The sequence below is a fragment of the Mesorhizobium sp. M0174 genome, from assembly GCF_040322275.1.
Taxonomy (GTDB): domain Bacteria; phylum Pseudomonadota; class Alphaproteobacteria; order Rhizobiales; family Rhizobiaceae; genus Mesorhizobium.
This window is the reverse complement of record NZ_JAMYTB010000004.1, coordinates 331,873-388,694: the sequence shown is the minus strand read 5'-3', so window position 1 is coordinate 388,694 and position 56,822 is coordinate 331,873. Positions and strand designations below refer to the sequence as shown.

At 63.5% G+C, this 56,822-nt stretch carries 49 protein-coding genes and 3 pseudogenes (1 of these 52 running past the window's edge); 28 read left to right on the top strand and 24 right to left on the bottom strand.

What is annotated here, in order from left to right; translation table 11 throughout:
- The first annotated feature begins 232 nt into the window (after positions 1 to 232).
- From NKJ13_RS11380 to NKJ13_RS11370, 3 genes are all read left to right on the top strand, one after another.
- Entirely contained in the window at positions 233 to 1,606 is a 1,374-nt protein-coding gene (locus NKJ13_RS11380) for a cytochrome ubiquinol oxidase subunit I (RefSeq protein WP_254818041.1), read from the top strand.
- On the top strand, positions 1,603 to 2,607 hold the full coding sequence (locus NKJ13_RS11375) for a cytochrome d ubiquinol oxidase subunit II (RefSeq protein ID WP_352509391.1): 1,005 nt from the start codon (positions 1,603 to 1,605) through the stop codon (positions 2,605 to 2,607). Before NKJ13_RS11380 ends, NKJ13_RS11375 begins: the two co-directional genes overlap by 4 nt.
- A gap of 102 nt (positions 2,608 to 2,709) precedes the next feature.
- Complete coding sequence (locus tag NKJ13_RS11370; RefSeq protein WP_352509390.1) at positions 2,710 to 5,259, top strand: mechanosensitive ion channel family protein; 2,550 nt, start codon at positions 2,710 to 2,712, stop codon at positions 5,257 to 5,259.
- Positions 5,260 to 5,486: 227 nt separating this feature from the next.
- Here NKJ13_RS11370 and msrA read toward each other — a convergent pair whose 3' ends face one another.
- The 4 genes and pseudogenes from msrA to NKJ13_RS11350 all read right to left on the bottom strand — a co-directional run bounded on the left by msrA (position 5,487) and on the right by NKJ13_RS11350 (position 8,816).
- A complete protein-coding gene (gene msrA, locus NKJ13_RS11365) occupies positions 5,487 to 6,215 on the bottom strand; it encodes a peptide-methionine (S)-S-oxide reductase MsrA (protein WP_352476876.1) in 729 nt (242 codons plus the stop codon).
- A 76-nt stretch (positions 6,216 to 6,291) separates the two neighbouring features.
- Complete coding sequence (locus tag NKJ13_RS11360; RefSeq protein WP_352691881.1) at positions 6,292 to 6,627, bottom strand: hypothetical protein; 336 nt, start codon at positions 6,625 to 6,627, stop codon at positions 6,292 to 6,294.
- A gap of 78 nt (positions 6,628 to 6,705) precedes the next feature.
- Positions 6,706 to 7,409 (bottom strand): annotated as a pseudogene (locus NKJ13_RS11355) (DUF1223 domain-containing protein).
- Positions 7,410 to 7,751: 342 nt separating this feature from the next.
- A complete protein-coding gene (locus NKJ13_RS11350) occupies positions 7,752 to 8,816 on the bottom strand; it encodes a TadE/TadG family type IV pilus assembly protein (protein WP_352691878.1) in 1,065 nt (354 codons plus the stop codon).
- A gap of 159 nt (positions 8,817 to 8,975) precedes the next feature.
- Here NKJ13_RS11350 and lepA point away from each other — a divergent pair, with 159 nt between their 5' ends.
- From lepA to NKJ13_RS11330, 4 genes are all read left to right on the top strand, one after another.
- Positions 8,976 to 10,781 (top strand): translation elongation factor 4, encoded by a 1,806-nt coding sequence (lepA, locus tag NKJ13_RS11345; RefSeq protein WP_352691876.1) that lies wholly within the window; start codon positions 8,976 to 8,978, stop codon positions 10,779 to 10,781.
- 119 nt (positions 10,782 to 10,900) lie between these two features.
- Complete coding sequence (locus NKJ13_RS11340; protein WP_352691874.1) at positions 10,901 to 11,464, top strand: DUF1643 domain-containing protein; 564 nt, start codon at positions 10,901 to 10,903, stop codon at positions 11,462 to 11,464.
- 104 nt (positions 11,465 to 11,568) lie between these two features.
- Positions 11,569 to 12,066: a hypothetical protein gene (locus tag NKJ13_RS11335; protein ID WP_352691872.1), complete on the top strand. Its 498-nt coding sequence runs from the start codon at positions 11,569 to 11,571 to the stop codon at positions 12,064 to 12,066.
- Positions 12,038 to 12,856: a dCTP deaminase domain-containing protein gene (locus NKJ13_RS11330; protein WP_352691870.1), complete on the top strand. Its 819-nt coding sequence runs from the start codon at positions 12,038 to 12,040 to the stop codon at positions 12,854 to 12,856. The genes NKJ13_RS11335 and NKJ13_RS11330 overlap by 29 nt, the downstream gene beginning before the upstream one ends.
- A gap of 114 nt (positions 12,857 to 12,970) precedes the next feature.
- On the opposite strand, the gene NKJ13_RS11325 is transcribed toward NKJ13_RS11330, so the two are convergent.
- Entirely contained in the window at positions 12,971 to 13,885 is a 915-nt protein-coding gene (locus NKJ13_RS11325; RefSeq protein ID WP_352737832.1) for a hypothetical protein, read from the bottom strand.
- A 220-nt stretch (positions 13,886 to 14,105) separates the two neighbouring features.
- On the opposite strand from NKJ13_RS11325, the gene NKJ13_RS11320 reads away from it, so the two are divergent.
- The 5 genes and pseudogenes from NKJ13_RS11320 to NKJ13_RS11300 all read left to right on the top strand — a co-directional run bounded on the left by NKJ13_RS11320 (position 14,106) and on the right by NKJ13_RS11300 (position 20,439).
- Positions 14,106 to 14,477 carry a hypothetical protein gene (locus NKJ13_RS11320; RefSeq protein WP_352648388.1) on the top strand — a complete coding sequence of 124 codons (372 nt, stop codon included), beginning with the start codon at positions 14,106 to 14,108 and terminating at the stop codon, positions 14,475 to 14,477.
- A 241-nt stretch (positions 14,478 to 14,718) separates the two neighbouring features.
- Positions 14,719 to 15,345: a CDGSH iron-sulfur domain-containing protein gene (locus NKJ13_RS11315; RefSeq protein ID WP_352737831.1), complete on the top strand. Its 627-nt coding sequence runs from the start codon at positions 14,719 to 14,721 to the stop codon at positions 15,343 to 15,345.
- Between the two features lie 97 nt (positions 15,346 to 15,442).
- Positions 15,443 to 15,814, top strand: a pseudogene (locus tag NKJ13_RS11310) (endonuclease domain-containing protein).
- Positions 15,815 to 15,982: 168 nt separating this feature from the next.
- Entirely contained in the window at positions 15,983 to 18,010 is a 2,028-nt protein-coding gene (locus tag NKJ13_RS11305; protein WP_352777744.1) for a hydantoinase/oxoprolinase N-terminal domain-containing protein, read from the top strand.
- Positions 18,011 to 18,264: 254 nt separating this feature from the next.
- On the top strand, positions 18,265 to 20,439 hold the full coding sequence (locus tag NKJ13_RS11300; RefSeq protein WP_352691908.1) for a malate synthase G: 2,175 nt from the start codon (positions 18,265 to 18,267) through the stop codon (positions 20,437 to 20,439).
- A 287-nt stretch (positions 20,440 to 20,726) separates the two neighbouring features.
- On the opposite strand, the pseudogene NKJ13_RS11295 reads toward NKJ13_RS11300, so the two are convergent.
- The 4 genes and pseudogenes from NKJ13_RS11295 to NKJ13_RS11280 form a co-directional block, all read right to left on the bottom strand.
- A pseudogene (locus NKJ13_RS11295) lies at positions 20,727 to 21,902 on the bottom strand (YifB family Mg chelatase-like AAA ATPase); the annotation flags it as partial.
- Between the two features lie 162 nt (positions 21,903 to 22,064).
- Positions 22,065 to 23,006: a glutathione synthase gene (gene gshB, locus NKJ13_RS11290; protein ID WP_352507087.1), complete on the bottom strand. Its 942-nt coding sequence runs from the start codon at positions 23,004 to 23,006 to the stop codon at positions 22,065 to 22,067.
- A 220-nt stretch (positions 23,007 to 23,226) separates the two neighbouring features.
- Complete coding sequence (locus NKJ13_RS11285) at positions 23,227 to 23,601, bottom strand: GtrA family protein (RefSeq protein WP_352507086.1); 375 nt, start codon at positions 23,599 to 23,601, stop codon at positions 23,227 to 23,229.
- A gap of 8 nt (positions 23,602 to 23,609) precedes the next feature.
- Positions 23,610 to 24,617 (bottom strand): glycosyltransferase, encoded by a 1,008-nt coding sequence (locus NKJ13_RS11280; protein WP_031212751.1) that lies wholly within the window; start codon positions 24,615 to 24,617, stop codon positions 23,610 to 23,612.
- A gap of 129 nt (positions 24,618 to 24,746) precedes the next feature.
- Here NKJ13_RS11280 and NKJ13_RS11275 point away from each other — a divergent pair, with 129 nt between their 5' ends.
- The 6 genes from NKJ13_RS11275 to NKJ13_RS11250 all read left to right on the top strand — a co-directional run bounded on the left by NKJ13_RS11275 (position 24,747) and on the right by NKJ13_RS11250 (position 31,080).
- Positions 24,747 to 26,549, top strand: a complete 1,803-nt coding sequence (locus NKJ13_RS11275; RefSeq protein ID WP_352736921.1) for a GtrA family protein — start codon at positions 24,747 to 24,749, stop codon at positions 26,547 to 26,549.
- Between the two features lie 132 nt (positions 26,550 to 26,681).
- Positions 26,682 to 27,449 carry an SDR family NAD(P)-dependent oxidoreductase gene (locus NKJ13_RS11270; protein ID WP_352777742.1) on the top strand — a complete coding sequence of 256 codons (768 nt, stop codon included), beginning with the start codon at positions 26,682 to 26,684 and terminating at the stop codon, positions 27,447 to 27,449.
- Positions 27,449 to 28,399 carry a 2-dehydro-3-deoxygalactonokinase gene (locus NKJ13_RS11265; RefSeq protein WP_352507090.1) on the top strand — a complete coding sequence of 317 codons (951 nt, stop codon included), beginning with the start codon at positions 27,449 to 27,451 and terminating at the stop codon, positions 28,397 to 28,399. Before NKJ13_RS11270 ends, NKJ13_RS11265 begins: the two co-directional genes overlap by 1 nt.
- Complete coding sequence (locus tag NKJ13_RS11260; protein ID WP_352507083.1) at positions 28,396 to 29,034, top strand: 2-dehydro-3-deoxy-6-phosphogalactonate aldolase; 639 nt, start codon at positions 28,396 to 28,398, stop codon at positions 29,032 to 29,034. Before NKJ13_RS11265 ends, NKJ13_RS11260 begins: the two co-directional genes overlap by 4 nt.
- On the top strand, positions 29,034 to 29,915 hold the full coding sequence (locus NKJ13_RS11255; RefSeq protein WP_352686199.1) for an SMP-30/gluconolactonase/LRE family protein: 882 nt from the start codon (positions 29,034 to 29,036) through the stop codon (positions 29,913 to 29,915). Before NKJ13_RS11260 ends, NKJ13_RS11255 begins: the two co-directional genes overlap by 1 nt.
- Before the next feature lie 106 nt (positions 29,916 to 30,021).
- On the top strand, positions 30,022 to 31,080 hold the full coding sequence (locus tag NKJ13_RS11250; RefSeq protein WP_352777739.1) for a D-alanine--D-alanine ligase family protein: 1,059 nt from the start codon (positions 30,022 to 30,024) through the stop codon (positions 31,078 to 31,080).
- On the opposite strand, the gene NKJ13_RS11245 is transcribed toward NKJ13_RS11250, so the two are convergent.
- The 3 genes from NKJ13_RS11245 to NKJ13_RS11235 are packed head-to-tail and all read right to left on the bottom strand — an operon-like array spanning position 31,077 to position 32,698.
- The gene (locus tag NKJ13_RS11245; protein ID WP_254815722.1) at positions 31,077 to 31,364 is read right to left on the bottom strand and encodes a DUF1330 domain-containing protein; all 288 of its coding nucleotides are present in this window, start codon (positions 31,362 to 31,364) and stop codon (positions 31,077 to 31,079) included. The genes NKJ13_RS11250 and NKJ13_RS11245 overlap by 4 nt on opposite strands.
- Before the next feature lie 27 nt (positions 31,365 to 31,391).
- Positions 31,392 to 32,105 carry an orotidine-5'-phosphate decarboxylase gene (gene pyrF, locus NKJ13_RS11240; RefSeq protein WP_254815723.1) on the bottom strand — a complete coding sequence of 238 codons (714 nt, stop codon included), beginning with the start codon at positions 32,103 to 32,105 and terminating at the stop codon, positions 31,392 to 31,394.
- Positions 32,102 to 32,698 carry an NADPH-dependent FMN reductase gene (locus NKJ13_RS11235; RefSeq protein WP_352507080.1) on the bottom strand — a complete coding sequence of 199 codons (597 nt, stop codon included), beginning with the start codon at positions 32,696 to 32,698 and terminating at the stop codon, positions 32,102 to 32,104. The genes pyrF and NKJ13_RS11235 overlap by 4 nt, the downstream gene beginning before the upstream one ends.
- A gap of 128 nt (positions 32,699 to 32,826) precedes the next feature.
- On the opposite strand from NKJ13_RS11235, the gene NKJ13_RS11230 reads away from it, so the two are divergent.
- On the top strand, positions 32,827 to 33,822 hold the full coding sequence (locus NKJ13_RS11230; protein WP_352777736.1) for an alpha/beta hydrolase: 996 nt from the start codon (positions 32,827 to 32,829) through the stop codon (positions 33,820 to 33,822).
- 26 nt (positions 33,823 to 33,848) lie between these two features.
- On the opposite strand, the gene pmtA is transcribed toward NKJ13_RS11230, so the two are convergent.
- The 3 genes from pmtA to dnaK form a co-directional block, all read right to left on the bottom strand.
- Positions 33,849 to 34,448, bottom strand: coding sequence for a phospholipid N-methyltransferase PmtA (gene pmtA / locus NKJ13_RS11225; RefSeq protein ID WP_352686209.1), 600 nt, complete (start codon positions 34,446 to 34,448; stop codon positions 33,849 to 33,851).
- Between the two features lie 111 nt (positions 34,449 to 34,559).
- Positions 34,560 to 35,696 (bottom strand): molecular chaperone DnaJ, encoded by a 1,137-nt coding sequence (gene dnaJ, locus NKJ13_RS11220; protein WP_254815727.1) that lies wholly within the window; start codon positions 35,694 to 35,696, stop codon positions 34,560 to 34,562.
- A gap of 212 nt (positions 35,697 to 35,908) precedes the next feature.
- Positions 35,909 to 37,825, bottom strand: a complete 1,917-nt coding sequence (gene dnaK, locus NKJ13_RS11215) for a molecular chaperone DnaK (protein WP_023679851.1) — start codon at positions 37,823 to 37,825, stop codon at positions 35,909 to 35,911.
- A gap of 411 nt (positions 37,826 to 38,236) precedes the next feature.
- On the opposite strand from dnaK, the gene NKJ13_RS11210 reads away from it, so the two are divergent.
- The 3 genes from NKJ13_RS11210 to NKJ13_RS11200 all read left to right on the top strand — a co-directional run bounded on the left by NKJ13_RS11210 (position 38,237) and on the right by NKJ13_RS11200 (position 40,831).
- Positions 38,237 to 38,428 (top strand): hypothetical protein, encoded by a 192-nt coding sequence (locus NKJ13_RS11210; RefSeq protein ID WP_352736919.1) that lies wholly within the window; start codon positions 38,237 to 38,239, stop codon positions 38,426 to 38,428.
- 159 nt (positions 38,429 to 38,587) lie between these two features.
- Positions 38,588 to 39,265, top strand: coding sequence for a ribulose-phosphate 3-epimerase (gene rpe, locus NKJ13_RS11205; RefSeq protein ID WP_352736918.1), 678 nt, complete (start codon positions 38,588 to 38,590; stop codon positions 39,263 to 39,265).
- A gap of 42 nt (positions 39,266 to 39,307) precedes the next feature.
- Positions 39,308 to 40,831: a malonate--CoA ligase gene (locus NKJ13_RS11200; protein WP_352777735.1), complete on the top strand. Its 1,524-nt coding sequence runs from the start codon at positions 39,308 to 39,310 to the stop codon at positions 40,829 to 40,831.
- On the opposite strand, the gene nagA is transcribed toward NKJ13_RS11200, so the two are convergent.
- The 4 genes from nagA to NKJ13_RS11180 are packed head-to-tail and all read right to left on the bottom strand — an operon-like array spanning position 40,828 to position 44,691.
- A complete protein-coding gene (nagA, locus tag NKJ13_RS11195) occupies positions 40,828 to 42,006 on the bottom strand; it encodes an N-acetylglucosamine-6-phosphate deacetylase (protein WP_352777733.1) in 1,179 nt (392 codons plus the stop codon). The two genes, NKJ13_RS11200 and nagA, sit on opposite strands and share 4 nt — an antisense overlap.
- On the bottom strand, positions 42,003 to 43,034 hold the full coding sequence (locus NKJ13_RS11190) for an SIS domain-containing protein (RefSeq protein ID WP_352777731.1): 1,032 nt from the start codon (positions 43,032 to 43,034) through the stop codon (positions 42,003 to 42,005). The genes nagA and NKJ13_RS11190 overlap by 4 nt, the downstream gene beginning before the upstream one ends.
- Positions 43,031 to 43,813: a GntR family transcriptional regulator gene (locus NKJ13_RS11185; RefSeq protein ID WP_254815733.1), complete on the bottom strand. Its 783-nt coding sequence runs from the start codon at positions 43,811 to 43,813 to the stop codon at positions 43,031 to 43,033. The genes NKJ13_RS11190 and NKJ13_RS11185 overlap by 4 nt, the downstream gene beginning before the upstream one ends.
- Positions 43,810 to 44,691: a glucosamine kinase nucleotide-binding domain-containing protein gene (locus tag NKJ13_RS11180; protein ID WP_352507071.1), complete on the bottom strand. Its 882-nt coding sequence runs from the start codon at positions 44,689 to 44,691 to the stop codon at positions 43,810 to 43,812. Before NKJ13_RS11180 ends, NKJ13_RS11185 begins: the two co-directional genes overlap by 4 nt.
- Before the next feature lie 199 nt (positions 44,692 to 44,890).
- On the opposite strand from NKJ13_RS11180, the gene NKJ13_RS11175 reads away from it, so the two are divergent.
- The 6 genes from NKJ13_RS11175 (at position 44,891) to NKJ13_RS11150 (ending at position 51,194) form a co-directional block, all read left to right on the top strand.
- Positions 44,891 to 45,850, top strand: a complete 960-nt coding sequence (locus NKJ13_RS11175) for an N-acetylmuramic acid 6-phosphate etherase (protein WP_254815735.1) — start codon at positions 44,891 to 44,893, stop codon at positions 45,848 to 45,850.
- Between the two features lie 2 nt (positions 45,851 to 45,852).
- A complete protein-coding gene (locus tag NKJ13_RS11170) occupies positions 45,853 to 47,112 on the top strand; it encodes an ABC transporter substrate-binding protein (RefSeq protein ID WP_352476907.1) in 1,260 nt (419 codons plus the stop codon).
- A 238-nt stretch (positions 47,113 to 47,350) separates the two neighbouring features.
- The gene (locus NKJ13_RS11165; protein WP_352507070.1) at positions 47,351 to 48,274 is read left to right on the top strand and encodes a carbohydrate ABC transporter permease; all 924 of its coding nucleotides are present in this window, start codon (positions 47,351 to 47,353) and stop codon (positions 48,272 to 48,274) included.
- 8 nt (positions 48,275 to 48,282) lie between these two features.
- A complete protein-coding gene (locus NKJ13_RS11160; RefSeq protein ID WP_352777727.1) occupies positions 48,283 to 49,122 on the top strand; it encodes a carbohydrate ABC transporter permease in 840 nt (279 codons plus the stop codon).
- Positions 49,119 to 50,180 (top strand): Gfo/Idh/MocA family protein, encoded by a 1,062-nt coding sequence (locus tag NKJ13_RS11155; protein WP_352777725.1) that lies wholly within the window; start codon positions 49,119 to 49,121, stop codon positions 50,178 to 50,180. Before NKJ13_RS11160 ends, NKJ13_RS11155 begins: the two co-directional genes overlap by 4 nt.
- Positions 50,181 to 50,195: 15 nt before the next feature.
- Entirely contained in the window at positions 50,196 to 51,194 is a 999-nt protein-coding gene (locus NKJ13_RS11150; protein ID WP_352476910.1) for an ABC transporter ATP-binding protein, read from the top strand.
- Between the two features lie 44 nt (positions 51,195 to 51,238).
- Here NKJ13_RS11150 and NKJ13_RS11145 read toward each other — a convergent pair whose 3' ends face one another.
- The 5 genes from NKJ13_RS11145 to NKJ13_RS11125 form a co-directional block, all read right to left on the bottom strand.
- On the bottom strand, positions 51,239 to 52,084 hold the full coding sequence (locus tag NKJ13_RS11145; RefSeq protein WP_352736910.1) for a fumarylacetoacetate hydrolase family protein: 846 nt from the start codon (positions 52,082 to 52,084) through the stop codon (positions 51,239 to 51,241).
- 164 nt (positions 52,085 to 52,248) lie between these two features.
- Positions 52,249 to 52,980, bottom strand: a complete 732-nt coding sequence (locus NKJ13_RS11140; protein ID WP_352736909.1) for an SDR family oxidoreductase — start codon at positions 52,978 to 52,980, stop codon at positions 52,249 to 52,251.
- A gap of 177 nt (positions 52,981 to 53,157) precedes the next feature.
- Positions 53,158 to 55,530, bottom strand: a complete 2,373-nt coding sequence (locus tag NKJ13_RS11135; protein WP_352777724.1) for an aldehyde dehydrogenase family protein — start codon at positions 55,528 to 55,530, stop codon at positions 53,158 to 53,160.
- A 13-nt stretch (positions 55,531 to 55,543) separates the two neighbouring features.
- Complete coding sequence (deoC, locus tag NKJ13_RS11130) at positions 55,544 to 56,593, bottom strand: deoxyribose-phosphate aldolase (RefSeq protein ID WP_352507064.1); 1,050 nt, start codon at positions 56,591 to 56,593, stop codon at positions 55,544 to 55,546.
- Between the two features lie 163 nt (positions 56,594 to 56,756).
- Positions 56,757 to 56,822: the end of a ferredoxin--NADP reductase gene (locus NKJ13_RS11125; RefSeq protein WP_352476915.1), read on the bottom strand. 762 nt of this gene lie beyond the right edge of the window; the window shows 66 of its 828 coding nt (coding positions 763-828); its start codon lies beyond the right edge, outside the window; it ends in the stop codon at positions 56,757 to 56,759.

Below are 56,822 nucleotides of genomic sequence, written 5' to 3'. Positions count from 1 at the left end.
TTGATTTAATCCGCTGAATGTCGGTTCGCAAACCCGGATGTCAATGCCGCTCCTGACAGTTCTGGACATCGAGGTTCGCCGGAATAGGCGACACCTGGCCGATCGTCCAGCCAAATCCAGGCAAAAACAGATTCACCGACACTGCGGCGTTCCGCCTCGCGGCGGGACGCCGCTTTGACCGTCCCGCGCATGAAGCCTATCCTTGTACAAACAAGCAGCAGCCGGAGCCGCCATGGACCCGCTCATTCTGTCGCGCATTCAGTTCGGCGCGAACATCTCGTTCCACATCCTGTTCCCGGCGATCACCATCGCGCTCGGCTGGGTGCTGCTGTTCTTCAAGCTCCGCTACAACGCGACAGGCGATTCGGCCTGGATGCGCGCTTATTTCACCTGGGTTAAGGTATTCGCGCTGTCCTTCGCCATGGGCGTGGTTTCCGGCGTCACCATGAGTTTTCAGTTCGGCACCAACTGGCCGGGCTATATGGAGACGGTCGGCAACATTGCCGGCCCGCTGCTGGCCTACGAGATCCTGACCGCCTTTTTCCTCGAGGCGGCGTTCCTCGGCATCATGCTGTTCGGCTTCCGCCGCGTCTCGAACCGCGTCCATACGCTGGCGACGGTGCTGGTGGCCGGCGGCACCACCTTGTCCGCCTTCTGGATCATAGCACTCAATTCGTGGATGCAGACGCCGGCCGGCTTCGAGATGCGCGATGGTGTAGCGCACGCCACCGACTGGTGGGCCGTTGTCTTCAATCCGTCCATGCCCTACCGGCTCGTCCATATGCTGCTTGCTTCGGGGCTGACCGTCTCGTTCCTGATCGCCGGCCTGTCGGCGCTGCGCTATCTCTACGGCGATCGTTCGGAATCGATGTGGAAGGCGCTGCGCACCGGCGTCTTCACCGCCGCGATCCTGATCCCGATCCAGATCTTCGCCGGCGACCAGCACGGCCTCAACACGCTCGAACACCAGCCGCAGAAGATCGCCGCCATGGAGGCCAACTGGAACACCGGTCCCAACGTGCCGCTGGTGCTGTTTGCGCTTCCCGATGAAGCGGCGAGCGAGAACAGGTTCGAGCTCACCATTCCCGACGGCGCCAGCCTCATCCTCAGGCACAGCGCCGGCGGCGTCGTGCCGGGGCTGAACGATTATGCCGGCAACCATCCGCCGGTATTTCCGGTGTTCTGGGGCTTTCGCATCATGGTCGGCACCGGCCTCCTTATGCTCGCCGTCTCCTGGTCGGCGGCCTTCTTCCTCAAGCGCCGCCACAGCCTGCCCAAGCCGCTGGCGCTCGTCATGGTGCCTATGGCGCTGTCCGGCTGGCTGGCGACGCTGGCCGGCTGGTACACCACTGAGATCGGCCGCCAGCCCTGGCTGGTCACCGGCGTGCTGCGTACCGCCGATGCTGTCGGGCCGGTCGCCGGCAGCCATGTCGCGCTGTCGCTCGCGGTCTACCTCATCCTCTACGTGCTGCTCTTGGTCGCCTATCTCAGCGTGTTGGTGCATCTGGCATTGAAGGCGGCGAAGGATGGAGACACCTCGCCGCTGCCGGGCGTCATGAACAGGCCGCTGTCGCAGCCGGTTGCGCAACCAGGAGAAACATCATGAGCTTCGACTGGCCGACCCTGCTGCCTCTGATCTTCGCCGGGCTGATGGGCCTCGCCATCCTGATCTACGTCATCCTCGACGGCTTCGATCTCGGCATCGGCATCCTGTTCGCCGCAGCCGAAGGCACCGAACAGGATACGATGATCGCCGCCATCGGCCCGTTCTGGGACGCCAACGAGACCTGGCTGGTGCTGGCGGTCGGCCTGCTGCTGGTCGCCTTCCCGCTGGCGCACGGCACCATCCTGACCGCGCTCTACATTCCGGTTTTCGTACTGCTGGTCGGCTTGATCCTGCGCGGCGTCGCCTTCGATTTCCGCGCCAAGGTGCCGGCCGGCAGGAAGCACCGCTGGAACCGCATCTTCTTCCTCGGCTCGGTCATCGCGTCGCTGGCGCAGGGCTATATGCTCGGCGTCTATGTGCTCGGCCTCGACGTCGGCCCTGGCGGCATGGCGTTCGGCGCGCTGGTGGCGCTCTGCCTTGCCGCGGCCTACGCGGCGATGGGCGCGGCCTGGGTCATCTACAAGACGGAAGGCGATCTGCAGAAGAAGGCGGTGCTGTGGCTGCGCACGGCGCTGGTGCTGACCGCGCTCGGCATGGTCGCGGTATCGCTGGCCACGCCCTTTGCCAGCGCGCGCATCTTCGACAAATGGTTCGTCTGGCCGGCCATGCTCTATTTGTCGCCGCTGCCGATCCTGTCGGCAGTGCTGTTCCTGTGGCTGTGGCGCCAGACCTTCCATATGCCGAAACCCGGCGACCGCCACGCGCTGCTCCCGTTCCTGACATTGGCCGCGATCTTCACGCTCGGCTTTGCCGGCCTCGCCTGGTCTTTCTACCCCTTCGTGGTGCCCGACCGGCTGACCATCTGGCAGGCTGCTTCGGCACCCGAAAGCCTGGCCGTCATCCTGGTCGGCACGGCCGTCGTGCTGCCGATCATCATCTTCTATTCGTTCTTTGCCTACCGCGTGTTCGGTGGCAAGGCGACGGATCTGACCTATGACTGACCGGCATCGCCGTCGCCGCCTGAAACAGAATATTCATCTTCAAGCGGAATAACCTTCTCTGGCCGGCCCAGCAGAATCGCCGGCAAGAAGAAGGGCAACAGAATGAACCCCTTTTCTGCGGCAGGACAGGATCGGCTGTTGCTTTTGCTGATCCGGACAGTCGCGCTGATCGGCGCACTCGCGCTTGCCGGCCTGCTGCCGGCCATGCCGCAGGCGCATGCCCAGGACGCGGCCAACTGGACGGGCGTGTGGGACACGAAATGGCGCGGCGGCGGCGCCCAGATCAAGTTCGAGCAGACCGGCGCCGACGTAAAGGGCGTGTACCCGCTTTATAACGGCCGTATCGAGGCAAAGGCCGAAGGCGACAAGCTTGTCGGCCACTGGTTCGAAGGCGACCGCCAGGGCGCCTTCACCTTCGTCCAATCGCCTGACGGCGGCAGCTTCATGGGCCGCTTCGATGCCGCCACCGCCGAATGGTGGACAGGTGTGCGCGTCAGCGCCGTCGAGGACGTGCGTGTCGACCAGTCGAGCCCGATGAGCACCATGCGCTCGTTCCTGCAGACGATGAACGAGAGCGGCGCCGACAACGTGCCGCGCGCCACCGGCGGCGGCATGGGTCTTGCCGGTCTGGCGGCGGGTCTCGTCGACGTCACCGAGGCCGACCGCGGCGGCCTCAACATGCCCGATTACACCAAGCTGCTGTTCACCGTCATCGACAACGCGACGTTCCGTCTGTGGAGCCTGCCGCATGACATTATTTCCAGCGACGAGGTGACGGCGACGCTGCCGCAATACGGCACCAGGGTCTCCTTCGCCGTCACTTTTCGCCGCAAGAATGGCGACTGGTTCATCGTCGGGCCGCCACTTGGCCAGCTTCAGGCCAAGCTCGCCGAATTCCAGGAAGCGCGTGGCGAAGCCGTAGACATGGTCGACGATCCGAGCAGGCTCGCCTCGCCGCGCGATACGTTCAAGGTGCTGTTGAGCGGCCTCACCGAAGCCGGCGATCCGGCACAGGCGGCGCTCGACCTGCGCAACTACAGTCAGGCGGTGCGTGGCGACGAGGCGTTCCTGCTCGAGCGCTATCTCAAAAAGGTCATCGACCGCATCGGCTACGTCTATTGGCAGGAGATCCCCGACGATCCGAAGAGCAACACCCCCTTCGTCTATTTCGAGCATCCCGCCGGCAACATCGTCATCGGCCCGGTCGAGACTGACCCCGACGGCACCGGCAAGCGCAAGATCTGGCAGTTCACGCCCGAGACGCTCGCCCACATCCGCGCGCTCTACGCCGACGTCGAAGACGTGCCGGTGGCGCCGGAATTCGCCGCCTTCGCCAGCACCGACCCGTTCTTTATCGCCCGTGGCCTCGCCCGCGAGATCAGCCCCGGCCTGCTCACCCGCGCCGGCCCGATGGAGCACTGGCAATGGTGGATGCTCGGCCTTGCCGCACTGGCCGGCATCGTCTTCGGCTTCATCGCCAATGCGCTGATTTCCTTGTTTGTGCGAAGGACGGACAGCCCGGCCTTCTTCCGCATCGTCGAATGGGCGGTGCGCTCGATCGTGCTTGGCTTCTTCCTGCTGTTGACGCTGCGCCCGCTCGGTCTGCCGCAAGTGGTCGCCGCCCCGGTCAAGGCAATCGCCTGGAGCCTGATCGTGATCGGCGCCGTGCCGGTGGTCTGGCATCTGATCGGCAAGGTCGCCGAACACTATCGCGGACTGTGGCAAGTGCCCGGCTATCACGACACGCTGATTTCGCTGTCCACCGGCGTCGCACGCGTCGCCGTGCTGGTCGTCGCCTTCCTGCTGTTGGCCGAAGTGCTCGCCATCCCCTACGAAGGCGTCATCGCCGGTCTCGGCATCGGCGGTCTGGCGGTGGCGCTGGCCGCGCAGCCGACGCTGCAGAACTTCCTCTCCGGCCTGACGCTCTATGCCGACCGGCCGGTAAGCGTCGGCGACTTCTGCAAGTTCGGCGACCAGTCCGGCACGATCGAGCATATCGGCATGCGCTCGACGCGCATCAGGTCGCTCGACCGCACCATCATCTCGGTGCCGAACTCGGATTTCGCCGGCATGCAGATCGAGAACTACGCCCATCGCGACCGCACCCGGTTCGCGACGACGCTGCAGCTGCGCTACGAGACGACGCCCGATCAGCTGCGTTACGTCCTGGCCGAGCTGCGCAAGCTGCTGATTGCCCATCCGCGCGTTATCGATGAGCCGTGCCGCGTGCGCTTTGCCGGCTTCGGCGCCTATTCGCTCGATATCGACGTGTTCACTTATATCAAAACCGCCGACGTGGCCGATTTTCAAGCCATCCGCGAGGACATCCTGTTGTCCATGATCAACGTCATGGATGATGCCGGCGCGCAGTTCGCCTTCCCTTCGTCACTGGAATACAGAGCCACCGACCTTCCGGTCGACGACGAAAAACGCATCGCCGCGGAGAAAAGGGTCGGCGATTGGCGCGAGGCGCAAAATCTGCCTTTCCCCGACTTCAGCCAGATCGACAAATTCGCCCTCAACAACACGCTTGCCTACCCGCCTGAGGGCTCGGCGCATTATCGCGAGACAGAGCCCGACCCGGACTCGGCCGAGGCAAAGGCGACGCTGGAGAAAGTGCGCTGGAGCCTGCCCTGGAAAAAGGGGAGGTAGTTTCGAGACGTTGGCGGGACAGCACCCCCCTCTGGCCTGCCGGCCATCTCCCCCGCAAGGGGGGAGATTAGCAGTTTCAGCGCTCCGCTCGTCCTGAACGTTGGAGATTTGGCGAAGGTCGAGGTGATAGCCGATCTCCCCCCTTGCGGGGGAGATGTCCGGCAGGACAGAGGGGGTGCGAAGGATCGCCGACGCTTATTCTCCGTCGCGCCCGCCGGCGCAAAAGCTCAGCTCTTGTTAGCGGCCAGCACCAGCACCGGCTTTTCGCTGTAGAGGTTGGGGAACAGCCGCTTCAGGTTCTCGACCTTGGGCAAATCATTGTAGACGATATAGGGATAAGTCGGGTTGAGGGTCAGAAAGTCCTGGTGGTAGTCCTCGGCCGGATAGAAGCTCTTGCCGGTCTCCAGCGTCGTCACGATCGGCTTAGGAAACACCTTGGCCTTGTCGAGCTGGGCGATATAGCTTTCGGCGATCTTTTTCTGCGTGTCGTTTTCCGCAAAGATCGTCGAACGGTACTGTGTGCCGCTGTCCGGCCCCTGGTAGTTCAGTTGCGTCGGATTGTGCGCCACCGAGAAATACACCTGCAGCAGCTGGCCGTAAGTAACCTTGGACGGCTCGTAGGTGATCTCGACGGATTCGGCATGGCCCGTCCGGCTGGTGCCGACCATTTCATAGACGGCCGTGTCCTTGTCGCCGCCGGCATAGCCGGAGACGGCGCTGGTGACGCCCTTGACGTGCTGGAACACGCCTTGCACACCCCAGAAGCAGCCGCCGGCGAAGACCGCCTTTTCGGTGCCGGCGGTGGCCTTCTCGTCCATTGCCGGCGGCGGGATCACCACCGCGTCTTCGGCCGAGACTGCCGGGGTCTGCCAGAATACGGCGGCGGCGGCCGTGAGGATGAGCGCGGCAGCTGCTGCTTTTGCGAAAATCGACGATCGTTTCACGGCTGCGGTCATGTCTGATCTCCCATGATGTGGCGTGGATTATACGACGGATAGGTCCGCCGGGCTCTCACATTGCTGTGCGCATCGCCTATTTGGCCGGAGCCATGGCATCGCAGGCCTTGGTCGCCTCTGCCTTCTTCATGGCGTCCGTCTCGGCGTCGGCCTTGTTCATGCAGTCGGCCTTCATCGGATCGGTCGCCTTCATCGCGGTCGTGGCCATCGCGTCAGCCGCCATGGCGCCGGCCGGCTTCATTGCGTCCGTTGCCGGCTTCATGGCGCCCGTTGCCGGCTTCATGGCGTTTGTCGCCATCGCCGGCTTCATCGCATCTTCGGCTCGCGCCGCGCCTCCTGCGAACAGCGCCGCCGAGCAAAGTGCGAAGGCGAGTACCGCCAGGGTCGGGCGATTGGTCAAACGATTGGTCATGATGATCTCCTAGGGTTTGGCAGGGGTTGACGGCATGCGGCGGCGCCGCTGCGCGTTGGGGGAATTTCGCGCGGGTTTCTAATTCGTAGCGGCAGCAAGGATCGGCCCGCCGCCCGGCACCTGTACCAGCACCGCCGTGCTAAGGCCGCCCGTCGTCGCCGGCAGCGGCAGCGCGGTGGCGTCCAACTGCCCAGCCTGGTCAGCGAATGCACGACATTGGCGTGCGGCAGCGTGCGGCCGGTGTTTTCTCCGCGCGCCACCGGCACCTCGACGACGCCCTTGCCGTAACGCACCAGCCAGACGTCGGCCTTGCCTCCGGGCACCGGACCGGCGCCGATGCTGACCATCCCGCCGGCGAGCGACAGCGAAGGTCCGTCGGCGCGGCCGCCGCTCGAAATCAGCTGCTCGATCTCGCCGGGCCTGGCGCCGACCGCATCGGCCTTGCCGTTGACCACCACTTGTGGCGTGAACGGGCCGGAACGGCCGAGCGACGGTTCATAGCGGACCTGGCGCTGCGTGAATTCTTCTTTGCCGAATGTGTCCTTCCAGCCGAGATAGTCCCAGTAGGTGACGTTGAAGGACAGCGCCAGCACGCCGGGCCGGTCCTTGACCTTGATCAGATTGGCGTTGGCCGGCGGGCAGGACGAGCAGCCCTGGCTGGTGAACAGCTCGACGACGGTCTGCGTCTGGCCGGCGGCCGCGCCGGTTGCCGACAGCACAGTTGCCGAAAACAGTACCGCGGCGAGCCCCATCAGGGCTGTGCTGCGTTTCGATCCGGTCATCGCTGTTCTCCTGTGCGGTTCCATGTCCACACTTCGCCGCCGAAACACGGTTCGTTACAGCATCACCGCTTCGTGATCGTTCGCAGCTCTCTCTTCCTCTTGTGGGAGAAGGTGAATCGGCGCGAAGCGCCGAGACGGTTGAGGGGTGCTGGAAGCAATGAGGCGTCGGCGTTCCCTGGAACACCCCTCATCCGACCGAGCTTCGCTCGGCCGCCTTCTCCCACAGGGGGCAAAGGGAAGACGGTCGCTCGCAACCAACACGCCACCCGGTGTGACGGGCGGCGGTGTGATGGACGGGCAGCCTAAGCGGGCCGATATGCCCTCGCACTCAGCTGCGGCGTCCTATTGTGTCAACAGCGTTTCCGATGCCCGCTGATTGAAGGCGCACTTGCCGGTTACTGTGTAGAAAAAGTCCGCGTTGGAATCGGTGATGGTCGGAGATGTCGGCACCGGCGATCCCCCGTCTTCCCACGCTTGTGTGCTGGTCTGGCCGCACGGCACCAGCGTAAAGATATCGACCGTTTGGCCACTGGCGATCTCGACGCCGTCCGCGTAGAGGCGGTTCGATGTCGCCGGATCGTTCGATTTGAGCACCGTTGGATTGCCTGACGGCACATCCATCTGCAGGTAGAGCTGGTCCATCTGGCTGACGTCGATCACCGCGCCGGCACCGGTCGCCGGGTACATGGTGTTGACGCAGGTGGTCGCATATTTCTTGCCGTTGGAAGCGGTCTGGGTGATCGTGGTGCTGGGCAGCCCATAAAAGCTGAGCACCGTGGTGGTCGTACACACCTGCTGCTGGACCGTAGTGATCGTCGCTCCGTTGATGGTGGAGACGGTCGCCGTGCCATAGCCTTTCGGATCGCCATAACCGTTGTATGTGTAGGTGATCTTCATCAGCTTGTTGGCCACCGTGTCCCCGAATTTGGTGCCGTAGAGCGTCATTGTCTTGCCCCACCAGCCCGAGACCTTGGTCACCTTGAACGTGGCTTGCACCAATGCCGGCCGCTTTGTCACTGCCGACGCAACGCCGACCTGCACCGTGTTGATCCTGGCGATCTGCATGAAATTCGTCGGCATGGCAAAGCCGGCCGAAGCCTTGATGCTGGCGGCGCCGTCGGTGGCGACGACGAAGCTGTCGAGCTTGGCCGTGCCTTGCCCGCCATTGGCCAGGTATACCTCCTGCAGTTTTACCTGACGGTCCGCCAATGAGGTGTCCGTCGCAAGCGTCGTGATCGACAGCGACGCTGCATCGAGGGCGTTCTGCATCGATGCCCTGGTTGAAACCGCCGAGGTATAGTCGATGGAAAAGCCCAATGCGGCAACCATCGGGATAAGCAGGATGGCGAGCATCGGCGCGAACGAGCCGCTCACCGATCTGAGAAATTTGCGTGCTGACAGCGGCATTCCGATCCCCCCGAAACGGCGATAGACCGGTGGGCTACCACGCCGGGCGCAAACTATGCTCTAATCTCATGGATCAAAGTTTAACGACTTTGCCGCCTTGCCGCCGCACCCGCGCCCCGCCGCTTGCCGATATACCGTGCCCCTGCTAAAGCGCGCCGCATGACCACGCCGATCAAGAACATCCGCAACTTCTCCATCGTTGCCCATATCGACCATGGCAAATCCACGCTTGCCGACCGGCTGATCCAGTCGACCGGCGGGCTGGAGCTGCGCGACATGAAGGAGCAGGTGCTGGACTCGATGGACATCGAGCGCGAGCGCGGCATCACCATCAAGGCGCAGACGGTACGGTTGAAATACCGCGCCAACAATGGCGAGGATTATATCCTCAACCTGATCGACACGCCCGGCCATGTCGACTTCGCTTATGAAGTGTCGCGCTCGCTTGCCGCCTGCGAGGGCTCGCTGCTGGTCGTCGACGCCTCGCAAGGGGTCGAGGCGCAGACGCTGGCCAATGTCTACCAGGCGATCGACAACAACCATGAGATCGTCGTGGTGCTGAACAAGGTCGACCTGCCCGCTGCCGAGCCCGAGCGCATCCGCGAGCAGGTCGAGGAGGTGATCGGCATCGACGCCTCCAACGCCGTGCTGATCTCGGCCAAGACCGGGCTGGGCATCCCCGACGTGCTGGAAGCGATCGTCAACGATCTGCCACCGCCGCGCGAGGGCGACATCGCGGCCCCCTTGAAGGCGATGCTGGTCGACAGCTGGTACGACGCCTATCTCGGCGTCATCGTGCTGGTGCGCATCATCGACGGCGTGCTGAAGAAGGGCCAGACCATCCGCATGATGGGCACCGGCGCCAGATACCTGGTCGAGCGCACCGGCGTCTTCACGCCCGCCCGCATCAATGTCGACGAGCTCGGCCCCGGCGAGTTCGGCTTCTTCACCGGCTCGATCAAGGAGGTTGCCGACACCCGCGTCGGCGACACCATCACCGAAGACAAGCGCCCGACGGCACAAGCCCTGCCCGGCTTCAAGCCGGCGCAGCCGGTGGTGTTCTGCGGCCTGTTCCCGGTCGACGCCGCCGATTTCGAAGACCTGCGCGCCGCGGTCGGCAAACTGCGCCTCAATGACGCGTCCTTCTCCTTTGAAATGGAAACCAGCGCCGCGCTCGGCTTCGGCTATCGCTGCGGCTTCCTCGGCCTTTTGCATCTTGAAATCATCCAGGAGCGGCTGGAGCGCGAGTTCAACCTCGACCTCATCGCCACCGCACCCTCGGTCGTCTACCGCCTGCTGTTGAACGACGGCACGGTCAAGGAACTGCACAATCCGGCCGACATGCCCGAGGTGGTCAAGATATCGGCCATCGAGGAGCCGTGGATCCGCGCCACCATCCTCACCCCCGACGACTATCTCGGCGGCATCCTGAAACTCTGCCAGGACCGGCGTGGCATCCAGGCCGACCTGTCCTATGTCGGCAAGCGCGCCATGCTGATCTACGATTTGCCGCTCAACGAGGTGGTCTTCGACTTCTACGACCGTCTGAAGTCGATCTCCAAGGGCTATGCCTCCTTCGACTATCACCTGACCGACTATCGCGAGGGCGACCTGGTGAAAATGTCGATCCTGGTCAACGAGGAGCCGGTCGACGCGCTGTCGATGCTGGTCCACCGCACGGCGGCGGAAAAGCGCGGCCGCCAGATGTGCGAGAAGCTGAAGGAGCTGATCCCGCACCATCTGTTCAAGATCCCGATCCAGGCGGCGATCGGCGGCAAGGTCATCGCCCGCGAAACCATCTCGGCGCTGCGCAAGGACGTCACCGCCAAATGCTACGGCGGCGACGTCTCGCGTAAACGCAAGCTGCTCGACAAGCAGAAAGAGGGCAAGAAGCGGATGCGCCAGTTTGGCAAGGTGGATATTCCCCAGGAGGCGTTTATCCAGGCGCTGAAGATGGGGGATTGAGGGGGCTGTGCCTGTGGCCGGACGCAGTGGAATTTCAGACCAGCGTTGCACGGCGAAAATAGTTACTCGCCATTGCGGGTTCCCGGCCTTGCACTTCAGAGTCGCCCCGCAGCGGCCATTTGCGCCCCAACAGACACATTGCTGAGCGCGCACCATTGACAGCCATCTTCTCGGAATGTCGACAGTACCGTTATCGCCTCGACCGTCCCATCGGTGGACGGCGGCCGCCGGTGGCGTTTTTGCTTCACAATCCAAGTATCGCCGATGAAGAGGCCGATGACGCCACTCTGCGGCGGGGAATTGGGTATGCCAAACTATGGGGTTGCGAACGACTTACGTTCATAAACCCGTGGGCGCGCATTGCAACATTGTCTAGAGAGTTATGGGCAAGCGGTGACCCTGTCGGGCCGCTGAACGATGGTCACATTCTTCGGGCAGCGACTGAGGTGAAAGAGGCTGGCGGCTTCATCGTTTTGGGCTGGGGTGTCATTCGCCCGCCACGGCAATATCTACCGGCAGCTACCTCGAGATTGCGTGACGTTGAGCAACTCGTTCGGGAAACTGGGTGCGAAATTCGTGCACTCGGCTCGAATAAGGATGGATCGCCAAAACATCCTCTCTATATATCACGTGAGTCGAAACCGTTTCTGTGGCCCCCTTCTTCGGTTTCACGCTTACTTTAATAACTTGTGGGAAACTCCGATTTGCCGCAAAAGTCGTGGTATGCGGCTTGATTCGGCTTCAGAATCAGGATGGCAACGCGAACCTGGGGGAAGGGAGCGCGATTATGTTTTCAGATGGCGACATGCTGCAACTGCAACAGGAGCAGTATCATCATGATCGGAGGAACCACTCCGATATCCTGTGCTTGCATAAAAACGACAGGCTAAAACATTACGGACTCCACTACTGCAAATACGTGGGACGGCTGGCGCGCGGCTTGACTGAGCCAAAGGCTTATGACCGGACGTTGACTGACACTGCACTTGTCTGTCTTAGCGCAGCAAATACACTCCATCAGCATCTGCCCGCACCAAATGTTGCCGTCAAACCTGCCACCCAAATCGACCCGCTTCGCACTTTTGCTGATGCAGCTGGTCGGTTTGCGGACGCATGCGAGAAGATTGATCACGCCGAAGACTGCCTTCCTATTATGCGTAGCGCCAACATCGACATCATGACATGGGTTGCACAGATATCTGAAGAGCGAGGCCTCAACCTCCACGAAGCTGTAATACAGCGCAGGAGCGAATTGCGTGAGCGCCAGTTCTACATCACGGAATAATCTTGGCGGCGGTGGATTCTGGAGCGGCGAAAAGCTTCTAGCTAATCAATCCGTTGTAATGGATTTTGACCCATTGCACATAGATGCGAATGCGTACAACTTACGCATGGGTAATGTCCTTTTTAAGACGGCGGAACTATCTGGAGAACATCAAGGAAAAACTGTTTTAGCGGAGAAGCAATGCTTTTTGATTCCTCCCGGGCAGTTCGCATTTCTCCTTACAAAAGAGGAGGTGTCGATACCTTCAGATGCTATGGCGTTCATATCTATGCGGACGCGCATTAAGTACCAAGGGCTTATTAACGTTTCGGGATTTCACGTTGATCCAGGGTACAAAGGAAAGCTGATATACGCGGTTTACAACGCCAGCCCATCGCCCGTTCAGATATGTGAAGGAGATCCCGCCTTTAAGATCTGGTTTTGTAGCTTGGATAGAACATCAAGCCCACCGTACCTTTATGACGGAAAAGCTATAAACGATATTGATAACGAACTTGTTCGGGGCATGAGCAAAGAGATATTGTCACTTCAAGGGCTTTCTGAGAAAATTAGACAGATTGAGAGCGACGTTGACAAAAGAATTTCCACTCAACAACCTGTAATAGACAGCTTAAGTAATCTCTGGAATAACATCTCTCTAGGTGTTATCTTGGCTTTGGTAGGCATTGTATTAACCATTGTTGCTCCAACAACGTTGGGTGTTGGATTGAATCTTCTTAAGAAGATTGAGACTAAGTGGCCAGTACTTGGTGCCCCTGAGCTTAGTCCTCCCGCTCAAACAAGTCCTTAAACTGCGGCTAAAAAAGTTCTACTGAAACAGGAGATCCACGAATCAGCCCTAGCGGATTTACCGCTGCGTTCCTCTGCAATGTTCGAAGATGATAAAGTGGACTCTTGAGCTTGGTTAGTCCGAATTGCGTACGGCGGTCAGATGGATTTCCGCCGGTGTATAGCCGTCGCTTGTGAGCTTAGAAACAATGGTGATATCCCCCCGAACGGTATCTTTGGTCCAGATATCATGAGCCGTCACCGGGTCGACCAGCTTCATTCTGAGGCGCGATTCTGTGACGCCTTTCGGGACAGCCGCCCAGCCGGTATTGATCTTGTCCTTGTCCTGAGCGTGTATTTCAAGCGTGACGTCGTCGTAACTGTCGTACCGTTCAAAATCCTCTTTGGCGCTGAACTCTTCGGCATATGGGATTTGCTTGACGACTTCTGACTCGACACGTTCTCTATCAAATAGGATTGGCACACCGCCTTCACGCTGGCTTGGAATGAAGAAGCCCTGCACCGCCTTCGCCAAGCGCTTTACCGTGGCGGGTTTCCCATACTTCGCATCAAGAATCTTCTTTATGTCCTCTTTCGACTTACCGGTGTTTTTGGCTAGCTGATCGACAATGTTGTCTAGTTTCCGCCTGAGCGCGCCATCCTCCACCGCCTTTACCGCTGCATCCTTCAAAAACGACGCGCCGTAAAACAGGACTATCATCGTAACGACCGTGACCAACGAGTCGTACGAGTCCGGTATGTTGACCTTGAAAAGGTCCTCAAGCATTGGCGGAATCTCGGTTTTCAAATCGTCCTGAAAGGCAACGATCAGCGACACCACGAATAGCTCCCGAAGGGGGCTTTCTTGGGACAAAGAGCGAACATTTATCTGACTCCGCTCGATGTGAACACCATCGATTAGGCTGGGAAGTAAGGAAACGGCATCCTGGATTGCTATGTCTGCTGCTTGCAGCGCCGCTATTACGTCCACCAAAGGTGTTGAGCCTCTTGTGTCGTAAGTGATTTGTATTGGAAGGTTGATCGCCGCCATTGTTGAAGCAAAGCAGAATTGTGTTTGATTAGATAGCCATAGCCACAATTCTCACGATCTTATCCGGTGGAGTTTGACGCTTTTGCTCATAAGGACCTGAAAATCCATTCTCTCCACATCTGGCGAAGTAGGCGGCGCAACCCCCTTCCACCCATCCCGCCGCCATGCCATGTTCCCCCTCGCGGCCGGGCAGGCCGTTTCATTCCGGGGGGAATATCCAATGTTTTACGCTTCCGTGCGCCGCGCTGCCGCGGCGCTTTGCCTTGCCGCCTTGTTTGCGCCCGTCGCGCATGCCGGCGATGTCACCTTCGAGATCAAGAACAGCCATCCGAACGCCATGCGCGTCGAACTCTACAGCCAGGACCGCGACCATGTCTGGCCGGGCAACAATCAGGATTATTATCTCAACGACGGCGAGACCAAGTCGATCCCGCTGTCCTGCAATGACGGCGAATCGATCTGCTATGGCGCCTGGGTCGATGGCGACGACAGCACCTATTGGGGTGTCGGCCCCGGCAACACGGAAAAGTGCGACGATTGCTGCTACACCTGCAGCGGCGGCGAGACCGAGGAAATCGATCTGGTGCCGTGACGTGGCAAATCTCCCCCCTTGAGGGGGAGATGGCCGGCAGGCCAGAGGGGGTCGGTACGTCCTGATGCGACGTCCCATCGCGGACAGATGATGCCGGCGCTCCACGCGCAACGCCCCCCTTCTGTCGCCTTCGGCGACATCTCCCCCTCAAGGGGGGAGATCAGGCGCCCAGCCTCTCAGGCAGCTTGACGCCGTCCCGGCCGCCGCCATAGCGTGACGCCTTCAGCAAGGAGATGCACCCATGGCAGGCACGGTCGAAGGCGAAAAAATCGATATCGGCTTTTCCGGGCGCCGCTGCATCCATTCGCGCAATTGCGTGCTGGGCGATCCCCATGTCTTCGTGCCCAATGCGCCCGGCCAGTGGATCCACCCCGAGGCGGCCAGCGTCGAGAAGATCGTGGCGCTCGCCGAAGCCTGCCCGTCCGGCGCCATCACCTATATCCGCAAGGATGGCGGGCCGCAGGAGCAGCCGCCGGTGGTCAACACCGTGCGCATCAGGGAGAACGGCCCGCTGGCGGTGCACGCCGAGATCGTGCTTGGCGGCGAGACGTTCTTCCGCGCCACGCTGTGCCGCTGCGGCGCCTCGGAAAACAAGCCGTTCTGCGACGGCAGCCACGCCAAGGCAGGCTTCACCGCCACGGGCGAGCCGCCGCTGAAGGATACGCCGGCGCTGGAGGCGCGCAATGGCCCGCTGACCGTCACACCGACGACCAACGGCCCGCTCAAGCTCGAAGGCAATGTCGAAATCGTCACCGGCACCGGCCACACGGTCGACCGCACCCAGCGCGCCTTCCTCTGCCGTTGCGGCCATTCCGCCAACAAGCCGTTCTGCGATGGATCGCACAAGCGCGTGGGGTTTGTGGGGTAGGAGGGCTGTCCGGCCAAGCTGCCAATCTCCCCCCAAGTGGGGGAGATGTCCGGCAGGACAGAGGGGGGCGCCATAGAGCGCCAATTTCAGCAGTACAATGCCTCATACGCCATTGCCTCCAAAACACCGCGCAAATGCCCGATCGATGCGTAAGGTCATGACCTCTGCTGAATTGAAGCTCTGGAACGAGCTTCGCGCGCACCGGCTGATGGGGCTTGGCTTTCGGCGACAACTTCCGGTCGCCGGTTACATTGTCGATTTCGCCTGCCCGGAGCAGAAGCTGATCGTGGAAGTCGACGGCTCCTAGCATACCGAAGCCGATGCTGTTGCCAGAGACGAAGCAAGGACAGTGCGCCTGGAACAGGACGGCTGGACCGTCCTGCGTTTCTGGAACGATGACATCATCCGCGACATCGACAATGTCTGCCAGCATATCGTGATTGCGGCGGGGCTCGCCGAGGTGCCTTAGATCGTGGCAAGGTCGGCGGGACAGCGCCCCCTCTGTCCTGCCGGACATCTCCCCCACGAGGGGGGAGATTGGCCGTCACCACGATCATCGCCCGTGGCCCAGCCATCACGGCTTTATCGATCGGCCGGTATCCGCTAAGGGGCGGAGACGAATTCTCCGGACGCAAATATGACCGCCAGGCCCAAACCCTCACCCCTGTTCCTCGGCATCGACACCGGCGGCACCTACACCGACGCGGTGCTGTGGTCGGAGGCCGGTGGCCCAAGCGGCAAAGTTCTGGCCAAGGCCAAGGCGCTGACGACGCGCCACGATCTCGCCGTCGGCATATCGGGCGCGGTCGATGCGGTGCTGCAAAAAGCCGGCACCGACCCGACTGCGATAAAACTGGTGTCGATGTCGACGACGCTTGCCACCAACGCGCTGGTCGAGGGCCAGGGCGGCCGGGTCGCGCTGGTGATGATCGGCTTTGCCGAGGGCGACCTTGCCCGCGACGGGCTGAAGGCCGCACTTGGCACCGATCCCGTGGTGTTCTGCCCCGGCGGCCACGATGTCCACGGCAATGCGGCAAAGCTCGATCTGTCCGGGCTGGAGGCAGCTTTGCCGGAATGGGAAAAGTCGGTGTCCGGCTTTGCAGTCTGCGCCTATTTCGCCACCCGCAATCCGGCGCACGAGCTAAGCGCGCGGAACCTGATCCGCGACGTAACCGGCCTGCCGGTCACCGCCAGCCACGAACTGTCGGCCAAGCTCGGCGGGCCGCGCCGGGCGCTGACGACCTTGCTCAACGCCAGACTGATCTCGATGATCGACCGGCTGGTCGCGGCAACCGAAGGCTTTTTGGCCGCGCGCAACATCGCCGCCCCGCTGATGGTGGTGCGCGGCGACGGCGCTTTGGTCTCGGCCGCCTTTGCCCGCCAGCGGCCGATCGAGACGATCCTGTCCGGCCCGGCCGCCAGCCTCGTCGGCGCCCGCCACATGACCGGCCTCGACGATGCCGTGGTCTCCGACATCGGCGGCACCACCACCGACGTCGCCGTGCTCGACAAGGGTCGGCCGCGGCTCGATCCGGAAGGCGCCACCGTCGGCGGCTTCCGCACCATGGTCGAAGCGGTCGCCATGCGCACCTTTGGCCTGGGCGGCGATTCCGAAGTGGCGCTGGAGGACGGCGTGCTCAACCCGAAAATCCTGCTCGGGCCGCGCCGCCTGGTGCCGCTGGCGCTGGCCGGCATGATACATGGCGAGGCGGTTGCATCAGAGCTGGAACGCCAGCTGCGGGCTCCCAATCCTGGTCGCATGGACGGACGTCTGGCGGTTCGAACCGGCGTGCCGGAGCGGCTGGCGGCCGGACTGACCGGTGCCGAAGCCAAGCTTTACGAACTGATCGGTGCCGTGCCGCAGGCTCTCGACAGATTGCTGACCTCGAATGCCCAGAACGCCACCTTGAACCGGCTGGTGTCGCGCGGGCTGGTGCATGTCGCCGGCTTCACGCCGTCGGATGCCGCGCATGTGCTGGGCAGGCAGGCCAATTGGGATGCGGCCGCGGCGCGTCTCGGCGCCGAGCTGTTAGCGCGCAGGCGCGACGGCCGCGGCCAGTTCATCGCCGCCTCGCCGGAGGCGATCTCGGAACGGGTGCTGACCGCGCTGACCCGCCTGTCGGCCGAAGTCATCCTCGAGACCGCCTTCGCCGAGGATGGGCTGGATGGCGCGGCGACCGTCGCCCATGCGCTGGTCCAGCGTGCCGTCGACGCCCATCCAGGCATCGCCCGCCTCAGCGTCGCGCTCGACCGTCCGGTGATCGGCCTCGGCGCCTCGGCGCCGCTGCACTATGCCGGGCTGGCTGAGCTGGTCGGCAATCGATGCGTGGTGCCGGAGGATACCGATGTCGCGAATGCGCTCGGCGCCGTCGTCGGCCAGGTCCGGGTCTCGGCCGAGGCGCGGGTCAGCCAGCCCAAGGAAGGGCTGTTCCGTGTCGCCTCAGGCGAAAGCGTGCGGGACTTCAACGACGAGGCGGCGGCAATCGCGGCGGCGGAGAAAGATGTGCGGGCGATTGCCGCTGGACGCGCGAAGGACGCCGGCACCGACAGCGCCGAGATCGAAATCGCAAGCGAGTTCCGCGTCTCGACCGTCGAGGGCCAGCGCATGTTCATCGAGGCGCATGTCGTGGCGATCGCGTCGGGACGGCCAAGGATTGCGGTGTGAGCGCGTAATCTCCCCCCTCGAGGGGGAGATGTCGCCGAAGGCGACAGAGGGGGTCGCCTCGCATGAAGCGCGACTTCCTTGTGCCGCAGGAGGCCGAGCCCGGTCGAACCGACCCCCTCTGGCCGCTTCGCGCCCATCTCCCCCTCGAGGGGGGAGATCGGCAGCGAAAACGCCCTACCTTCACCTAAGCCGAATTGACCCTGCCACCCTGACATGTCAAAGGCCCGGCCTAGCCTTCGTCTGGAGAAGCCCTGATGACCGATCGCGTCGAGATCGCCGGATTGCGGATTGCCCGCGAGCTTCATGATTTCGTCGTGAACGAGGCGCTGCCGGGCACCGGCATCGAGGCGGAGGCATTCTGGAACGGTTTTTCGGCCATCGTCCATGATCTCTCGCCAAAAAATCGGGCGCTGCTCGAAAAGCGCGACGCCATGCAGGACAAGCTCGACCGCTGGTACCGCGACAATGGCGCGCCCGTCGACATGGAGGCCTACAAGACGTTCCTCCGCGAGATCGGCTATCTCCTGCCCGAGGGGCCGGCGTTCAGCGTGACCACCGAAAATGTCGACCCTGAAATCGCTTCGGTCGCCGGGCCGCAGCTGGTGGTGCCGGTGATGAACGCGCGTTATGCGCTGAACGCCGCCAATGCGCGCTGGGGTTCGCTGTACGATGCGCTCTACGGCACCGATGCCATTCCGGAGACGGACGGCGCCGAGCGAGGCAACAAATTCAATCCGGCGCGCGGTGCCAAGGTCGTCGCCTGGGTGAAAAGCTTCTTCGACGAGGCGGCGCCGCTCACCACAGGCAAATGGGCCGGCGTCAACGGGCTTTCGGTCGCCAACGGCATGTTGCGGCTCGGCGAGGGTGCCGGCGCCACCACGCTTGCCGACCTCAAGCAGTTTGCCGGCTATCGCGGCGATGCCGCCAATCCCGAAGCCGTCCTGCTGGTCAAGAGCGGCCTGCACATCGAAATCGTTGTCGACCACAACAACCAGATCGGCCGCACCGATCCGGCCGGCATTGCCGATGTCGTGCTGGAATCTGCGCTGACCACCATCCAGGACTGCGAGGATTCGGTCGCCGCGGTGGATGCGCAGGACAAGGTGCTGGTCTACCGCAACTGGCTCGGCCTGATGAAGGGCGACTTGGCGGAAGAGATCACCAAGGCCGGCAAGAGCTTTGTCCGCAGGCTCAACCCCGACCGCACCTATACCGCGCCGGATGGCGGCACGCTGACCTTGTCCGGCCGCTCGCTGATGCTGGTCAGGAATGTCGGCCACCTCATGACCAATCCGGCGATATTAGACCGCGAAGGCAACGAGGTGCCGGAAGGCATCATGGATGCGGCGCTGACGGTGCTGATCGCGCTGCACGACATCGGCCCGAAGGGGCGGCGCGCCAATTCTCGCGCCGGCTCAATGTATATCGTAAAGCCCAAGATGCACGGGCCCGACGAAGTTGCCTTCGCGGTCGAGATTTTCGACCGCGTCGAAGCGCTGCTCGGCATGGCGAAAAACACCATCAAGATGGGCATCATGGACGAAGAGCGGCGCACCACCGTCAACCTCAAGGAGGCGATCCGCGCCGCGAAAGATCGCGTCGTCTTCATCAACACCGGCTTTCTCGACCGCACCGGCGACGAGATCCACACCTCGATGGAAGCCGGCCCGATGATCCGCAAGGGCGACATGAAACAGGCCGCCTGGATTGCCGCCTACGAAGCCTGGAACGTCGATACCGGCCTCGAATGCGGGCTGGCCGGCCGCGCCCAGATCGGCAAGGGCATGTGGGCGATGCCCGACCTGATGGCGGCAATGCTGGCCGAGAAAATCGCGCACCCCAAGGCCGGCGCCAACACCGCCTGGGTGCCGTCGCCGACGGCAGCAACCCTGCATGCCACGCACTACCACAAGGTCGACGTCCACGCCGTGCAGCAGGCTCTGAAGAGCCGGCCCAAGGCCAGGCTCGACGACATCCTGTCGGTACCGGTGGCAAGGCTGCCGAACTGGTCTCAGGAAGACATCCAGAAGGAGCTCGACAACAACGCGCAGGGGATTCTGGGCTATGTCGTGCGCTGGATCGACCAGGGCGTCGGCTGTTCGAAAGTACCAGATATAAACGACGTCGGCCTGATGGAGGACCGCGCCACGCTGCGCATCTCCTCTCAGCACATCGCCAACTGGCTGCATCACCGCGTCTGCACGCCCGAGCAGGTCATGGAGACGATGAAGCGCATGGCGGCTATCGTCGACCGCCAGAATGAAGGCGATCCGCTCTACCGGCCGATGGCACCGGAATTCGACAAGTCCATCGCCTTCCTCGCCGCCTGCGATCTCGTCTTCAAAGGCCGCGTCCAGCCCAACGGCTACACCGAGCCAGTGCTGCACGCGCGGAGGTTGGAATTGAAGGCGAAAGGGCAGGAGCGATAGTCGCCAGCGTCCCCCTCCCCTCAAGGGGAGGGTGGCCCGAAGGGCCGGGAGGGGTCCTGGGTGCAGTGCGCTGACGCCCATTCTGACGATGCGCCTCGGGAAGAGCACGGCAACGCTCCGCACGCGGATCGGTTTCGAAATACAGCAAGGCCGAGGGTCCCACCACTGACCCCACCCGGCCGCTTCGCGGCCACCCTCCCCTCAAGGGGGAGGGGAGCGTCCCTCACGCCGCTTGTGCCATCCGCTCCGAACTCATGCGGTAGGAAATCGCCTCGGCCAGATGGATGCGCCGAGACCGCCGGCACCTCGATCCTGAGATCGATGCGATCGAGCAGCGGGCCGGAAATGCGCGCCTGGTAGTCGGTGCGGCAGCGGTCGCCGCGCAGGCAGCGATAGCCCGGCTCGCCGGCCATGCCGCAGCGGCACGGGTTCATCGCCGCGACCAGCTGGATGCGCGCCGGATAGGTGACGCGATGATTGGCGCGCGCGATCATGCAGTCGCCGGTCTCCAGCGGCTGGCGCAGCGCATCGAGCGCCTGCGGCGAGAATTCGGGAAACTCGTCGAGGAACAGCACGCCGTGATGGGCGAGCGAGGCCTCGCCCGGCCGCACGCGCAACCCGCCACCGACCATCGCCGCCATCGAAGCCGAATGATGTGGCGCGCGGAACGGCCGCCGGTCGGTGAGCTTTCCTTCCCCGAGCTCGCCGGCCACCGAGGCGATCATCGAGACTTCGAGCAATTCCCTGGGCGCCAGCGGCGGCAGGATCGACGGCAGCCGCTGCGCCAGCATCGACTTTCCCGACCCCGGCGGCCCGACCATCAAAAGATTGTGGCCGCCGGCGGCCGCCACCTCCAGCGCCCGCTTGGCGGTCTCCTGGCCCTTGATGTCGGCAAGGTCGGGCAGGTCGCGCGCCGCGGCATGGATGCCGGCTTCCGGCCGTGACAGAACCTGCGTGCCGCGAAAATGATTGGCGATGGCAATCAGGCTGCGCGGCGCCAATATGTCGAAATCCTTGCCGGCCCAGGCCGCTTCCGGCCCGCAGGCGAACGGGCAGATCAGGCCCTTGCCTTCGGCATTGGCGCCGATCGCCGCCGGCAGCGCGCCGGCCACCGCGGCAATGGTGCCGTCGAGCGATAATTCACCAAGCACGACATAGCCGGCCAGCATGTCGCCCGGAATGGCGCCGAGCGCCGCCATCAGCCCGAGCGCGATCGGCAAATCGTAGTGGCTGCCTTCCTTCGGCAGGTCGGCGGGTGCCAGATTGACGGTGACCTTCTTCGACGGCATCGACAGGCCGGATGCATGAAGTGCTGCCTGCACCCGCTCGCGGCTTTCGGCTACAGCCTTGTCGGCCAGCCCGACGATGTGCATGTTGACCTTGCCCGGCGCGATCATCACCTGCACGTCGACCGGCACGGCCTCGATGCCTTGGAAAGCAACCGTGCGAACCCGCGCCACCATGTCTTCACCCCGGATGCGGCTTTTGCCCCAAGCCTTTGCGATCATGCCGCGAACGGCGTCACCGGAGACAACCACAGATTTCCGGCGAAGGCAAGAACATTTGGGGAACGGCTGAACGCAACGGCTGCGATGGTTTGCAACGCGGCCGCTCGCGAAGCGAGGCTAGCTGCGCTTCTCCTCCACCGCATTCCAGAACAGGCTGGCGATGTCGGCGCCGCCGAAGCGCTGCACTTCGCGTATGCCGGTCGGTGAGGTCACGTTGATCTCGGTCATGTAGTCGCCGATGACGTCGATGCCGACAAGGATGAAGCCGCGCTCCTTCAGCGAGGGGCCGATGCGGGCGCAGATCTCGCGTTCGCGTTCCGTCAGCTCGGTCTTTTCGGCGCGGCCGCCGACATGCATGTTGGAGCGCGAATCGTGCTCGGCCGGCACGCGGTTGATGGCGCCGACAGGCTCGCCGTCGATCAGGATGATGCGCTTGTCGCCAGCCCGCACCTCCTTGAGGTAGCGCTGCACGATGTAGGGTTCGCGGAACATCTGGCCGAACATTTCGAGCAGCGAGGCGAGGTTGCGGTCGGCCTCATGCAGGTGGAAAATGCCGGCGCCGCCATTGCCGTAGAGCGGCTTGACGATGATATCGCCGAACTCCTTGCGGAAGGCGGCGACCTCGAACGGATCCTTGGTGATCAGCGTATCCGGCATCAGGTCGGGAAATTCGGTGACGAAGATTTTTTCCGGGCTGTTGCGCACCCAGGCCGGGTCGTTGACCACCAGCGTCTTCGGATGGATGCGCTCGAGGATATGCGTGGTGGTGATGTAGTTCATGTCGAAGGGTGGATCCTGCCGCAAAAGGATGACGTCCATCTCCGAAAGATCGGTGCGGACTTCTTCGCCCAGCGAATAATGGTTGCCCTTCTCGTCGCGGACCTGCATCGCCTCGATACGGGCAAACACCTTGCCGTCGCGCAGCGACAGCCGGTCGGGCGTGTAGTGGAACAACTGGTGCCCGCGCCGCTGCGCTTCCAGCGACAGCGCAAACGACGTATCGCCGGCAATCGACACGGTGGAGATGTGGTCCATCTGGACGGCGACTTTCAGGGGCATGGGTGCTCTCCGGCGCACTTGGAGCGACGTACGTCCACCTGGACGCACATACGCTCCAACATTCTTGAATCCATGCATCGTGCTTTCCGAAAATCGATTCCGATTTTTCGGGCCGATGCATCGACGACAGCGATATAGGGAAATCGGCGGCCTCTGCCAATCGGCCAAGGTCATGATGAGGCTGCGCTTCGCGTGGCGCAGACCCCAATGCGATGTGCGTTCAGCGGTCGAAGACCAGCTTGGAATAGCCGAGGAAGGACAGCGCCATGGCAACCAGTGAGGCGACCGCAAGGGCGACGAGCGGTGGCACCATCGGCAGCGCGAACAGCATGGCGCAATAGACGAGATAATTGACGAGGCTGGTGGCAATGCCGACGCCGCCATAGCGTGCGCCCTCTTGCGCGACGCCGCGGCTGGAAGGCGAGAAGGTCAGATGGCGGTTGATCAGCCAGGTGACGGACAGGGCAAAACCGATCGAGATGATGCGAGCCGCGAAGGGGCCAAGCGGCGCTATCGCCAACACCAGCCAAAGCGCCGCCGCGTCGGCGACCAAGCCGATGCCGCCGGCGACAATGAAGCGGGCGAGGCGTCCCATTTAGAGATCTAAGCCGCCCGCGGGGTCTTGCGCGGTCCGGCCTTCAAAGTTGCGAGCGCACTTGCGCGTTCGCGTTCGACGCGGCCGGAAGGCATCGACAGATAGAAGATGCGCTTCTGCTCGGCCCGGCCGCGCGACACCGAATCGAGGATTACCCCGGTCACCGCCGCCAGCATCGACAGCAGCAGCAGCCCGACCGACAGCACCCACGTCGGCATGCGCGGCACAAGCCCGGTTTCGGCGAACTCGATCAGCACCGGCGCCATCAGAAACAGGCTTGATGCCAGGAAGAACACCGAAAAAGCGCCGAAGAAACGCAGCGGCTGCGTCTCCTTCATCAGCATGGCGAACATCCACAGGATCTTCGCGCCGTCGCGAAAGGTCGACAGCTTCGACGAGGAGCCTTCCGGCCGGCGGCCATAGTCGAGTCCGATCTCGCTGACCGGCAATTTGAGCTGCGAGGCGTGCACCGACATTTCGGTCTCGATCTCGAAACCGCCGGAAACGGCGGGAAAACTCTTGACGAAGCGCCTGGTGAAGGCGCGGTAACCCGAGAAGATATCGGTAAAGTCCGAGCCGAACAAACGTTTGTAGAGGCTGTTGAAGATGCGGTTGCCGAAGGCGTGGCCTGTCCTGCCGGCGTCGTTGGCGACGCCGCGCCTGGTGCCCACTACCATGTCGGAGCGCTCGGTCAGCAGCGTGTTGATCAGTTGCGGCGCGTCCTCCGGCGCATAGGTGCCGTCGCCGTCGGCCATCAGGTAGATGTCGGCCTCGATGTCGGCGAACATGCGGCGCACGACATTGCCTTTGCCCTGGCGCGGCTCGCGCACCACGATGGCGCCGGCGGCGCGGGCTCGGAGCGCCGTCAGGTCGCGCGAATTGTTGTCGTAGACATAGATCGCGGCGGCAGGCAGCGTTTCGCGAAAGCGCCGCACCACTTCGCCGATCGTCAGCTCCTCATTGTAGCAAGGCAGGAGCACGGCGATGCTCGGCTCATGGCGCACTTCTTGTGGCATTTTCGTCTCCGGATGCCCTGTGAGGCCCCTGACCGCTCAAACGCCGGCCTCGCTCGGGCGGCTTTACTATTTATTGAAGCTGTTAAGGCTAGGTTTAAACCGCCCCGTATTCCTTCCAAAGGTCCCGATATGAGCACAGCCGACGATGGCGCCTCCATTTGGAGGTCCGATATCGCGCTGGCGCTGCTTGCCACGGTGCTGGCGCTTGCCGTCAATGCCTTTGCCGGCTTCCCGGCACTGACCAATGCCGGCGGCGACAACGACAATCTGCTGCGCCTCGTCGAAGTTCGCGACATGCTCGCCGGCCAAAGCTGGTTCGATCTCCACCAGTACAGGATGGGCCTGCAAGGCGGCTTCGTCATGCACTGGTCGCGCCTGGTCGATGCGCCGATCGCCGCCATCATCATCGCCGTATCGGCCCTGACCGGCAGCGCGGCGCTTGCCGAGAATGTCGCGCAAGTGCTGTGGCCGGCGCTGCTCTTCTGCCTGACCGTATTTTTCACGGCTCGCGCCGCGCGCAGCTTTGCCGGGTGCGGCGCTGTGCTGCCGGCTGTCATCGTCGGCGCTGCCGCACTGCATTTCCTCGGCATTTTTTCGCCTGGCGCGCTCGATCACCACAATATCCAGCTGATGCTGAGCATGGCCAGCCTGAGCCTGTTGCTTGAAGCGCCATTGCGCAAGGCGGCGGCATTGCTCTCCGGCCTATGCGCCGGGCTGATGCTGGCCATCGGTATGGAAACCGCGCCCTACGTTGCCACCATCGGCGCCTATGTCGCCATGCTGTTTGCCCTCGACGCCAATGGCGAGAGGCTGATCGCCAAGGATTTCGGCCTCGGCTTTGCCGGCGTTTCCGCTCTCGTCTTTGTCGCGACCATTGCGCCATCCGCCTGGGGTCAGGCGCAATGCGACGCATTCTCAACCGTGCAGTTCGTCGTCGCAGCGATTGCCGGAACCGGCCTTGCGGCGACAGCGTCGATCGAGCCGGCCGGCCGCACGCGCCAACGGCGCATCGCCTCACTTGGCCTGCTCGCCATGCTATTGGGCGCTGTCGTCGTCTTGTTGTTCCCACAATGCCTGGCAGCGCCCTATGCCAATCTCGATCCGCGCCTCAAGGAGCTATGGCTTGATCACATCGACGAGGCGCAGTCGCTGTTCAAGCTGCTCGCTGAAGATCCGGCCGGGGTGGTGGCGCGCTATGCCACGCCGCTCATTGCGCTCGTGCTGATGGCGCTTCGCCTTGGCCGCGGTGGCTGGCGGCGGCAGGACAGCCTTGTCGGCGCGCTGCTTGTCGTGGCCTTCATCGTCAGCGCCTGGCAGGTACGCGGTTCGACATTCTCGATCGCCTTCGCCGTCATTCCGCTTGCCGCCTGGATTGCCAAATGGCGTCAACGGGCCGAGGCCAGCGCGTCGCGCGGTGTGGCGCTGCGCATGGCTGCCGTCTGGCTGGTTTCGGTGAATGCGGTCTGGACTGGGGCTGCCGCGGCGACCTCGGTAGCCTTCGACCACAGCAACACCACGGCGGATAATGGCGACGGCACCGACGTCGCTTGCCAGCGCAAGGCCTCCTTTGCGGCACTCGGCCGCCTGCCCGGCACCACCGTGCTGGCAATTTCCAATCTCGGATCGCCTATCCTGGCCTATTCCGGACATCGCGTCTTCGCCGGGCCTTATCATCGCAATGTCGCCGGCAACCTGCTGGCGCTCGATGCCTTCCTTGGGTCCGATGCCGATGCCAGGACGGTCGTCGCGGATCATAACGTCGGCCTCGTCGCGCTGTGCCCCGGCAGCGCCGAAAGCAAGCTCCTCGCAGCCAAGGCGCCGGCAGGCTTTCTTGCCGGGCTGATGCGCGGCAGCGTGCCGGAATGGCTTGCGCCGGTTGCCGGGACCAGCGGAGCCGCCGTCGAATTGTACCGCGTCCGGGTGGGCGGCTGATCGATCGGCGGCGCGTGCGGCCTTTTGTCGGACATAAGTCGCGCCAATCCACTCTTTCGCCCTTGCCCGCCCGACACGGCTGGATAGGATGCGCGCCGGCCGACCGAGATCATTGGACCGGGAGAGAATTTCATGATGCCATCGGCACGCTTTGCCGACCTCGAAGGCGCTTCGGTGCTGATCACCGGCGGCGGCTCCGGCATTGGTGCTGCCTTGACCGAAGGTTTTGTCCGCCAGGGGGCAAAGGTCGCCTTTATCGATATCGCCGACCGTCCGAGCCTGGCGCTGGCCGATCGGTTGGACAAGGAACTCGGCCGGCGGCCGTTCTATCTCAAGACCGACATACGCGACATCGAGGCATTGCGGGTATCAATCGCCAAAGCCGCCGAGGCGCATGGCGACGTGACCGTGCTGGTCAACAATGCCGCTCAGGATGACCGTCATGCCGTCGAAGACGTCACGGTCGAGTTCTGGGACAACAACCATGCCATCAACCTGCGCCCGCATTTCTTCAGCGCACAGGCGGTGGCGCCGGGCATGAAGCGGGCCGGTGGCGGCTCGATAATCAATTTCACCTCGACCTCGTTTCTCATCAACCATCCCGATATGCCGGCCTATACCGCCGCCAAGGCCGGCATCGTCGGCCTTACCAAGGGTCTCGCCGGCAAGCTCGGTGCCGACGGCATTCGCGTCAACGCGATCGCGCCCGGCTGGGTAATCACCGAGCGGCAGAGAAAGCTCTGGGTCACCGAACAGGCGCTCGCCGCTCACGTCGCCAAGCAGTGCATCAAGCGTGTGATGCAGCCGGAAGACATTGTCGGCACCGTGCTGTTCCTGGCGCCGGATGCTTCACGCATGCTGACCGCGCAGATGCTGATCGTCGACGGGGGGTTCCTGTGATCTCACCGAGCAAGGCAGCTTCCGTCGCAGCCGTCGACTGGGGCACCACCCGCATGAGGGTATGGCTGCTCGACGGCACCGGCGACGTTCTCGCCGAGCGGCGCGGCGATGACGGACTGATCACCGCTCAGGCTAAAGGGTTTTCGTCCATTCTCGAAGGGCATCTGGCCGCCATGGGCGCACCCGAAAACCTGCCGGTCATCATTTGCGGCATGGCCGGCTCGCGCCAGGGCTGGCTGGAGGCGCCCTATGTCAGCGTTCCCACGCCAATCGGCGCTATCCTGGCCGAAGCTGCCCGCATTCCCGGCCAGCGCCGCGATATCCGCATTGTGCCCGGCCTTGCCCAGCGCCTCGCCGATGCACCTGACGTCATGCGCGGTGAGGAAACGCAGCTTGCCGGAGCCGGTTTGCCGGCAAAGGGACGTCACCTCGTCTGCATGCCCGGCACCCATTCGAAATGGGTGCTGGTCGAGGACGGCTCTGTTGCCGGGTTCGGCACCTGGCCGACCGGCGAGCTGTTTTCGGTGCTGGCCGCGCACTCGATCCTGCGCCATTCGCTGGGCGAGCCGCCGCAGCCGGTTGCCGCCGAAAGTCCGTTTTTTCGGGACTGGTGCCTGAAGGCGTTGGCCGAAGGCGGTGACGTCGTTTCAAGTTTGTTCTCGATCCGCGCTGCTAGCCTGTTGCAGGACCTGAAGCCCGAAGATGCCGCCGCCTGCCTGTCCGGCCTGCTGATCGGCGGCGAGATCGCTTCGGCAAATCGCCGTTATGAAGCAAGCGCTGTGCCCGTCGTGCTGATCGCGTCGGGCGCACTCGGCACGCTCTATGCCGAGGCGCTCGGCCTTGCCGGGCTCGCTTTCAGGGCCGTCGACGCCGACGAGGCGGTGCGTGCCGGCCTTGCCGAAGCCGCGCGCGAGAATGGCATGATCGCCAAAAATGGAGTTGCCGCATGACCGAAACCGCACCTTTTCCAAAGCTCGAGCGGGGTCTGGTCGCGATCCTGCGCGGCCTGAAGCCAAGCGAGGCGGTGGCGATCGGCCAGGCGATCTTCGGCGCCGGCATCGAAGCGATCGAGGTGCCGCTCAACTCGCCCGAGCCCTTTGCCTCCCTAGCCAGCATTGTCGAAGCGCTTCCTCCAACAGCTCTGGTCGGCGCCGGCACGGTGCTCACCGCCGCCGATGTCGACGGTCTGCACAAGGCCGGCGGGCGGCTGCTGGTCAGCCCCAATATCGATGCCGAGGTCATGGGCCGTGCCATGCAGTACGGTATGGTGACAATGCCCGGCGTGTTCACGCCGACCGAGGCATTCCAGGCCATCCGGCTCGGTGCTTCGGCACTGAAATTCTTCCCGGCGAGCGTGCTTGGCGCGGCAGGCATTTCGGCGATGCGCGCGGTGCTGCCGGCCAATGTGCTGGTCGGCGCCGTCGGCGGCGTTTCAGACAAGGATTTTGCCGGCTATAAGGCAGCCGGCGTCAGCGTCTTCGGTCTTGGCTCCAGCCTGTTCAAGCCGGGCATGAGCGTCGACGAAGTGGCAGCACGGGCGAAAGCCGCAGTTCAGGCCTGGGACGCGGCGTTTGGAGTGGCATGATGAGCGAGACAATCGTTTCGGTTTTTTCCGACCATGTCTGCCAATTGGGCGAGGGACCAAGCTATGACCCTGCGACCGACACGCTCTACTGGTTCGACATCGTCAACGGCCAGCTCCTGGAAAAGCGTTTGTCCGGCGGTGCGGTCAAGATCCACGAGCTCCGCCAGATGGCCAGTGCCATTGCCGTCATCGACGACCAGCGTCAGCTGATCGCCACCGAGACCGGCCTGCATGTCCGCGACGTCGCGACCGGCAAGCTGACGCTGCACACCCCGATCGAGGCCGATAATACGGTCACCCGCTCGAACGATTCGCGCGTTCATCCTTGCGGCGCCCTCTGGGTCGGCACAATGGGCAAGGGCGAGGAGAAGGCCGCCGGTTCGATCTACTGGTTCTTCAAGGGCGAGCTGCGCCGGCTCTATGCGGATATCACGGTGCCCAATTCTATCTGCTTTTCCGAGGATGGGTCGATCGCCTACTACACCGATACCAGCACCGGCCTGTTGATGCGCGTCGGCTGCGATCCGGCGACCGGCCTCCCGGTTGGCGAACCGAAGGTCTTCGTCGATCACCGTTCGGCCAAGGGCTATATCGATGGTTCGGTGCTCGACCGCGACGGGATATTGTGGAACGCTTGCTGGGGCGGCAGCGTCGTCGAAGCCTATGGACCCGACGGCAAGCTTGTCCGTTCGGTGGCGATGCCGACGACGCAGCCGTCCTGTCCGGCTTTCCTCGGCAGGAATGCCGACCGGATCGCGGTCACCTCCGCCTGGTCGGGCAAGAGCGAGAAGCAGCGCCTGCTCGACCCGCAAGCCGGCATGACGTTTATGCTCGACATTCCGGTCAATGGTCGCTTCGAGCCGCGCGTGCTGATCGCCTGAGGACAGTTGCTGTCGTGCAGGCGTCCGGCTGACGTCGGTTGCGCGCAAGCCGAATACGTTCGCCGTGCGATGGTAGGCAATCGTGCTGCCAGGAGCCGTTCCACCCATGTCAAGCCGCAAGCCGAAGCTGATCCTTGTCTACGAGCCGGAACAGGCCTGCTTCGATCGGCTGGTCGCCGATAACCACGTGCCGGAGCGTGCCGCCGAAATCGCCTCCTACCTAGCGCAATCGACCGACATCGCTGCTGAATTCGACGCACTTGCCGCCGCTTGCCAAACGCGCGGCTTGTCGTTTGCGCCGGTGGCGCTCGACGACGCCGCAAGCGTTCTCGCCGGCGAAGTTCCGAAGACCTCGCTTGTCTGGACGTTGACCGATGGCATTGCCTATTTCCGCGGGGGCGCGGCACCGGCTCTGGCACGGCTGAATGGCTTCGACGCGATCGGCGCCGACGATGCGTTGTTCGCGCTCTGCCAAGACAAGTTCCGGTCCGGCGCCGTGCTCGGCGCGCTTGGCCTGCCGGTGCCGCAGGCGGGCCTTGCCCGTGACGGCGCGTGGCTGGTCGCGCCACCGGCCTCGCCCGCCGGCTGGTTCGTCAAGCCGAACCGGCTCGGCGCCAAGATCGGCATCTGGCCGGATTCGCGCTGTCACGATCTCGGCCATGCGCTGAAGCTTAGCCGGCGGGTATTCGCCGCCTATAGCGACGATGTCGTCGTCCAGCCCTATGTCGCCGGACGCAATGTGCGGGCCAGCTTTCTCGGCCTGAAGCCGGATACCGGCATTGAGGCGCTCGGCGTCGCCTTTGTCGATTCGGGCGGCGATTTCCAAACCATGCAGGACAGCCTGGCGCTTTACGGCAATACCGGCGAAGCGGCCAAAGCCACAGGAAATTACGCTGAGCCGTTGCTGCTTCCCGTTGACGCCAGCCAGCCTCGAGCCGATGCAAGAATCCGTCGCATCGCCGAAAGCCTGATGGTCGGGCTTGGCCTGCGCGACGTCTTTTCCATCGACTTCCGGGTCGAAGCCGACGACAGCGTGCATCTCATCGAGTTCGAGGTCTGCCCGGGCATGCCTTGCTTCGATTTTCGCGATTACTGTCGCAAGCAATGGGGCCTGAGCCTCGCCGATGCGATGGCGGAGGCAGCGGCGAACCGGCTTCGCGCCTAAATCCCCTCGACCAACACGATTTCGCCATCGGCCACCTTCTGGCGGATCGCGACGGCGCGCTGGTATTCGGGCGAGTGGTAGCAGTCATGCGCCACCGCAAGCGACGGAAATTCGATGATCACGTTGCGGTCGCGGCCCGGTCCCTCTGCCTTCTCATGCGCGCCGCCGCGCGCCAGGAACTTGGCGCCGAAGCGGTCGAAGGCCAGCTTGGCGGCTGCGACATAGTCTTTGTAGCCTTCCGCATCGCGCACATCGACGCGAGCGATCCAGTATCCCTTGGGCATGGTATTTCTCCGGGTTAATTCCTGGCGTCAGGCCGAGCGCATTTCATCGAGAATGGCTTCCGCCGCCGCCCGCCTGTCGGTGGCGCCGACGATCGGCCGGCCAACGACGAGATGGCTGGAGCCGTTGCGGATCGCCTGCGCCGGCGTCACCACGCGTTTCTGGTCGCCATGGTCGCTGCCCTTCGGTCGGATTCCCGGCGTCACTACCGCCAGATCGGGGCCGACGATGCGGCGTACCGCCTCCGCTTCCTCGGCCGAACAGACAATGCCGCCCATGCCGGCATGCAGCGCCTGCTCGGAGCGCCTCAGCACCAGCGTATGCGGGTCATATTCATAGCCGGCGTCGATCACGTCTTGCTCGTCCATCGAGGTCAGCACGGTAACCCCGAGCAGGCAAAGGTCGCTGCCCCTGGCAGCCTCGACCGCCGCCTTCATCGTCTTCGGATAGGCGTGGATGGTCAGCATGCTCATGCCCATCCTGACGATGTTGTCGACCCCCTTGGCAACGGTGTTATCGATGTCGAGCAGCTTCATGTCGAGAAAGATCCTGGTGCCGCCGCTGGCCAGCTCGCGGGCGAAGTCGAGCCCGCCGGCAAAGGCGAGCTGGTAGCCGATCTTGTAGAAGGAGACGATCCCGTCGAGCTCGCGCACCGCCTTCTCGGCTTCCCTCAGCGTCGGCAGGTCGAGGCCGACGATCAGCCTTTCCTGAATTGTGTCGGCACGCGCGGCGTCCGGGATCATGCCTCGATCCGCGTCGACAGCATGCGCGAGGTTTCGATCAGCGTTCGGCATAGGTGCTCCATCGATTGGCGTAGTCTTTCGTCCCGGAAGTTGCCTTCGTCGTCGAAGGCGCTACCGCCCTCCGGCACCGAACACTCCGGTGTCACCACCTCCATCCGGCAGCGCACCAGCACGGCGCGCAGATGGTTGATGCAACGTATCCCTGCAAAGGGTCCGCTGGAAGACGAGCAGAGGCCGGCGACCTTGCCGGCAAGCGGCCTGAACGTCCGGCCCCCATCCTTGCGCAGTTGGCTCACCCAGTCGATGGTGTTCTTGAGCAGCGGCGGAATGGAGCCGTTATATTCGGGCGTCGCGATCAGCAGGCCGTCATGGGCGGCGATCATCCGGCCGAGCCTGACGGCGTTTTCGGGAATGCCTTCGTCCTTTTCCAGATCCTGGTCGAGGATTGGCAACGGATAGTCGGCGAGCGAGATGCGGGTCACCTCCGCGCCCTGCATGGCAAGTTCCTTCTGCGCCACGTCGGCAGTCCTGCCGCTATAGGCGCCGCTGCGCACCGAACCAGCGACGACGAGAATTTTCGGGATGATCGGCATCGCAATCCCTTGCTGTGGCGGCAGCTATAGGCGATGCGTGGGACGAATCAATAGCCGAGATTGCGGCACGCATTTAGAGCTGGCCGTTTTGGCGACCGGCGCCAGCGGATAGGGCGGACCTCGTGGGATTGGAATGGGTAGGCTATGGTCTTGTCGCTCTCGCGGTGGCTGCTGCCGCCGGCTACGCCGCTTTCGTCCTCAGCCCGTGGCCTTCGGTCCTTCTGATCCGTTACGCTTTTCACAAGGATGCAGTGGCAAAGAACCGCGCGCTTGAAAAGCACGTGCCCGCCAATGTCGGCGAACTGCGCGACGAGCGCTATGGCGAGGACCCCGACGAGACCCTTGACGTCTTCTTTCCCGTGGACGCTCAGGCAAAGGCGTTGCCTACGGTGGTCTGGGTGCATGGCGGCGGCTTCGTTGCCGGAAACAAGGCCGACATCTCGGCATATATGAAAATACTGGCCGGTCGGGGCTACGTCACTGTCTCGGTCGGCTATTCCGTCGCCCCCGGCGCCCGCTATCCGACGCCAGTCCTCCAGGCCAACAAGGCGCTTGCCTTTCTTTCCGGTAATGCCGGCCGCTACCACATCGATCGCAACAGGCTTTTTCTTGCCGGCGACTCCGCCGGCTCGCAGATCGTCGCTCAACTGGCTGCCACAATCAGCAATCCCACCTATGCCGCCATGATGGACGTTGGTCCGGGCATAGAGCGCGCGCAACTGAAAGGCGTTGCACTGTTCTGCGGCATTTACGATCCCGCGATGATCTCGCCCGAAGGGCCTTTCGCCGGCTTCAACAGGACCGTTATGTGGTCGTATCTCGGCGTGAAGCGGCTGGACGATGACCCGCGCATTGCCGAATTTTCAGTCGACAGACACCTGACGCCGCAATTTCCGCCGGCATTCGTCTCGGTCGGCAATGCCGATCCGCTGGCGCCGCAGTCGCGTCAGATCGCGCGCGCGATCACGGCGCAAGGCGTCGCGGTCTACACGCTGTTCTTTCCGGACGACTACAGTCCGGCCCTGCCGCATGAATATCAGTTCGATCTCGACGGCAAGGCGGGAGAACAGGCGTTCGAAAGGCTGACGGCATTCCTGGACCGATTGGCCAACCAGCCGCAATGACCGGCATCCGGAACTCCGACATGTGTTCAGCCGCGCCGATAGATCCAAAGCTGCGTCGGCGGAATGTTGCGGATGACGAAATGGAAATGCTCGACCGTATAGTCGCCGCGGCCGGGCGGGATCGGCGACAGCGGCCCGTAAGTCAGTTGCACGATCGGCCGGCCCGCCGGGATGCGGTCGAGCAGGCTCTCGACATAGGCGATGCGCTGGGCGACCGGGAAATTGAGCAGAGGCACGCCCGATATCACAGAATCGAAGATCAGGTCGCACCTGTCGCCAAGCGTCGCGTCGAGATTGAAGGCGTCGCCCTCGATGACGTTGACGCCTGGATAAAGCTGACGCAGATGGCGCACGAAATCAGTGGCATATTCGACTGCGTAGAGATTCTCAGGCTTTATGCCCTGCGCGAGAATGGCGCGTGTGATGACGCCTGTGCCGGGCCCGACCTCGAGCACCGGCAGGCCGGATTTCGGATCGACGATCGAGGCCATCTTGCGCGCGGTGACGGAACTGGTCGGGACGATCGAACCGACCGCCTTCGGCTTGTCGATCCAGCCCTTGAAGAACTTCAACTCGTCGTCGAACTTTTCCGCCAGCGTCTTTCGCAGTCCGGGACTACGCGTCATCGAAAGTCCTCCTCAACGCTCCCTCGCATGCTACTTAACAGCTACGAGGTGCAAGACAAGGCGAATCCCCGGATAAGGTGTTGATGACGCTCGGGAAGCGTTTTCCAGGGATCAGCTTCGGTGCTCGCCGAACGTTTCGAAAAAGTCCTTCATGCGGGCGAAAAATCCGCTCGACTGAGGCGAATTGTCCTTTGAGGAAAGCTGCTCGAATTCTTCCAGCAATTCGCGCTGGCGGCGCGAAAGGTTCTGCGGCGTCTCAACCACGGTCTGGATGTAGAGGTCGCCAATATTGGGCTGGCGCAGCACCGGCATGCCCTTGCCCTTGAGGCGGAACTGGCGACCGTTCTGGGTGCCTTCCGGCACCTTCACCTTCGTCTGGGTACCGTCCAGTGTCGTCACCTCGAACGAGCCGCCAAGCGCTGCCGTTGTCATCGAGATCGGCACCTTGCAATAAAGATCGGCGCCGTCGCGCTGGAAGAATTCGTGCGGCTTGACCGCGAGGAATATGTAGAGATCGCCGGACGGGCCGCCGCGTAGGCCGGCCTCGCCCTCATTGGCCAGCCGGATGCGGGTGCCGTCCTCGATGCCGGCAGGGATGTTTACCGACAGCGAGCGCTCCTCGGTGACACGGCCCTGGCCGGCGCATTTCGGGCACGGATCCTTGATGGTCTGGCCGCGCCCCTGGCATTGCGGGCAGGTGCGCTCGATCGAGAAGAAGCCTTGCGTGGCGCGCACCTTGCCGTGGCCGTTGCACATCGAGCAGGTGACGGGCTGGGTGCCGGGCTTGGCGCCGCTGCCGGAGCATTCCGAGCACGAGATCGAGGCCGGCACGCGAATCTGCGCGGTCTTGCCGGAAAATGCCTCCTCCAGCGTGATTTCCATATTGTAGCGCAGGTCGGCGCCGCGCTCGCGGCCGCCGGACGAGCGGCGCTGGCGCCCGCCCATCATGTCGCCGAAAATGTCTTCGAAAATGTCGGCGAAGCCGCCGGCGCCAAAGCCCTGCGCCCCGCCATTCATGCCGCCGTGCTCGAAGGCCGCGTGGCCGAAGCGATCATAGGCGGCACGCTTTTGCGGGTCCTTCAGCGTTTCGTAGGCTTCGTTGATTTCCTTGAACTTGTGCTCGCAGGCATGGTCGCCTGGGTTGCGGTCGGGATGGAACTGCATGGCCAACTTGCGGAAAGCGCTCTTGAGCTCCTTCTCGTCGGCGCCCTTTTGCACGCCCAGCGTTTCGTAAAAATCAGCTTTCATGTTTTCCCGCAGTCCGGATAGTCAACGTCTTGAAGCATCGTTGCGTCGTTTGCCGGCACGCTGTTCCGATTTAGGTGTGATGGAGCCGCGATGCCAGTGTCTACGAGGCTTTGTCCGCATTTTTTCGGGGAGCTCCGCGTTTTTCTGGCAAAGGGTTGCAAAAAAGCCCGGCTGCGCGCCGGGCTTTTTGCTTACCTTTACCGTCAGGCGGTTCAGGCCGACTTCTTCTTCTCGTCGTCCTCGTCGATTTCCTCGAAATCGGCATCGACGACGTCGCTGTCCTTGGCGGCGTCAGCCTTGGCGTCGGCCTCGGCGGCTTCCTTCTGCGAAGCCTCGTACATGGCCTGGCCGAGTTTCATCGAGACTTCGGCGAGCGTCTGCGTCTTGGCCTCGATCTCGGTCACATCGTCGCCTTCGGCAGCGGTCTTCAATGCCGCGATCGCATCGGCAATCGCCGTGCGGTCGGCCTCGGAAACCTTCTCGCCATATTCCTTCAGCGACTTCTCCGAGGAATGCACCAGCGCCTCGGCCTGGTTGCGGGCCTCGACCAGCGCGCGCCGCTTCTTGTCCGCTTCGGCATTAGCCTCGGCGTCCTTGACCATCTTCTCGATGTCGGCGTCCGAAAGGCCGCCAGACGCCTGGATGCGGATCTGGTGCTCCTTGCCGGTGCCCTTGTCCTTGGCCGAGACGTTGACGATGCCGTTGGCGTCGATGTCGAAGGTGACCTCGATCTGCGGCACACCGCGCGGCGCAGGCGGGATGCCGACCAGATCGAACTGGCCGAGCGCCTTGTTGTCGGCGGCCATTTCACGCTCGCCCTGGAAGACGCGGATGGTCACCGCCGACTGCGAATCCTCGGCCGTGGAAAACACCTGGCTCTTCTTCGTCGGGATCGTCGTGTTGCGTTCGATCAGCCGCGTAAACACGCCGCCCAGCGTCTCGATGCCGAGCGACAGCGGCGTCACGTCGAGCAACAGCACGTCCTTGACGTCGCCCTGCAGCACGCCGGCCTGGATGGCGGCGCCCAATGCAACAACTTCATCCGGGTTGACGCCCTTGTGCGGCTCCTTGCCGAAGAACTGCTTCACGATCTCCTGGATCTTGGGCATGCGGGTCATGCCGCCGACCAGGACGACTTCGTCGATTTCGCCGGCCTTCAGGCCGGCATCCTTGAGCGCCGCCTTGCAGGGATCGATCGTGCGCTGGACGAGATCCTCGACCAGGCTCTCGAACTTCGCCCGCGTCAGCTTCAGCGTCAGGTGCTTGGGGCCGGTGGCATCGGCGGTGATGAAGGGCAGGTTGATTTCGGTCTGCGTGGTGGAGGACAGCTCGATCTTGGCCTTTTCAGCCGCTTCCTTGAGGCGCTGCAGGGCGAGCTTGTCGTTCCGCAGGTCGATGCCCTGTTCCTTCTTGAACTCGGCCGCCAGATATTCGACCAGGCGCATGTCGAAATCCTCGCCGCCGAGGAAGGTGTCGCCATTGGTCGACTTCACCTCGAACACGCCGTCGCCGATTTCGAGCACCGAAATGTCGAACGTGCCGCCGCCAAGGTCATAGACGGCAATCGTCTTGCCTTCCTTCTTGTCCAGTCCATAGGCAAGTGCGGCCGCCGTCGGCTCGTTGATGATGCGCAGCACTTCGAGGCCGGCGATCTTGCCGGCATCCTTGGTCGCCTGGCGCTGGGCGTCGTTGAAATAGGCCGGAACGGTGATGACCGCCTTCTCGACCTTCTCGCCGAGATAGGCCTCCGCCGTTTCCTTCATCTTCTGCAGGATCATCGCCGAGATCTGGCTGGGCGACTGCTTCTTGCCGCCGGCCTCGACCCAGGCATCGCCATTGTCGCCCTTGACGATCTTGTAGGGGACAAGCTTCTTGTCCTTCTCCGTCACCGGATCGTCGTAGCGGCGGCCGATCAGGCGCTTGACCGCGAAAATGGTGTTTTCAGGATTGGTGACCGCCTGGCGCTTGGCCGGCTGGCCGACGAGGCGCTCGCCGTCGCTGTTGATGGCGACGATGGAAGGGGTCGTACGGGCGCCTTCCGCATTCTCGATGACCTTGGATTCCTTGCCATCCATGATGGCGACACAGGAGTTGGTTGTTCCCAGATCGATACCGATTACTTTTGCCATTGTTCTAATCTCTCCGCTAAGCAGGCTCTCAGGACCCGTACAGGCGTTCCGACGAAAGCCCCTGTTCACAAGAAATTCCGCTCCGGCAACCGGCATTCGGCGCTGGACGGCTTGGCGCGTATATAAGAACAGGCTGCGTGGCGCGCAAGCATTCTGCGCAAGGCGTTCACCATTCATCGTGGTTGATCGGATCCGGGACCGGCAGGCCCGTATTTCCGGCGGTGATCCAGCCGGCCCGGCCCTCGGCCCACGAACCTTTTCGCCTCGCCCCGCGGCTGACGCTCAGGTGCCGCGCGGTGCGGCCCCGGAAAGGAAAGCCCCATGACCACAGATTCAGAGGCTCCATGGTCTCAGGGAACAGCAGGAGCTCAGCGCGACCATCGCCTTCCCATGACCTGTGGGGGGAGATCCATGTCTTGCGACCACGGCTCGTTCGTGCGCTCTCGTGGCGGCCGTTTGCGCCGCGCCATCCAGGCTGCCAGCGTATTGTCGATCTTGGCGCTCGCCGCTGGGCTGAAGAAGCCCGATCTGCAGAAGGTGAAACAAGGCAACCGCAAGCTCTTCCTGCCACGGACGGCCAGGCCGCGGCGCCATTCGAACTGAAATCCAAGGCCGTGCACTGGAAAGGCCTTGGAGGAAAGGTCTGCACCAGAAGAGAAGTCGCTCGCACCGCTTCTCGCCTTCTGCGCGGACGCCGGATTCCTGTCGACAAGCGGCGCCGAGATGATTACGCCGAAGGGGTCTCAACAACGGGAAGCGGACATGGCTCAAAAAACCCTGATCGCGCCATCGGTGCTGGCGTCCGATTTCTCGAAGCTCGGCGACGAGGTCGAGGCGGTGACGGCCGCAGGCGCCGACTGGATCCATCTCGACGTCATGGACGGGCATTTCGTCCCGAACATCACGTTTGGGCCACCGGTGATCAAAGCGATCCGCAACCGTACCAAGGCCTTCTTCGACTGCCATCTGATGATCGCCCCGGCCGACCCCTATCTGGCCGCTTTCGCCGAGGCCGGCTGCGACGGCATGACGGTGCACGCCGAAGCCGGGCCACATCTCGACCGGTCGCTGCAAACGATCAAAAACCTTGGCAAAAAGGCCGGTGTGTCACTCAACCCCGCGACACCGGAGACGATGATCGAATACGTGCTTGACCGGCTTGATCTGATCCTGATCATGACGGTCAATCCGGGGTTCGGCGGCCAGGCTTTCATTTCGGCGATCGTCGACAAGGTGAAGCGGATGAAGGCGCTGATCGGCGGCAGGCCGATCAGGATCGAGATCGACGGCGGCATCTCGCCTGAAACTGCGCCCCTGGTCACCGCCGCCGGCGCCAGCGTGCTGGTCGCCGGTGCGGCCATCTTCAAGGGCGGCAGCGTCGAAGCCTACCGGGCAAACATCGAGGCAATCAGGATAGCGGCGGACAAGGCGGCCGGCTGACCGCCGCCGCCGTCCGGCCGGAGACAGCCGCTCGGGGTAAACATGAGCAACCATCTGTTTGATGCTTTCCGTGCCCGGATGCCCGCGCCCGGACGCCTTTTGATGGAGGCAGAGGACGGGCGCTCGATCAGCTATGGCGATATGCTGGCGCGCTCCGCACAACTGGCGCATGCGCTGTCGCGGCTGGGCGTCGAAGCCGGCGACCGCGTCGCCGTTCAGGTCGAGAAGAGCCCCGAGTCCATTTTCCTTTACCTCGCCTGCCTGCGTGCCGGCGCGATCTTCCTGCCGCTCAACACCGCCTATACGCTGACCGAGCTCGACTATTTCTTCAGGGATGCTGAGCCACGCCTGGTTGTCTGCGACCCGGCGCGAGTGAGCGAAATCGGCGCCTTGGCGCAGGCCTCGGGCGCTGCGGTCGTGACACTCGGCAGCAAGGGCGAGGGTTCGTTGACCGATCGCGCCTCTGAGGCGGCCGTGGACTTCCACGATGTGGCGCGCGGGCCGGACGACCTTGCTGCTATCCTCTACACGTCCGGCACCACCGGCCGTTCGAAAGGCGCCATGCTCAGCAACGAAAACCTCGCCTCGAATGCGCGGGTGCTGGTCGACCTCTGGCGCTTCACCGCCGCAGACGTGCTGGTTCACGCGCTGCCGGTTTTCCACACGCATGGCCTTTTCGTCGCCACCAACGTCGTCCTGATGGCCGGCGCCTCGATGCTGTTCGAAACCAAATTTGACCCGGCCCGCATCGTCTCGCTGCTGCCGCGCGCCACCGTCCTGATGGGCGTGCCGACCTTCTACGTCCGCCTGCTGCAGCAGGACGGTTTGAACCGGCAAGCGGCGAAAAACATCCGCTTGTTCATTTCCGGATCGGCGCCGCTTTTGGCCGAGACGCACAGAGCCTGGCGAGAGCGCACCGGCCACGCCATCCTCGAGCGCTACGGCATGACCGAGACCAACATGAACACGTCGAACCCGTATGAGGGCGAGCGGCGAGCCGGCACGGTTGGCTTCCCGTTGCCCGGCGTCTCCCTGCGCATCACCGATCTCGAGAGCGGCGAAACACTTGCCAAGGGCGAGGTCGGCATGATCGAGGTGAGGGGTCCCAATGTCTTTTGCGGCTACTGGCGCATGCCGGAAAAAACCAGGGCCGAATTCCGTGACGATGGTTTCTTCATCACCGGCGATCTCGGGCTGATCGATGCCGACGGCTATGTCCACATCGTCGGTCGCGGCAAGGACCTGATCATTTCGGGTGGCTACAATATCTATCCGAAGGAAGTCGAGAGCAAGATCGACGCGCTGCCCGGCGTCACCGAAAGCGCTGTCATCGGCGTTGCCCATCCGGATTTCGGCGAAGGCGTCACTGCGGTCGTGGTGCGGGCGCCGGGCTCGACCATCAGCGCCGCGGGGATCATCGAGGCCATCGCCGGGCGCCTCGCCAGGTACAAGCATCCGCAACGGGTGGTCTTCGTCGACGAACTGCCGCGCAACACGATGGGCAAGGTGCAGAAGAACCTGCTGCTCGAAACCTACAAGGACCTCTATACGTCCAAAACCGGCTAAGCCGGAGGGATAGCGTTAGCTGCAAAAACTTTGGCGCCGTCGATCCAGACGCTTTTAATGTCCACATCGTCCGACAGCGAAACGATGTTGGCGGCGGTGCCTTTGGCGAAACGCCCGAGCCGGTGCGACTGGCCGATCGCTTGCGCCGGATAGAGCGAGGCCATGCGCAAGGCTTCGTCGAGGTCGAGACCGACGACGCGGTGCATGAAGCGCACCGCGGAAATCATGTCGAGATCCGCGCCCGCCAGCGTGCCGTCGGCAAGTGTCAGCCTGCCATCCTTGCGGTGGATGGTGCGGCCGTTCAGCGTGAACGAGGTCATGTCGGTGCCGATCGTCGCCATGGCATCGGTAACGAGCAGGATCCTGCCCGGCCCCTGCTTGGCGCGCAAGGCGATCGCCATGGTGGCCGGATCGACATGGATACCATCGGCGATGATGCCGGCATAGAATGTGCCGGTATCGATTGCCGCGCCAGCCAGCCCTGGCTCGCGATTGCCGATCTGGCTCATTGCGTTGAACAGATGGGTGACCACCGTTGCGCCGGCGTCGGCAAAGGCGCGGGCCGTGGCATAGCCGGTATCGGAATGGCCGATGCTGACGACAATGCCGGCCTTGCTAAGTGCCGACACCTGGCCGGACTCGACCGATTCGGGCGCCACCGTCGTCAGCAGCACGGGCAGGTTTTTCCGTGCGGCGATCAGCATCGCCTGGTCGGGGCCTAGCATCGGCCGGATCAGGGCCGGGTCATGCGCGCCCTTGCGGGCGATCGAAAGATGCGGCCCTTCAAGATGCAGGCCCAGGAACCCTGGCACCTTCCTCCGTGCCGCCTCGGCTCCGGCCGCAACCGCCGCGGCGGTGATCTCGGATGTGTCGGTGATCAGCGTCGGCAACAGCGCCGCCGTGCCGAAGGGTGCGTGCGCCCGGCAGATGGTCCCGATCGAGGCAACGTCCGGATGGTCGTTGAGCATGACGCCGCCGCCGCCATTGACCTGCAGATCGACGAAGCCAGGCGCCAGCATGCCGCCGCCGGTCTCGATACGCGCAACATTTGATGGAATCGCGTCGGCGGCAACGATGGCCTCGACGAGGCCGTCGCGCACGACAAGCGCCGCATTGTCGTGCCAGTCGTCGCCATCGAAAATCCGGGCGCCAGTCAGGGCGAAACGGTCGCTCATAGCGTTTCCGTCACCTTGCGCAGATTGGGCGGCGTGTCGGGGTCGAGGCCGCGATGGCGGGCAAAAGCCTCGACGAAACCATAGAACGACACGATCAGCGTCAGCGGGTCGGTCAGCGGATGACCGGTGGCGACATACGGCAGCGGCTGTGCGCTCTTTGTCTTGTTCGACGTCACAAGGACGGCGGCGCCCTTGCCGGCCAGGCTGTCGGCGGCTTCGGCCACCGACGGTTCGGACGCATCGCGAGCAGCCAGAGCCAGCACCGGGAAGCCGGGACCGACCAGCGCCAGCGGGCCGTGCATGACCTCGGCGGCACTATAGGCTTCCGCGTGCATGGCGCAGGTTTCCTTGAATTTCAGCGCCGCCTCGTTGGCGATCGCCGCCGACGGGCCACGGCCAAGGATGAACAGCGATTTCGGCGTCTCGAGTGCCGCAGCCAGCGCCATCCAGTCGCACGCGATCGCCTTGCGAAAATGCTCCGGCAGGCGGGCGAGTGCTGCCAGAAGTTTGTCGTCGCCGGTGCAATGCGCCATCAAGGCGAGCCCTGCGACGGCCGAATTGACGAAGGTCTTCGTCGCCGCAACGCTGCGCTCCGGTCCGGCCAGGATGTCGATGGCGTAATCCGAGGCTCGCGCGAGCGGCGAATCGGCAGTGTTGGTGATGGCGACGGTCAGCGACCCGCCGGCCCGCGCCGCCTGCGCCATTGCCACGATGTCCGGGCTCTTGCCCGACTGCGAGATCGCCAGGCAGGCCGAGCCGCCCAGCTTCAGCTTGGCGCCATAGATCGAGGCGATCGACGGGCCGACCGATGCAACCGCCAGCCCGGCGGTCAGCTCCACGGCATATTTCATGAAGGTCGCGGCATGGTCGGACGAACCGCGCGCCACGGTGACGACGAAATTCGGGTCGCGCTCGCGAATGCCGCGTCCGGCCTCGATCAGCACCGCGGCCGAGCCGTCGAGCAGGCGCGCGGTGGCCTCCGGGATCTCGTCGATCTCGCGCCGCATATGGGTAATTGTTGCGCTCATGACCGGCCCTCTTCGCCCGGCCCGCTTAGCCGGAGTTCGGCGACAAAATCATAGGCGTCGCCTCTGTAGATGGAGCGGGTGAACTCGATCACCTTGCCGCTCGCCAGATAGGAGATACGCTCGATATGCAGGCCGGCAATGCCTGGCGGCACTTCGAGCAGATGCGCATCGCCATCGCCGAGATTGGTGGCGGAAATGCGCTGCACGGCCCGCACCGGTCTGTTGCCGGTCTTTTCCAGCGCCGCGTAGAGCGACGAACCGATCGCCGCCGGATCGGGCAGCACGCTTGTTGATAGCGAGGCGCGCTCGATCGCCAGCGGCGTGTCGTTGGCAATGCGCAGGCGCGCCACGCGCGCCACCAATTCGTTCGATGCCAGGCCGAGCACCATCATCTCGTCGGGCGACGGCGGATAGAGGCCGCGGTCGAGCCACGCTGAACGCACAGCCATGCCGCGCCGCGCCATGTCTTCGGTAAACGAGGTCAGCATCGACAGCGACTGCTCGACGCGCTCCATGCGCGGCGCAACGAAGGTGCCGGAACCATGGCGCTGGACGAGGATGCCGCCCTTGACCAGGTCCTGCACCGCTTTGCGCACGGTGACGCGCGAAATGTCGGCCTTGCTGGCGATGTCGCGCTCGGAAGGCAGCGCATCGCCCGGTCCGATCAGCCCGCGTTTGACCGCGTCCTCGATGCTCTTCCTCAGCTGTAGATAGAGCGGCGCGCCGCTCTGCGACGATTGTTTCAGCGCCGTGAATATCTGGTCGGCGGCCTCGCTCATCGCGCTGTCTCCGCCGTGTTTGCGAAAATCCGAACCGCCATCTGCACGGCGCCGCCCAGCGCGTCGTCGAGCGGCGGTTTCAGCAGCGCCCGGTAACGGGCCGACAGGCGCGGCGTGTAAAGCGGCGCCAGCCCGCCGAGCAGGCAGAGCGGATCGTCGCCGCCCAGGTCGAGTACGCCAAGCGCTGCCTCGACATCGGCGACCGCCTTGTCGAGGATCCAGATAGCGACGACGTCGCCTTTTTCGGCGTGTTCGAACACCTTGGGCGCGAAGCCGCCGAAATCGCCGGGCTTGGCGTTGGTGGTGAATTCGACCACATCCTCGGGATTGTTGCGGAAGATGGCGAGCATGGCCTGCGTCAGCGGCGAGCCTTCGCGGATGCCGTCATAGGCGAGCAGCGTCTGTTCGAGCAGGTCGCGGCCGATGCGGGCGCCGCTGCCCTGGTCGCCGACCTGGAATCCCCAGCCGCCGATGGCGCGCGACTTGCCTTGTCTGCGCGCCATATAGGCGGTGCCGGTGCCGAGGATGGCCATGGCGCCGTCGCCGGAGCCGACCGCACCTTCCAGCGCGATTTCGGCGTCGGTCTCGACACGGCTGATGCGGAACGGCAGGATCGCTTCGAGCTGCTGCCTATAGGTGCCGACATTGGCGCCGGCCAGGCCGAGAACGGCCGGCGTTTGCGGGATCAGTGCGGGATCCCTGCCCGCGGCGACAAAGGCCTGCTGCGCCGCGTCGACGATGTTCGTCCTGGCGCCGGTGAGATCGGTGCGGATGTTGGCGGCGCCGCTTTTGGCGCGGCCGAGGACGCTGCCGTCGGCCGTTGCAAGGGCCGCCCTGCAGCTGGTGCCGCCGCCATCGATGCCGAGCACGAATTTCACGCGATTTCTCCTCGGGGCGGATAATACCAATAAAATACCAATAGCCAAGGGTTAATTTCCATTTCAAAAAAGTTAAGGCCTAGTTTGTTGAGAAATCAGCGGATTTCGTCTGCGGTCCTATCCCGACGCAGGGATTTCATTAATGCGTGTGGACAAGTGGTATTTTTTTGGTATTGTTTTCTGGATTGGAGGAAAGCGGATGGCCGAAACGCGCACCGAAGCGCTTCACCACAATGCCGAGGGACTGGACATCCAGGCCCCGGACGCCATCCTTTCCTCTTTGGCCAACGCACAGATCGAGGCCGCCAAGGCCGTACGCGGCGCCATTCCTGCCATTGCCGCGGCAGCCGAAATTATCGCAACCCGGCTGAAAAGCGGCGGCAAGCTCGCCTATGCGGCCGCCGGCAGCTCGGGCCTGATGGCATTGGCCGATGCGCTGGAACTGCCGGGCACTTTCGGTATCCAGCGCGACCGCATCGCCATCCTGATCGCCGGCGGCGACGAAGCTTTCAGGACACTGGCCGGCGGGCCTGAGGATGACGTTGACGAAGCTTCGGCAGCGGTCGCCGCCGCCGGCATCGGCAATAGCGATTGCCTGATCGCCGTCTCGGCCAGCGGCTCGACACCTTACGCTGTCCGCGCGATCGAGGAAGCCAGGCGCCGCGGTGCGGCGACGATTGCCATCGCCAACAACAGGGATGCGCCGCTGCTGCGGCTGGCCGACATCGCCATCCTGCTCGAAACGCCGCCGGAGCTGATTGCCGGCTCGACGCGCATGGGCGCCGGCACCGCCCAGAAGATCGCGCTCAACATGCTGTCGACGCTGGCCGCCATCCATCTCGGCCATGTCCATGACGGCTACATGGTCAACCTCATGGCCGACAACATCAAGCTGCGCGACCGCGCCGCACGCATCGTCGCCGCCGTCAGCGGGCGCGACAAGGACGAGGCGGCGCGCCTGCTCGAAAAGAGCGGCGGCGTCGTCAAGACCGCCATTCTGCTCGCCGCCGGCGCCACCAGCGCCGACGCGGCCGAGAAGATACTGGAAGGGACCGGCCACAAGCTGCGGCCAGCCCTTTCCGCGATCGAGGGGAGCAAGGGGCGCAATGCCTCTGTTCTCATCAAAACCGAACCTGAAAAAGGTCAACAGGGAGACTGAGCATGACAACGAAGCTACTGACGGCACTTCTTCTCGGCACCAGCATTCTCGGCTCCGCCGGGGTGGCTTACGCCGACGACGTAACGCTCAACATCGAAAGCTGGCGCGGCGACGACCTTGCCATCTGGAAGGACAAGCTGATCCCGGCCTTCGAAGCCAAGAACCCGGGCATCAAGGTGGTGTTCGCGCCGTCGGCGCCAACCGAATATGACGCCGCCCTCGGCGCCAAACTCGCCGCCGGCTCGGCCGGCGACCTGATCACCTGCCGCCCGTTCGACAAGTCGCTGGAGCTCTTCAAGAAGGGCAACCTCGCCGACATCTCGACCCTGCCCGGCATGGAGAACTTTTCCGACGTCGCCAAGGCCGCCTGGCAGACCGACGACGGCAAGTCGAGTTTCTGCGTGCCGATGGCCTCCGTCATCCATGGCTTCATCTACAACAAGGACGCCTTCGACAAGCTCGGCATCAAGGTGCCGGAGACGCGCGACGAATTCTTCGCCGCGCTCGACAAGATCAAGGCCGACGGCACCTACATCCCGATGGCGATGGGCACCAAGGACCTCTGGGAAGCGGCGACCATGGGCTACCAGAACATCGGCCCGAACTACTGGAAGGGCGAGGAAGGCCGCCTGGCGCTGATCAAGGGCGAGCAGAAGCTGACTGATCCGCAGTGGGTCGAGCCCTTCAAGGAACTGGCCAGGTGGAAGGACTATCTCGGCGACGGCTTCGAGGCGCAGACCTATCCGGACAGCCAGAACCTGTTCACGCTCGGCCGCGCCGCCATCTACCCGGCCGGCTCGTGGGAGATCGGCCTGTTCAACACGCAGGCGCAGTTCAAGATGGGCGCCTTCCCGCCGCCGGTGCAGAAGGCCGGCGACACCTGCTACATCTCCGACCACACCGACATCGGCATGGGCCTCAATGCGGCCTCGAAGAATGCGGATGCGGCCAAGACCTTCCTGTCCTGGGTGGCCTCGCCGGATTTCGCCACCATCTACGCCAACGCGCTGCCGGGCTTCTTCAGCCTGAACAACACCCCGGTGAAGATGGAAGACCCGCTGGCCCAGGAATTCGTCTCCTGGCGCGGCAAGTGCAAGTCGACGATCCGCTCGACCTACCAGATCCTGTCGCGCGGCACGCCGAACCTCGAAAACGAGACGTGGGTTGAATCGGCCAACGTCATCAACGGCACCGACACGCCGGAAGCTGCCGCCAAGAAGCTGCAGGACGGCCTCGACAGCTGGTATAAGCCGGCGAAGTAAGAGCGCGGCGAAGCGTTGTCTCCCCCCTCGATGGGGAGATGTCGCCGAAGGCGACAGAGAGGGTCGGTCGAGGCAGGCTGCGGCTTGATCGCTGCTGGAAAGCACGGTCGAAACCACGATGGCGGGCCGCATCGGCCGACCCCACCCGCCTCGCTGTGCGAGGCACCCTCCCCTCGAGGGAGAGGAGGCGCCGCGCCCTTTGACGGCAATTGCAAGACCTGATCCGGGGACCGAATGCATGGCCGCAGCACCGAAAAGACCGTTCCGTTGGCATATCGGCGTTTTCCTGGCGCCGGCGTTGCTGGTCTATACGGCGATCATGATCCTGCCTCTGGCCGGCACGCTGCAGCTTTCCTTGTTTCGCAACATCAATCAGTCGCAGGTCTTCGTCGGACTGGAAAATTTCCGCATGCTGTTCGGTGATCCCAACTGGTCGGTCAATTTCTGGAACGCCCTCAGGAACAATGTCTGGTTCTTCGTCATCCATATGCTGGTGCAGAACCCGATCGGCGTCCTATTGGCCGCACTTCTGTCCAGCCCCAGGCTGCGGTTTTCCGCCTTCTACCGCACGGCGATCTTCGTGCCGACGATCCTGTCCTTCGTCATTGTCGGCTTCGCCTGGAAGCTGATCCTGTCGCCGCTATGGGGCGTGGCGCCGCATATGATGGACCTTGTCGGCCTGAAAAGCCTGTTCACGCCCTGGCTCGGCAAGGCACAATATGCGCTGACCGCGCTCAGCCTGATCTCGGTGTGGCAGTTCGTCGGCATCCCGATGATGCTGATCTATGCGGCACTGCTGTCCATTCCCGAAGAGGTGATCGAAGCGGCCGAATGCGACGGCATTACCGGGATGGCGCAGTTCTGGAAGATCAAGCTGCCGCTTATCCTGCCGTCGATCGGCATCATCTCGATCCTGACCTTCGTCGGCAATTTCAACGCTTTCGACCTGATCTACACCGCGCAAGGCGCGCTGGCCGGGCCGAACTATTCAACGGATATTCTCGGCACCTTCCTCTACCGCGCCTTCTTCGGTTTCCAGCTGCAGGTCGGCGATCCCAACATGGGCGCGGCGATCGCCACGATGATGTTCCTGATCATCCTCGGCGGCGTCTGCGTCTATCTGTTCCTCGTGCAGACGCGCTTGCGTCGCTACCAGTTCTGAGGCGCGACATGAGCACGGCAACCCGCTCGCTGCCCCGCACCATTGGCGCCCACGCGATCCTGTTGACCTACACCGCCATCGCGCTGTTTCCGGTCATCCTCGTCATCACGAATTCGTTCAAATCGCGCGCAGGGATTTTCGGCGCGCCGCTGACGCCGCCAACGCCAGGGACCTTCGACCTGATCGGCTACGCCACGGTGATCGGCCAGGGCGACTTCATCCACTATTTCCAGAACAGCCTAGTCGTCACCGTCGCCTCGCTGTTCTTCGTGCTTCTGTTCGGCGCCATGGCTGCGTTCGCACTGTCGGAATACCGCTTCCGCGGCAATTCGCTGATGGGGCTCTATCTGGCGCTCGGCATCATGATCCCGATCCGCCTCGGCACCGTCGCCATCCTGCAGTTGATGGTGGCGAGCGGGCTGGTCAACACGCTGACGGCGCTGATCCTGGTCTACACGGCGCAGGGCCTGCCGCTTGCCGTCTTCATCCTGTCGGAATTTATGAAGCAGGTCTCGGACGATCTGAAGAATGCGGGCAGGATCGACGGCCTGTCCGAATACACCATCTTTTTCCTGCTGGTGCTGCCGCTGGTGCGCCCATCGATGGCGACGGTCGCGGTCTTCACCATGATCCCGATCTGGAACGATCTGTGGTTCCCGCTGATCCTGGCGCCGTCGGAGGAGACCAAGACAGTGACGCTCGGCGCCCAGCTGTTCCTCGGCCAGTTCGTCACCAACTGGAACGCCATTCTGGCGGCACTGTCGCTGGCGATCATGCCGGTGCTGATCCTCTACGTCATCTTCTCGCGGCAGCTGATCCGCGGCATTACTTCGGGAGCGGTCAAGTGAGTTCGCAACAACCTCTGCGCGTCGTCGTCACCGGTCTCGGCAATATGGGCCGCAGCCATGCGCTGGCCTACCATACCAATCCGGGCTTCGAGATCGCGGCGCTGGTCAATCGCTCCGACGTGCCGTTGCCGGCCGGGCTCGCCAGTTATGGCATCAGGCGCTCCTTTGACCAGGCGCTGCGCGACGAGAGTCCTGACGTCGCCTGCATCGCCACCTATTCCGACAGCCATGCCGACTATGCGGTGAGGGCGTTCGAGGCCGGCTGCCATGTCTTCCTCGAGAAGCCGCTGGCAACCACCGTCGCCGATGCAAAGCGCGTGGTCGCGGCAGCCAAGGCCAACGGCAAAAAACTGGTGATCGGCTACATCCTGCGCCACCATCCGTCCTGGACCCGGCTGATCGCCGAGGCGCGTAAGCTCGGCGGCCCTTACGTGTTCCGAATGAACCTCAACCAGCAATCCTCCGGCCATAGCTGGGAGACGCACAAGCAGTTGATGCAGACGACGTCGCCGATCGTCGACTGCGGCGTGCATTATCTCGACGTGATGCTGCAGATCACCGACGCCAGGCCGGTCGAGGTGCGCGGCATGGGGCTGCGGCTGACCGACGAGATTGCGCCCACGATGTATAATTACGGCCACCTGCAGGTGCTGTTCGACGATGGTTCGGTCGGCTGGTACGAGGCCGGCTGGGGGCCGATGATCTCGGAGACGGCCTTCTTCGTGAAGGACGTGATCTCGCCCAATGGCTGCGTGTCGATCGTCATGAAGGAGGGCGTCAGGTCCGACGACATCGACACCCACACCAAGACCTCGACCATCCGCCTGCACAGTGCGGCGACCGGCGCGGACGGCAAGTTCGCCAAGCCGGACGAGATGCTGTCGATGGAGGGCGAACCAGGCCATCAGGATCTCTGCGATCTCGAACAGGCATTTGTGCTCAAGGCGATCCGCGAGGATCTCGACTTGACCCGCCATATGGACGACGCGGTGAAGTCGCTCGCCGTCTGCCTTGCCGCCGACGAGAGCGTGCGCAGCGGCCTCGCCGTGAAACTCTAGAACAGGGACGAAGCCGTGGGCTCGCTGAACATCGAGAATGTCAAAAAGGCCTTCGGGCCGGTAGAGGTGCTGAAGGGCATCAACCTCGAGGTGACGGATGGCGAGTTCGTCGTCTTCGTCGGTCCATCCGGCTGCGGAAAGTCGACGCTGCTCAGGGTCATTGCCGGGCTGGAGGACTCGACCTCGGGCCGCGTGGTGATCGACGGGGCGGACGTCTCCGCCACCCCGCCGGCCAAACGCGGCATCGCCATGGTGTTCCAGACCTATGCGCTCTATCCGCATCTGACGGTGAAGAACAACATGGGCCTCGGCCTCAAGCAGGCGGGCACACCGGCGGCCGAGATCGACCGCCGCATCGGCATCGCCTCGTCGATGCTGTCGCTGGAGCCCTACCTAGAGAGGCGGCCGGCCGAGCTTTCCGGCGGTCAGCGCCAGCGCGTCGCCATCGGCCGCGCCGTGGTGCGCGAGCCCAAGCTTTTTCTGTTCGACGAGCCCCTGTCCAACCTTGATGCCGCGCTGCGCGTCAACACCAGGCTGGAGATCGCGCAATTGCATCGCCGGCTGAAGGCCACGATGATCTATGTCACCCACGACCAGGTCGAGGCGATGACACTGGCCGACAAGATCGTCGTGCTGAACGCGGGAAAGATCGAGCAGATCGGCGGACCGATGGAGCTTTACAATTCGCCGGCAAATGAATTCGTCGCCGGCTTCATCGGCTCACCGAAGATGAACTTCGTCGACGGGGCCAGGCTTGGCGAGACGGCCAAGACCATCGGTGTCCGTCCCGAGCACCTGACCGTCGATGCGAAATCCGGTGCCTGGAAAGGCACGGTTGTCCATGCCGAGCATCTTGGCGCCGACACCAATCTCTATCTCGACTGCGAGAAGGCCGGCTTGATCACCGTGCGCATTTTTGGCGTCTACAACGCCGAACCTGGTGCCACGCTCTACGCGACGCCGGATCCGGCGAAGACGTACCGGTTTGGGGCCGATGGGAGGGTGCTGAAGTAGCTGCTCTTTTTCCTTCTCCCACAAGGAGAGAAGGGAAGGGTGCGCTACACGTCAGCCCTGAACGTCTGCTTCTGGATGCCCAGCCCTTCGATGCCGAGCTCGACGACGTCGCCGGGCTTCAGGAACACCGGCGGCTTCATGCCGAGGCCGACGCCGGGCGGCGTGCCGGTCGAGATGATGTCGCCGGGGTGCAGCGACATGAACTGGCTGAGATAGGACACGAGATAAGCGACGCCGAAGACCATGGTCTTGGTCGAGCCGTTTTGCATCGTCTTGCCGTTGACCGTCAGCCACATCGGGATGTTCTGCGGGTCCTTGACCTCGTCCTTGGTCACCAGCCACGGACCGATCGGCCCGAACGTGTCGCAGCTCTTGCCCTTGGTCCACTGGCCCTGGCGCTCGGCCTGGAACGCGCGCTCGGAGACGTCATGCGCGACGCAATAGCCGGCGACATAATCCAGCGCCTCGGCCTCGGTGACATACTTCGCTTTTCTGCCGATGACCACGCCGAGCTCGACCTCCCAGTCGGTCTTGACCGAGCCGCGCGGGATCAGCACGTCGTCATTCGGCCCGACAATAGCCGAGCTTGCCTTCATGAAGATGATCGGCTCAGGCGGCACGGTAGCGCCGGTTTCGGCGGCGTGGTCGGAATAGTTGAGACCGATGCAGATGAATTTGCCGGTGCCGGCGACGCAGGCGCCGATCCGCGGCTTGCCGGAAACTGCCGGCAGCGATTTCGGATCGAGCTTCGACAATGTCTCGAGCGATGCCGGGTCAAGCGTCTTGCCGGCAATGTCGGTGACATGGGCGGAGAGGTCGCGGATCGTTCCATCGGCATCGAGCAGGCCGGGGCGTTCGTTCCCCGCCTCGCCATAGCGCAGCAGTTTCATGCAGTTTTCTCCCAGTTGCGACCAGAGGCCGTTTGCAAACTCGCTCCGCTGCGGCGAATGGCGTGGGTTTCGAGAACCGGAGCGGAGCGTACTTAAGTACGTGAGCACCGGAAGCGCAGAAAGCCGCGTCAGGCGCCCGGCGGAGTAGGGTTTCAAATGGCCTCTTAGATCGACCAGCCACCGTCGATATTATAAGCCTGCCCCGACGTATAGGTGGCGCCGGCCAGATAGACGGCGAGATCGGCGATTTCCTCGGGCGTGCCGAGGCGGCCCATCGGCTGGCGGGCGATGAAGGCGGCGCGAGCTGCTTCGTAGTCGCCCTGCGCATGCATGCGATTCTGCAGCGACGGGCTTTCGACCGTGCCCGGACAGATCGCATTGCAGCGTATGCCCTTGCCGACATAGTCGGCGGCGACCGATTTGGTCAGACCGATGACGGCTGCCTTGGTCAGCCCGTAAACGAAGCGGTTCGGCACGCCCTTGGTCGAACTGGCCAGCGACGCCATGTTGATGATCGAGCCGTCGCCGCGTTCCAGCATGCCGGGCAGCACGGCGCGGATGGTGCGGATCATCGAGCGGACATTGAGATCATAGGCGAAGTCGAGATCGCCGTCCTTCATCTCGAGGATTGAGCCGGAATGGACGAAGCCGGCGCAATTGAACAGCACGTCGACGGTGCCGATCTCGGCAAAAGCGGCATTCACCGCCTCGTCGTTCAGCACGTCGAGCTTGCGGGTCTTGATACCGGGCGTCTTGCCGAGATCAGCGAGCACCACCTCGTTGATGTCGGTGGCATGGACGATGGCGCCGGCCTTGGCGAACGCCAGCGCACTTGCCCGGCCGATGCCTTGCGCCGCCGCCGTGACGACAACGATCTTGCCAGTCAGATCTGCCATGCTTTTCTCCTCGCCCGTCTTTAATCGTTCGGCTTTTTACCGGCACAAGGCCGGGCGCAATGTGCCAGGCGGACAGTACCATCCCGCCTGTTTCGGTATTCGCCTGCCGCCCAAATGTTTTTTCTCGGTAAAGAACATCTGTTGGCCCGTCAAGCCCGGACGTCCCCTCCGGGACACTCAGTCGCCGTAGGGTACCCAGACGTTCTTGACCTCGATCGCACGGCGCAGCAAGGCATCGCCGGCTGCTTCGCTCGATGCCCAGTCGAGGCTGTGGCCGTTGCCGGTCCAGACACGCTTGAGATTGCCGATGGACTCGGCCTCCGCCTTGGCACAGGTCTCGGCATCGGCGAACATCCAGAGCCCGTCGACATCGTCGTGCTTGGCCAGCACGCCGGCCAGCTCGGCGCTACGGCCGGTGACGATGTTGATGGCGCCCGCCGGAACGTCGGAATATTCGATGACCTGGTAGAGGTCGGTGGCAAGCAGCGGGTATTTTTCGGACGGCACGGCGACCACGGTGTTTCCCATGGCGAGCGCCGGTGCCATCAGCGAGATCAGGCCAAGCAGAGGCGCATTGTCCGGTGCGATGATGCCGACGACGCCGACTGGCTCGTGCAGCGCCAGCGCGACGGCGCGGGCCGGCGGCTGGTGGACGCGGGCCTCGAATTTGTCGGCCAGGCCGGCGTAGAGGAACAGGCGCTCGATCGACAGCTCGACCTCTTCGCGCGCCGCCTTGGCGGTCGCGCCGGTGAGCTGGGTCAAACGGGCGGCAAACTCGTCGGCGCGGCCGGAAAGATTTTCGGCCACGTAGTAGAGTACCTGGCTGCGGTTGTAGGCGGTCGCCTCCGGCCAGGCCTTGCAGGCGCGCGCGGCCGCGACGGCGTCGCGGATATCCTTGCGGTTGCCGAGACCGACCTCGCCGGCAAGCTTGCCCTTGGCGCTGGCGATGGCCAAGGAATAATTGCCGTCCGGCCGGACCTGCTTGCCGCCGATGAACAGTTTTGCCGTGCGGTCGATGGCGCCACCTTCCGCCTGCTCGACAGGTTGGGCAGAAGACGTTGCCGGTTTGATGATCGGGCCAAGCGGCAGTTTTGCCGAGAGATATTCGAACATGCCCTCGCGCCCGCCTTCGCGGCCAAAGCCGCTCTCGCGATAGCCGCCGAAACCGCAGGAGGCGTCGAACATATTGGTGCCGTTGATCCAGACGACGCCGGCCTTCAATTGCGGCGCGATGTGCAGGGCAAGATTGATGTTCTCGCTCCACACCGAAGCGGCCAGGCCATAGCGTGTGTTGTTGGCGAGCTCGATCGCTTCCTCGGTGTTGCGGAAGGTCATAGTGGCGAGCACCGGCCCGAACACCTCTTCCTGTGTCAAGATGTTAGCCGGCGAAACACCGGTCGCCAGCGTTGGCAGATGGTAATAGCCCGCGGCGGGCAGTGCCGAGTCCGGCTGCCAGCAGATCGCGCCCTGCTTGGCACCTTCGGCAATCAGGCCCTTGACGCGATCGAGCTGAGTCAAATCGACCAGCGGGCCGATATCGGTGTTCTTGTCGAGCGGGCTGCCGACGCGCAGCCGGCTCATCCGCGTCTTGACCTTGGCGATGAAGGCGTCGGCGATCCCTTCCTGCACCAGAAGGCGCGAGCCGGCACAGCACACCTGGCCCTGGTTGAACCAGATACCATCGACTAGACCCTCGACGGCGCTGTCGAGGTCGGCATCCTCGAAAACGACGAATGCCGACTTGCCGCCAAGCTCCAGCGACAGTTTCTTGCCCGAGCCGGCAGTGGCCTTGCGGATGATCTTGCCGACCTCGGACGAACCGGTGAAGGCTATCTTCTGGACGCCGGGATGGTTGACGATTGCCGCGCCCGCCTCCGGCCCGCCCTGGACGATGTTGACGACGCCCTTCGGCACGCCGGCGCGTGCGCAGATCTCGGCAAACAGGATCGCGGTGAGTGGCGTGAATTCCGCGGGTTTGAGCACCACGGTGCAGCCCGCGGCGAGCGCCGGCGCGATCTTCCAGGCGAGCATCAAGAGTGGGAAGTTCCACGGGATAATCTGGCCGACGACGCCGACACCCTTGTGGCCGGGAAAATCCCTGTCCAGCGCCTGCGCCCAGCCGGCATGATGGATAAAATGGCGGATCGCCAGCGGCACGTCGATGTCGCGGCTCTCGCGGATCGGCTTGCCATTGTCGATTGTCTCAAGCACCGCGAACAGCCGTTGGTGGCGCTGCATGGCGCGGCCGATGGCATAGAGCACTTTGGCTCGGCTGTAGCCGGTGCTGGCGCTCCATTTCGGCAGCGCTTTTGTGGCGGCCGACACCGCCGCGTCGATGTCGGCGGCACCAGCGTCCGACACCTTGGCCAGCAGCTTTCCCGAGGACGGATCGCTGGTGTCGAAGGTTTTGCCTTCGCTGGCTGCCTTCCAGTCGCCGCCGATGAACAGCGCCTTGCCGAAATCCCGCGCGGCCAGCCAGGCATCGGCCTCGTTGCGGGCTTCCGGCGCCAGCCCGTAATCCATGGCGTGATAGCGTTCGAGGATGTTCATGAAGCGCTCCGAATCACGCCATCGCGTGGCGATGATTGGCCGAGTAGTGGCCGGTCAGATGATGCTCGAGCTGGCGCTCGATATCGGTCAAAAGGCTCGATGCTCCGAAGCGGAACAGCTCCGGCTCCAGCCACGGACGGCCCAGTTCTTCCTTCATCAGCACCAGCCAATCGAGCGAGGCTTTTGCCGTGGAAATGCCACCGGCCGGCTTGAAGCCGATGAGATAGCCGGTTTCCTCGAAATAGGCGCGGATCGCGCGCACCATGGCAAGGCCGACCGGCAGCGTCGCGTTGACACTTTCCTTGCCGGTCGAGGTCTTGATGAAATCTGCACCCCCCATCATCGCCACCATCGAGGCGAGCATGACGTTGCGCAGCGTGGCGAGGTCGCCGGTACCGAGGATCACCTTCAGATGCGCCTCGCCGCAAGCGGCGCGCATCGAGACGATCTCGTTATAGAACTCCTGCCATTTCGCCCCGAATACCAAACCGCGCGGGATGACGACGTCGATCTCGTCGGCGCCGTCGCGGACCGATGCTTCGATCTCTTGCAGGCGCGTCGAAAGCGGTGCAAGTCCATGCGGGAAGGCGGTCGAAACGGCGGCGACATGGACGCCGCTGCCGCGCAGCGCTTCGACGGCGGTGGCGACGAAGGGATGATAGACGCAGACCGCCGCGGGGCGGATCTTTTCACCAGTAATGCCGAGCCCTTCGACGATGTCGCGACGGAACGGGTTGACCGCCTTGGCACAGAGCCGGCGCACGCGCTCTTCCGTGTCATTCGAGTTCAGCGTCGTCAGGTCCATGCAGGCGACGGCGCGCAGCAGCCAGGCCGCCTGGTTATCGGCCTTGATCGAGCGTCTTTTGGTCAGGCTGGCGACGCGGCGTTCCAGCGCCGAGCGGTTGACGCTGCGCATCGATTCCATGAAGCCGAGATCGAGCCTCATGCCGGGATTGCGGGCAATGCCATGGGCTTGCGGCATCGGCGCATTGGCGGCGGCGCGCGCCGGCAGCGGCGTGATCTTGGACGTGCCGAGATCGGTTTCGCGGATTGTGCTGCTCATCTCCTGCCCCTTGTTCAGCGAGTTATGCCGAAGATAGACCGTGAAGCAGCGCTTCACGAGTCCTTCAAGCGGTCATAGCGGAAAAAGACGGTCGAGGCAGCCGACTTTTGACCGTATGGTCAAAATCAGGGTCGCAAACCAGTAGACTCTGAACTGCCGCGTCTCAGCCGACGAAGGCGCGCTCGACGACGAAGCTTGCCGGATGATGCAGCGAGCCTTCCTGGAAGCC

Coding starts and splice junctions, on each gene's coding strand:
- NKJ13_RS11375 (WP_352509391.1), top strand. CDS start 1,603: ATGAGCTTCGACTGGCCGACCCTGCTGCCTCTGATCTTCGCCGGGCTG.
- NKJ13_RS11250 (WP_352777739.1), top strand. CDS start 30,022: ATGTCAAGCCGCAAGCCGAAGCTGATCCTTGTCTACGAGCCGGAACAG.
- NKJ13_RS11175 (WP_254815735.1), top strand. CDS start 44,891: ATGGCCGAAACGCGCACCGAAGCGCTTCACCACAATGCCGAGGGACTG.
- NKJ13_RS11260 (WP_352507083.1), top strand. CDS start 28,396: ATGACCGAAACCGCACCTTTTCCAAAGCTCGAGCGGGGTCTGGTCGCG.
- NKJ13_RS11145 (WP_352736910.1), bottom strand. CDS start 52,084: ATGAAACTGCTGCGCTATGGCGAGGCGGGGAACGAACGCCCCGGCCTG.
- lepA (WP_352691876.1), top strand. CDS start 8,976: ATGACCACGCCGATCAAGAACATCCGCAACTTCTCCATCGTTGCCCAT.
- NKJ13_RS11245 (WP_254815722.1), bottom strand. CDS start 31,364: ATGCCCAAGGGATACTGGATCGCTCGCGTCGATGTGCGCGATGCGGAA.
- deoC (WP_352507064.1), bottom strand. CDS start 56,593: ATGAGCAGCACAATCCGCGAAACCGATCTCGGCACGTCCAAGATCACG.
- NKJ13_RS11170 (WP_352476907.1), top strand. CDS start 45,853: ATGACAACGAAGCTACTGACGGCACTTCTTCTCGGCACCAGCATTCTC.
- NKJ13_RS11235 (WP_352507080.1), bottom strand. CDS start 32,698: ATGCCGATCATCCCGAAAATTCTCGTCGTCGCTGGTTCGGTGCGCAGC.
- pyrF (WP_254815723.1), bottom strand. CDS start 32,105: ATGATCCCGGACGCCGCGCGTGCCGACACAATTCAGGAAAGGCTGATC.
- NKJ13_RS11380 (WP_254818041.1), top strand. CDS start 233: ATGGACCCGCTCATTCTGTCGCGCATTCAGTTCGGCGCGAACATCTCG.
- NKJ13_RS11165 (WP_352507070.1), top strand. CDS start 47,351: ATGGCCGCAGCACCGAAAAGACCGTTCCGTTGGCATATCGGCGTTTTC.
- NKJ13_RS11280 (WP_031212751.1), bottom strand. CDS start 24,617: ATGCCACAAGAAGTGCGCCATGAGCCGAGCATCGCCGTGCTCCTGCCT.
- NKJ13_RS11325 (WP_352737832.1), bottom strand. CDS start 13,885: ATGGCGGCGATCAACCTTCCAATACAAATCACTTACGACACAAGAGGC.
- dnaK (WP_023679851.1), bottom strand. CDS start 37,825: ATGGCAAAAGTAATCGGTATCGATCTGGGAACAACCAACTCCTGTGTC.
- gshB (WP_352507087.1), bottom strand. CDS start 23,006: ATGCCCCTGAAAGTCGCCGTCCAGATGGACCACATCTCCACCGTGTCG.
- NKJ13_RS11160 (WP_352777727.1), top strand. CDS start 48,283: ATGAGCACGGCAACCCGCTCGCTGCCCCGCACCATTGGCGCCCACGCG.
- msrA (WP_352476876.1), bottom strand. CDS start 6,215: ATGACCGCAGCCGTGAAACGATCGTCGATTTTCGCAAAAGCAGCAGCT.
- NKJ13_RS11350 (WP_352691878.1), bottom strand. CDS start 8,816: ATGCCGCTGTCAGCACGCAAATTTCTCAGATCGGTGAGCGGCTCGTTC.
- NKJ13_RS11315 (WP_352737831.1), top strand. CDS start 14,719: ATGGCAGGCACGGTCGAAGGCGAAAAAATCGATATCGGCTTTTCCGGG.
- NKJ13_RS11200 (WP_352777735.1), top strand. CDS start 39,308: ATGAGCAACCATCTGTTTGATGCTTTCCGTGCCCGGATGCCCGCGCCC.
- NKJ13_RS11285 (WP_352507086.1), bottom strand. CDS start 23,601: ATGGGACGCCTCGCCCGCTTCATTGTCGCCGGCGGCATCGGCTTGGTC.
- pmtA (WP_352686209.1), bottom strand. CDS start 34,448: ATGACGCGTAGTCCCGGACTGCGAAAGACGCTGGCGGAAAAGTTCGAC.
- nagA (WP_352777733.1), bottom strand. CDS start 42,006: ATGAGCGACCGTTTCGCCCTGACTGGCGCCCGGATTTTCGATGGCGAC.
- NKJ13_RS11305 (WP_352777744.1), top strand. CDS start 15,983: ATGACCGCCAGGCCCAAACCCTCACCCCTGTTCCTCGGCATCGACACC.
- NKJ13_RS11275 (WP_352736921.1), top strand. CDS start 24,747: ATGAGCACAGCCGACGATGGCGCCTCCATTTGGAGGTCCGATATCGCG.
- NKJ13_RS11185 (WP_254815733.1), bottom strand. CDS start 43,813: ATGAGCGAGGCCGCCGACCAGATATTCACGGCGCTGAAACAATCGTCG.
- NKJ13_RS11255 (WP_352686199.1), top strand. CDS start 29,034: ATGAGCGAGACAATCGTTTCGGTTTTTTCCGACCATGTCTGCCAATTG.
- NKJ13_RS11360 (WP_352691881.1), bottom strand. CDS start 6,627: ATGACCAATCGTTTGACCAATCGCCCGACCCTGGCGGTACTCGCCTTC.
- NKJ13_RS11140 (WP_352736909.1), bottom strand. CDS start 52,980: ATGGCAGATCTGACTGGCAAGATCGTTGTCGTCACGGCGGCGGCGCAA.
- NKJ13_RS11320 (WP_352648388.1), top strand. CDS start 14,106: ATGTTTTACGCTTCCGTGCGCCGCGCTGCCGCGGCGCTTTGCCTTGCC.
- NKJ13_RS11270 (WP_352777742.1), top strand. CDS start 26,682: ATGATGCCATCGGCACGCTTTGCCGACCTCGAAGGCGCTTCGGTGCTG.
- NKJ13_RS11300 (WP_352691908.1), top strand. CDS start 18,265: ATGACCGATCGCGTCGAGATCGCCGGATTGCGGATTGCCCGCGAGCTT.
- rpe (WP_352736918.1), top strand. CDS start 38,588: ATGGCTCAAAAAACCCTGATCGCGCCATCGGTGCTGGCGTCCGATTTC.
- NKJ13_RS11135 (WP_352777724.1), bottom strand. CDS start 55,530: ATGAACATCCTCGAACGCTATCACGCCATGGATTACGGGCTGGCGCCG.
- NKJ13_RS11210 (WP_352736919.1), top strand. CDS start 38,237: ATGTCTTGCGACCACGGCTCGTTCGTGCGCTCTCGTGGCGGCCGTTTG.
- NKJ13_RS11335 (WP_352691872.1), top strand. CDS start 11,569: ATGTTTTCAGATGGCGACATGCTGCAACTGCAACAGGAGCAGTATCAT.
- NKJ13_RS11370 (WP_352509390.1), top strand. CDS start 2,710: ATGAACCCCTTTTCTGCGGCAGGACAGGATCGGCTGTTGCTTTTGCTG.
- NKJ13_RS11190 (WP_352777731.1), bottom strand. CDS start 43,034: ATGAGCGCAACAATTACCCATATGCGGCGCGAGATCGACGAGATCCCG.
- dnaJ (WP_254815727.1), bottom strand. CDS start 35,696: ATGAAAGCTGATTTTTACGAAACGCTGGGCGTGCAAAAGGGCGCCGAC.